This is a genomic window from Flavobacterium magnesitis, assembly GCF_041729735.1.
GTDB classification, from domain to species: domain Bacteria; phylum Bacteroidota; class Bacteroidia; order Flavobacteriales; family Flavobacteriaceae; genus Flavobacterium; species Flavobacterium magnesitis.
This window is the reverse complement of sequence record NZ_JBCFQK010000014.1, coordinates 1-57,671: the sequence shown is the minus strand read 5'-3', so window position 1 is coordinate 57,671 and position 57,671 is coordinate 1. Positions and strand designations below refer to the sequence as shown.

Here is a 57,671-nt window from a genome sequence, read left to right as displayed (position 1 = left end):
ACTCCCGCTTATCCATGGTTAAACAATGCTATTTTGCTAGCTATCTTAGGTGGTTACTCTTCGGTTATATTAGTTCTTTTAATGGGCCAAAGCCGTGTATTTTTCTCGATGAGTAGAGATGGTTTGATTCCAAAAGTTTTCTCAGAAGTTCATGAAAAATTTAGAACTCCTGCTAAAAATAACTTATTATTCATGGTAATAGTAAGTGTTTTTGCTGCTTTTGTTCCTGCAAGAGTTGTTGGCGAAATGACTAGTATCGGTACTTTATTTGCTTTTATTTTAGTATGTCTCGGTGTATTGATTATGCGTAAAAAAATGCCCGAAGCACCAAGAGCTTTTAGAACTCCTTTTGTTCCTTTTGTTCCTATTGCCGGAGTTGTAGTTTGTTTGTTTATGATGGTCTTCTTACCATTAGATACCTGGATAAGACTTATTGTTTGGATGATGATTGGTTTTGATTTATACTTATTCTACGGAATGAAAAATAGTGCTTTAAACAAAGGACAGTACAGTTTAAAAAATCAAAAAACAGTTTCGGGATCTGGATTAGGAATGGTATTCATATTGGTTGTCATTGCTTTCATACACCATAGCGACCCTAATTTAGACGATACTTATTTATTTTATTTTTCATTATTTTTCTCTGTAATCCATGCTTTTGTTTATGGCTACAGTTTCAAAAAAGCAAAATAATTAACTTATTATAATCAAAAAAAGGGACTCTTAAAAATATTTTAGAGTCCCTTTTTTATTGTATTTTAAAATTACAAATCAAATACTGATGTACGTTTTGACCTAATTAAATCCTTTAACCGAATCCAAAAAGCCAATGTCAAATAAACACCAAATCCGAGTCCAACGGTTACAAACGAAATGTAAATAAAAAACAATCGGACGCTTGTTACTCGCATTCCTAATTTATCAGCAAGGCGTGAAGAAACATGAAATCCGTATTTTTCGAAAAAAAACTTGAGTTTAATAATAGCAGACATTCTGTGATTCATTTTGTTGTTGGGTAAAATTACAAAATTATATTTTAACTGTTTTTCAATAATTCCATTCCAATAGCACATTCCAAACATTTTTCCACATTACAATATTCGTTTTTCAATTGCAATAGAGATTGGGTTTCAAATGAATTATTAGCTTTTATTCCAAAAGAACCAAACTTCTCTATAATACTATTTTTCTCAGGAGCAACCGCTATTAAAAAAGCTATTAAATCATCGGTAATTTCTTTTCCAAGACTTTTAGCATAAGCAAACTGAATAGGGATAATGGTATTAATCAATAATAAATCCACAAAAGATTTGGATAGTTTTTTCACCTTCTTCGGACTTACTTTATCAAATTGATAATGCGTTTCCCAATAAGCAGAAGTACTCACTTGAAACAATTGGTACACAGCCTCAATAGAAGAAATGCTACTAAGCTTTGAAAATAAATTTTGATGCAAATGATACAAATGTGCCAATTGCGAAAGTCGAATAGTAGGGAAATTATCCGGACGATGTTTAAAAAACTGCACTTGTCCTTCGGTTTCTGGCTCTAACTGGTATTTGTGTAACAGATAAAAATACCTAAATTTTAAATCCTTGAAATAATTATCTTCTTTATCAGAATTTAACAAAGCTGCTTTTCCAAACAAAAGTGCTTCTAAATTCTCGACTTCAAAACTTTCTTTTCTTATTATCGAAAAAGGAATTGATTTGGCAATTTTTGAAAAAGTCTCACCATTAGTATTCAATCCAAAATTTTTAGCCAGCATACAAAACAATACTGCTTCCCAATCCATATTGGTTTGTTCTAACAAATCGTAAATTGCTTTTGATTTCCGCTCTAAGCGTTCAAAAAACAAGCGTTCCTGCCAATTTTTCAAAACAAAATCATCTAAATTGCTTAATTGCTTTTCGCAAAAAACCCATGATTTTGGAGACATTAGCTTTTTATAATTTGCTAAAACTTCTTTTTCAACATAGTTTTTGAGTTCCAAAACGGGAATTTCGGTATTATTTTTTCTAAAAACTTCAGTATCGTGTTCCCAAACTACATGAAGAATCACATTTTCGTAAGCAGTATCTTTTTCATGATGATGCACATACCAATCAGAAGATTTGAGATGAATTTCTACATTCCCAGCCCATTTTTGGTTTCCAATAATAATTTGAGCATTAAAAAAATCAGGTCCAGCTTGTTCTAAATACTGACCAACATTAATGATGGTAATTTCTTGGTCACTAGAAGTTCTTAAATTTAGCGTATCAAACTTCTTGAATTTCCAGAGGTAGTGTAAAAAATCTTCTTTCATTGTAAAGACTTAAAAAATGAATACACTAATTTAATGAAAAAACTTACATGACAAACTTTAGAATATAATTTTATTGCATAAGATACAAACGGGCACAAGCTCTGGCATCGGACAATGCTTCATGGTGATTCAATTGAATATTCATCGCACGACAACAATCACTAAGTTTGGTAGGTTTTAAACCTTTGGCCTTATAAATTTTTACGGTACATTCCCATCTTGAAGCAATATTCAAATCGGTATAATCTAAACCGTAATATGCCATGGATTTCGCCAAAACATTTCGGTCAAAACTCTCGTTATGCGCTACAACCACTCTATTTTGAAGTCGTTTTTGAATTTCGGGAAATACTTGAAGGAAATTTTTAGCTCTTACCGTATCACTTGGATAAATCCCATGCACTTGAATGGTAAATGACGAATACAAATTATTAGGCGGCTTGATTAAAGTTACAAACTCATCTACAACAATTCCGTTCTCAACCGTAACAATCCCTACAGAACAAGGATGAAAAGCAGTCGCGGTTTCAAAATCAATGGCGGTAAAAGTCATAATTTTAAAAACTAATTAAAGAAATTCCATATCAATCCAAAACGAATAGTCATATCGCGATACGGATTATTAGGTGCTGAATAGTAATTATTTCCTGTGTAAGCTGCATTAAAATGTTCGGCTTTTATATAAATTCTGGTGCGTTGAATTTTAGCATTGATAAAGAAATCAAGGTTAGGATAATTTCCAATTTCTTTTTTATTTTGAATAAAAAATTCTCCAATAACGGGATTATAATCGTTAGCAAAATAATTAGTAAAATAATTCAAAGTAATTCCTGTTTGAAGAAATAAGGCTCTTTTAAAGAAATAACTAGTAAAATAAAAGGTATTACGAGTGACTAATTCTGGTACATTCAATATAGCATCCTGCTGATCTACTTTTTGATACAAAACAGTATTATTCAATGCAAATTTCCCAAAAGTAATTTCCTTATTTAATTTAAGAGACAAATAATTAATAGTTCCGCTATATTGATTGGGACTAACTATTTGCTGCAATTCATCGGTTGCTACATTTTCAAAATACAAATGATCGGTTAGTGTTGACAACTGCAACGAAGCTTCAAACCAAGGTGTTACCGCATCTCCGCTAATTACATTAATTTTTTCGTTCTTAAAATTGTTTGACCAATTGTAATCTACATAATTACTTTGGTACAAATTATAATTATCGTTAGGCAATTTATTTAGATTTTGATAACCAAAAACAAACTGGAAATCATCATTCAAATCATAATTCAACTTAGCATCTAAATTAGATAATGACTGATTTGTAATGGATCTAGAAAGTAAAAATTTCCCGTGCCACTTGTTTTTTTGGTATTCATATTGACCTCCAACACTGTTTATATTTCGGGATAAAGTGGATGGAATAACACCATCGTCTCTAATTAATATTCGATTGTAATAAAAATTACTTCGGAAATCATCAATAAAAAACTGAAATTCTCCTAATGTTGTGTTCTCGTACTTCAAAGCTGCTTTATTATACATCTTATTGTAACGCGTTTGATCCTTAAGATTTGAAGTCATAATAGCATCTCCAAATCGATTAACCGCTTGTGTTCCTACTGCCGAGATCAATGTAGGCTGAAAATATTCGAAGAATTTATTCTCATAATTCAACTGATGCATTACATATAAATTATTAGCACCCTGCGTTGGATTAACTCTAAAAGCATGATCTACAAAAATGCGTTTTGCTCTTATAAAAGATTCGGCATCTGTTAAAAAAACCTGTAAACGCTGTCTGTTTGCGAAGTCTGGGTTTTCGCTTTCAAAATTTTCTATGTTTGTAATTCCGCCATTTTCTTCATTCAACGCATCCTGAGAAACAAAATGTGCATTAAGAAGATAGCGTTTATTAAGAGTATGATAACTAGAGGTAAACCTAAAACTTCCTGTAGTTGTAAATTGATTGATATATTTCCCTTCTGAACGCAATCCTTTGTAAGCAATAGAAAAATTCAAATTTGGCGCCAAATTCAAAGTGAAAAATGAATCTACCGAATGTCCTCTTCCTATGGTTGATTTAAAAAACAATTCGGTTATAGGAGTAGCCACAGAACTATATCTAATTTGATTAGCTTCTAAAAAATTAAATTGCTTTCCTTTAAAACCAAATTCTGGATACGGCGAATAATTAGTCAAACTATACTGAAGTGTATTGTAAGGTTGTCCTTCATTTGGAAAAGCCAATAACCCGAAAAGATCTTTCCTAAGATAATTGTGACTGTATTCTCTTTCAATAGTAAGCGTGGTATCTAAGTAAGTCGTATCTCTTTCTAAAGTGATAAAACGGTACATATCAATTGTCGCTACTTGGGCAGTATCCTTGTCCTTATCATTTGTCCCTTTTAACCTGTCCGAAAAACTTCTTTTAGGCTCTTCTTCTCTTGAATCTACTTGAGAGAACAACAATGTAGGCAATACTAAAAAATATAAAAAAAAGAGAATTCTCATTCGGAATAGCTATATAATTGGGATTCTATTTCAAAACTAATATTGAGGCAAAGGTAAACGATAAAAACATATAAAAAAACAACTTAATTCTTCCTTCTTTTCCAGTAAACTATAGAATAACGTACTATTATCTTAAAAATTTTATAATCTTTGCTTTTCGAAAATATTTCTATATGCTTGCCTCTACTTTTTCTCAACTTATTCTTGAAGCAGGAACCGACGAAGCGGGTCGCGGTTGTCTTGCCGGACCAGTTACTGCCGCTGCCGTTATTCTCTATCCTACTTTTAACAATTGTATTTTAAACGATAGCAAACAACTTTCTGAAAAAGTTAGAGAAAAATTACGCCCTATAATCGAAGAACAAGCCGTTACTTTTGCCGTTACTCATTTGCTTCCAAATGAAATTGACGAAATCAATATTCTGAATGCTTCAATGAAAGGCATGCAGGAATCAGTTTTAAAATTAAATGTAGTTCCTGAATTCATTATCGTGGATGGCAATAGAAGTTTGAATGCCAAATTAGGTCTAAAAAATACCACTGGAAAACAATTCACTGCTGAAGAAATCAAATTACTAAAATCAATCCCAAATCAAAGTATCATAAAAGGAGATTCTAAATATTTAAGTATTGCTGCGGCTTCTGTGCTGGCAAAAACCTATCGTGATGAATATATGAATCGAATTCACGAAGAATTCCCAATGTACAATTGGAAAAAAAACAAAGGTTATCCCACTAAAGAACATCGCGAAGCGATAAAAAAATATGGCACTACAAAATACCACCGAATGAGTTTTAGATTGTTGCCGGAACAACTGGTTTTAGATTTATGATTTTTTCTAAAACATAGAAGTCATAGAAGTTTTTCTTAGAGCTTCACTACTAAAACTTAATTCGTTATTTACTCAATAAGTTCATTTAAGCTTTGCGAACTTAGCGCCTACTTTGTGATCTTTGCGTTTAAACCACAAACTCAGCTTCAAATAATTGAGAAAGATGTTTTAATATTTTTGCTTTCACTTCTTCCTCATCTACTTTTTCAACACCGAGTTCGACATTTAAAGTAGTCACCGCTTTTCCACGAATTCCACAAGGAATGATATTATCAAAATAACCCAAATCGGCATTGACGTTTAAGGCAAATCCGTGCATGGTTACCCAGCGTGAAGCACGTACGCCCATTGCACAAATTTTTCTGGCAAATGGTGTTCCTACTCCAAGCCAAACGCCTGTTTCTCCATCGCTACGTCCAGACTCGACACCATATTCGGCTAAAGTTAGGATAATGGCTTCTTCCAAAAAACGCAAATATTTATGAATATCAGTAAAGAAATTATCTAAATCCAAAATTGGATAACCTACAATTTGTCCAGGACCGTGATAGGTAATATCACCTCCACGGTTGATTTTGTAGAAAGTAGCATTCTTAGCTTCCAGTTGTTTTTCAGACAGCAACAAATTTTCTAAATCGCCACTTTTCCCTAAGGTATAAACATGAGGATGTTCTACAAAAAGCAAATAATTTGGTGTTGGAATTTCGGTTTCTTCTCTACGGTTTTTAATTTTCAAGTCCACAATACCTTTAAACAATTCTTCCTGGTATTCCCAAGTCGATTTGTAATCTTTAGTACCTAAATCTTGAAATTGAATAATTTTGTTCATTGCATTACTTTGAAGTGCAAAAATACGATTAAATATCCTGTTTTACCACAAAGTCACAGCTACATAACAAATAAGCGTCTTTTACCACAAATTACACAAATTATCACAAATAAATCTGTGAAAATCTGTGTAATTTGCGGTCTAAAAAAACTTATAGCTATTCAAAAACAACATTCAGGTTTAACTTCTCCGGATTTTCGGAATAGTCGGTAAATGGATATTCAACAGTTATTGTTTTTCTATCAGCGCTAAACATCGCATCAGGATTAGAGACTGATTTTACAGCCTTTGGAAAATGATATCTCAAAGTATATTTAGACGAAGCAAAAATCATTTTAGCCATTCCAGTTGAATCGGCATTTATTTTACTAAGTGCTTCTTTAGAAACAATAGCTTTACGAACAAAGCTTTTCCCATCATAATTAAAAGACAACTGAGCATTATTCATTCCTTCCAACATAGCCGCAGGATTGCTATTCTTTTCTGATTTTCCTTTTAAATCTTTCAGAGCCGACACACCTTCCATCAAACCTCCTAAATCATTTACTTTCTTGAACGGAGTATTCATTGAAAACAATAATTGTTGGGTTTCAGGATTCATTTTAATTTTCATCACAAAATTTTCCAGTTTTTTTATTGCTTCCTGCTGTTCTGGAGCTAACTTAGCGATACTATCTTTCTTTTCTTCAAAAATTTGTTTGAATGAAAAAGTAGAATCTATTGCCTTGGCATTATTTTTCATACCTAATTCATTCCCTAACTTATCTCCGGCCATAGCCAAAAAACCTCCTCCATCAACTTCTATTGCAAAAGTTCCTGAACCATCTGGCTGAACATCGATATTTTCGGTAAAATTACAGCCTACTAATACAACTAAGAAAGTAAGAAGAAGTAAAAATTTTGATTTCATTGTGCTTTTGATTTTTTTCCAAATATACAAAGTATGATTCAATTCTTTTATTCGTAATTTGAAAAGAAGATTTTCTAGTATAGCCCCGATAGTAGCGGCATCCTTTTATGACGGTGTTCGGCATAAAAGATACAGCGAATAGCGGGAGAGATTTTGATAGAAAACGGGGGATTTTCAGCTCCTAAAAATTCTAAAAATCTGCATTCTGAAATCTGCATTCTATTTGTTATCTTTGCGGTCTTAAAAATCAGACTATAATGGCATTATCAGAACAAGAAATCATCCGAAGAGAAAAACTTCAAAACTTACGCAACTTAGGAATCAATCCTTATCCGGCTAATCTTTTTCCTGTAAATCATACTTCGAAGCAGATTAAGGAATCCTTTGAAGAAGGAAAGAAAGTGATTGTTGCTGGGCGTTTGATGAGTGTGAGAGATCAGGGAAAAGCTTGTTTTGCTGAACTGCAGGATAGCGAAGGGCGTATTCAATTGTACGTGAATCGCGATGTTTTGTGTGAAGGTGATGATAAAACATTGTACAACCAAGTATTCAAAAAACTGACCGATTTAGGTGATTTTATTGGAATTGAAGGCGAATTATTTACAACACAAGTTGGTGCAAAATGTATTCGTGTAAGCGGATTTACTTTTTTAAGTAAAACGTTACGTCCGCTTCCTTTGCCAAAAGTAGATGAAGATGGAAAAGTGCACGATGCTTTTAACGATGCCGAATTGCGTTACCGTATGCGTTATGTGGATTTAACGGTAAACCAAAACGTAAAAGATACTTTTATCAAGCGTACTAAATTGTTCAACGCTATGCGTGGATTCTTTAATGATGCTGGATATCTAGAAGTGGAAACTCCCGTTTTGCAAGCCATTCCGGGTGGTGCTGCGGCGCGTCCGTTTATTACGCATCATAATTCATTGGATATTCCGTTGTACATGCGTATTGCGAATGAGTTGTATTTAAAAAGATTGATCGTTGGTGGATTTGATGGTGTATATGAGTTTTCGAAAAACTTCCGTAATGAAGGAATGGACAGAACACACAACCCCGAATTCACAGCAATGGAAATATATGTAGCCTACAAAGACTACAACTGGATGATGGAATTTACCGAGAAATTGTTAGAGCATTGTGCTATTGGCGTTAATGGTACCAGCGAAGCTACTTTTGGTGAACACCAAATTAGTTTCAAAGCACCTTATGCCAGAGTAACGATGACTGATTCTATCAAACATTTTACTGGTTTTGATATTTCTGGAAAAAGCGAAGCTGAATTATACGAAGCTGCTAAAGGAATGGGAATCGAGGTAGATGCTACCATGGGGAAAGGAAAATTAATTGATGAAATTTTTGGAGCAAAATGCGAAGGAAATTATATTCAGCCAACATTCATTACTGATTATCCAAAAGAAATGTCGCCTTTGTGTAAAGAACACCGTGACAATCCTGAATTGACGGAGCGTTTTGAGTTAATGGTTTGTGGTAAAGAAGTAGCAAATGCGTACTCTGAGCTAAATGACCCAATTGATCAAAGAGAACGTTTTGAAGACCAAATGCGTTTGGCTGCAAAAGGTGATGATGAAGCAAATGGAATTATCGATGAAGATTTCTTAAGAGCATTAGAATACGGAATGCCTCCAACATCTGGATTAGGAATTGGAATGGATCGTTTGATGATGTTCTTGACGAATAATGCTTCTATTCAGGAAGTATTGCTGTTCCCGCAAATGAGACCTGAGAAAAAACAAATCCAAATAGAATTGACTGCCGAAGAAAAATTAATCATCGATTTATTGAAATCGAATGATAATAAAGTAGAATTGGGTCAACTAAAAACACAATCCTATTTAAGCGGTAAAAAATGGGATGCTGCCATGAAAGGTTTGTCTAAACACGGCTTAACTAAAGTAGCTGTTGAAGGCGAAAGTAAAGTAGTGGAATTAGTGGGATAATTTTAGAAATTCCAAATATAGAAATTCCAAAATTGATTTTAATATCAAACCCGTCTCGTTTTTTAGAACGAGGCGGGTTTTGTGTTTAAACTAACAAAGCCGCTTTATTGTCAATATCATTTTGAGCGAGTAAGGATTCGATGTTATTGAAAGTTACCAATGCAATTTGCGTCAACGCTTCATTCGTAAAAAAAGCTTGATGTGCCGTTACCAAAACATTCGGAAAACTCATTAAACGCTGAATGGCATCGTCTTGAATAATATCTTCTGAAAGATCTCTGAAAAAAAGTTTTTCTTCCTGTTCGTAAACATCAATCCCTAAATAACCTACTTTACCTTTTTTTAATGCTTTAATTACATCCGAAGTTTGGATTAATGCTCCTCGGCTTGTATTGATAATCATTACATGATCTTTCATTATCGAAAGTGATTTTTTATCTATAAGATGTTTTGTTTTTTCATTCAACGGACAATGCAACGAAATAATATCCGATTCTTTAAAAATAGTTTCTAATGAGACAGAAGTTACTCCGTTCTTCTCCATTTCAGAATCGGTAACGATATCAAAAGCCAGGACTTTACATCCAAAACCTTTAATTATCTTGGAAAATGCTTTTCCAATATTTCCTGTTCCAATAATCCCAACGGTTTTTCCATGTAAATCAAAACCTAACAATCCGTTTAAAGAAAAATTTTGTTCCCGAACTCGATTGTAAGCCTTATGTGTTTTTCTATTTAATGTCAAAATCATTGCCATGGCGTGTTCAGCAACCGCTTCTGGAGAATAGGCAGGAACGCGACATACTTTTAAATTGTGTTTTTTAGCAGCTTCTAAATCGACATTATTGAAACCCGCACAACGCAAAGCTATAATTCGCACCTTTCTTTCTGCCAATTGTTGGATTACCGATGCATTGACAACATCATTTACAAAAACACAAACCACATCAGTATTGCTAATTAATTTTACTGTTTGCTCATTTAATTGAGTGTCAAAAAAATCTAATTCGTAATCAAAATCGGTATTGTATTTTTCAAAGAAAACTTTGTCGTAAATCTGGGTTGAAAAAAAAGTGACTTTTGATTTTATTGGTAAAATGGGATGTTTCATGGACTGTTTTTAAAAGATTGCTTCAATTTCAAAGTGTTTTCAAGTTAGGCAATAAATCCTAAAGTATCTGAGAAATAATTTTATTTAAATAAAAAAATTGAATCGTAACAAACATCCGTGTTTTCGAATACAGAAAGTAATTGCATCTAAAAATAAGACAAAAAAAAGGACTTCAAATTGAAGCCCTTTTTTTTAAATTCTATAAATATAAAATACTATTTCAACTTATTGAAAGTATCTTTATAAGTACCTGTAATTGTAACTCCATTGTTTTTAGTTACTTTCCCATGAATAGTAATTTCAGAATTAGAACCCAAGAATTCTAATTTTGCTCCACTATTCATAATAAGGTTTCCGTAGATAACAATACTTCCTTCTACTTTAAAAGTTCCGTTGATATTAAAGTTAAAATTATTGCTATTACTATTATAATTTCCTTGTGCCATAGAACCTTTCATTGTAAAAACACCGCCTGAATTAATATTTATTCCTTGTTTTACAGCAAGAGAACCACAGAAAGTTAAATTCTGATTAACATTAATTCCTTGTAAAGAAGCGCTACCTTGATAACTAAAATTATCCCCTGAATTCACATTCAACCACTGTCCTCCATTATAGGTTGGAAAATTGCTACAGTCAATAGAAGAAACGGTTACTTTTTTGACAATCTTAAGTCCGCCATTTCCACTAGCAACATAGATGTAATCTCCAACACTTTTTACATAATTAGAAGATCCTGAAAGATCTATTGTTCCTAATTTTTTCAACTCTCCATCAGTAGTTTTGTATACTGAAATTCCTGCCGCACCATTAGCAACATAAGCATAATCTCCGTTTACAGAAACTGCATTTGTAACTAAATCATTCTGATCTTGATCACCTGAGTCTGTTGGGACAGCAAAAGATTGTTCTAATTTTCCTGTAGTTAAATTATAAACTCCTAAACCTGAACTACCTTGAGAAACTAACACATTATTCCCTTGAAAATCAATGGTTCTTTTAGCATCAGCAACATCAACAGAAGTAGTAAAAGATGATTCTAAACCTAAAGTTCCTGCATTATAGACCTTAACTCCTGATTTTCCACTTAAAACAACTATTTTATTACCTATATGTCCCATAGCTCTTAAATCTTCTACAGGAATTGTAGTTTCTAAAACATTTGTGTTTTTATCTAATTTAGCTATAACACCATTATCTCCAGAAACTGCATAGTATTTAGAATCGGCAACAGCAAGTCCAGTACCTACATATCCTTCCAAAGAATTCAAAGTATACTCTTTAGTTAATAGTCCAGACTGAAGTGGCATTTGAGCCACAAAAGCAGGAGTTGCTACCTTATTAGAATCAGCATCTACCGCACCAGTGATATACAATTTTCCGTTATCAAAAAGCACTGTACTAATATCTACATTTGGTAAAATAGCTTGAACTACTAATTTTGGATTGTTAGGACTACTAATATCGATAATATCAATACCGCCTAAATAAGCATCTCCTTGAGTATTATACGATACATAAACATAATTATCTTTAACATCAACGTGAGTTGCCATTAAAGTTTTTCCATCATAAGTAGGAGGTTTAACCTCGGCTAATAATGACATTGGGAAAGTTCCCGCTTCGGTTTCTGCTACTTTACCACTAATACTTGAGGAAGTAACTAAATCCAATACCCCTGAACCAGTAAAATCAATTCTACCATTTAAACTTTCGGAGTTGGTATTTAAAATAACTTTTTCATCTTCACCGCTTGGGCTGTCATCAGATTGACAAGATTGAATTAAAAATAAGCCACATAGTGACAAGGCAAGTACAATTTTTTTCATCTTAATAGGATTTTGGGGTACGCAAAAATACAATAATATTTTCCAGCTATTAAAATATTATCGTTAAGCTACTTAAAAAAACGATTATAATTTAATAAGTAAGAATATTATGTTATAATTTTGTATTTGTATTTCCTGTTGGCATGTAATAAACCGAACAAATACTAACCAAAAACAGCACAAATGAAGCAACAAACGCTGGAACAAGAATCTCTTTATTATTATCCAATGCGTTATTCAAAGCGGCATACAGCAGCCAAATCTGAATAGTTACATTCAGAATTAATATAAAAATTACGGTCGAAAGAATCGCATTCAACTTATTCGGATTGGATTGATTCTGGCTTCTTCTAAAATTACTCATACTACACTATTTTTAACTTATCCCATTTTTTCTTCTTGTGCTGCCTTTACATAAATAGCATCGTCTTTGAAAAAAACATCTAATTTTGGCAAAGCTCTTGGTGGAGGACCAGCCAGTACATTTCCAGTTTTAGCATCAAAAGAACCTTCGTGACACGGACAATGAATAATTCCGGTTCCTGGCTTGTAAAAAACCGAACAAGAAAGGTGGGTACATTTCTGCTCATACGCTTTAAACTCGCCAGTTTCCAGATGAATCAAAATATAAGGAATGGTACTTCCTTCGATTACAAAAGCACGTGTTCCTCCTACTGGCACCTCTTCTTTTTTACATACAAAATGCTCTCCTTGAACTTCTTCTTTTGGATACATATAGGCTTTGGCAGCAACTAAACCGCTACCCACCATCAATCCACCAGAAACCAAGGTTAAAAATTTTGCAAAATCACGACGGCTTACATTGGTTGCTTGTTGTTTTTCAATTGGAAAATCTTTCTTCCAGTTTTTATTTAAATTATCTTCTTTTTTAGACATTTCTTAATCTCAATAAAAGTTTGTATTTCCGATTTCAAGTTTTAGCTTTCAAGTTGAGATACTTCTAACTTCCAGCTCCTAACTCCCCATTTCTTAATATATAACCAGTTCCGTACTTCCTTTAGGCATCATAATATTCACTTTGGTATTCACCACTTCTTTTCCAAAGAAGAAAGTGTTTACGGGTGTACTATTCGGACGCATTTCTTGAATTTCATCTTTGGTACCATAAAACAAAGCACCACTAGGACAAACTGTGGCACACATCGGTTTTTTACCTACACTGGTTCTATCGTAACACATGGTGCATTTCATCATCAAATCGTAATTCTCTTCTTTTTTGGGTACACCAAAAGGACAAGCCATTACACAATTAGAACATCCAATACATCTTTCGGTATTTGCAGTATGAACGATTCCGAATTCATCTTGTGAAATAGCATCGGCTGGACAAACATTAGCACAAACAGGATCATCACAATGCATACAAACCTGAACCGTAGTTTGAACCGTGGTTGCGCGATCTACATAATTAACATGAATCATCGATTCCTGACCGTTTGTTTCACACTCAGCACATGCCAATTCACAGGCTTTACAGCCAATGCAACGCTGCATATCTACAAAAAATTCTTCGTTTTTATTGAAACTGGTATAGTTCATTTTTCATCAATTCTTTATAGATTAAACACTAGCGTAAGCCGTTGATTCTTTTGAAGGTGGCGCAATTTCATGGAGCGGCTCTAAATGACAAGCACAAACTTTAAATTCCGGAATTTTAGAAATGGGATCTAAAGTACCCGGAGTCAACTGGTTTGCCGATTTTTTCCCAGACCAGTGGTACGGAATAAAAACCGTATCTTCTCGAATGGTTTCAACAATATTAGCTGGGAAAATCCCTTCGCCTCTTCGGGTAGAAACCTTGATTAATTCTCTTTGTTTAATTCCGTATTGTTTAGCTAGATTGGGGTGAATTTCTAATAAAGGTTCTGGATATTGGTCTACCAATTTTCCAATTCTTCGCGTTTGCGTTCCGCTCAGGTATTGAGAAACCACACGTCCAGTAGTCAAAATAACAGGATAATCAACACAGGTCACTTCACCCGGAAGTTTATATGGAGCAGGATTAAAATGCGCTTTTCCATCAGGTGTTTTAAACTTTTTATCTTCCCACAAACGAGGAGTTCCGGGATGATCTTCTGTTGGGCAAGGCCAAAAGATTCCCATATTATCTTCTATTTTTATATAGGTAATTCCGTTGTAATCGGCAGTTCCGCCTTTGGAAGCGATTCGCAATTCATTAAAAATATCTTCGCTGCTTTCATACGCAAATTTGGTTCTCACTCCCAAACGTTTCGCTAATTCTAAAATAATCGAAGTATCTGTTCTTGCATCTCCGGGAGGAGTAACTGCCTGACGAATACGAATCACACGTCCTTCAGCAGAAGTTGTGGTCCCTTCTTCTTCCTCTTGCAATGAACCCGCCAAAACAACATCAGCATGACGTGCTGTTTCATTTAAGAAAAAATCAATACATACATAATATTCTAACTTTTCTAAAGCTTCACGAACGTAATTGCTATTAGGCAAAGAAACCAATGGATTGAAACATATTGACAGTAAACCTTTAATTTCTCCTCTATGAATAGCTTCAATTATTTCATAAGCTGACAAACCTTTGCCCGGCAAATCTTTCTCATCAATTCCCCAAACTTCTGAAATATATTTACGATGTTCTGGATTTTCTATATCTCTGTTTCCTGGCAATTGATCGCATTTATGTCCGTGTTCTCTACCGCCTTGTCCGTTTCCTTGTCCAGTAATAGTTGCATAACCACAATAAGGTTTTCCAATTCTTCCCGTTGCCAAAACTAAGTTGATACAGCCCAAAACATTGTCTACACCTTTTGAATGATGTTCGATTCCGCGAGCATGAAGCAAGAAACTGGTACTGGCTCTACCCCATAACTCAGCTGCTTCTTGGATTTTTTCTTTCTTAATTCCCGTAATTTCTTCTGCCCATTCTAGTGTATTGTCTTTTACAGCATCTAAGGTTTCTTGAAATCCTGAAGTATGATTATCAATAAAATCATGGTCCAATAAATCATGATCCACCAAATATTTCAACATAGCACCATACAAAGCCGAATCGGTTCCGGGACGCACATCTAAGTAAAGATCAGCTGTTCTAGCCAGTGGAATCATCCTTGGATCAATTACAATTAACTTAGCTCCACGGTCTCTGGCTTTCCAAATCCAGTGGGTTAATGTTGGAAAAGTTTCACTTATATTGGCTCCAGCCACAATAATTACTTCGGCATATTCTAAATCAGAATAATTATTGGAACCTCTATCTAAACCAAATGCTTTTTTATTTCCCGCACCAGCACTCACCATACACAAACGACCATTGTAATCTAAGTTTTTAGTTTTTAATGCTACTCGGGCAAATTTTCCCATCAAATAACTTTTTTCATTTGTCAATGAAACACCTGAAAGAACCGAAAAAGCATCGTTACCATATTCTTTTTGAATGCGTTGTATTTCTCTAACTGTTTTTGTCATGGCTTCATCCCATGAAGTCGGAACAAATCCTTGTCCTTCTACTCTTTTCAAAGGAGACAACAAACGATCGGGATGATTGTTTTGTAAATAACGCTGAACGCCTTTAGGACACAATCTTCCTTCATTAAAAGGAAATTCCATCCAAGGTTCAAAACCAACCACTTTATTTTCTTTAACTGACAACTGAATACCGCATTGCATTCCGCAAAAGCAACAATGTGTTTTTACCAATTGATCGGGTTCATCCCTTCCTTCATAACCTTCCTTGGGACTGTAATTAAGGTGTGGTCCAAATTGTGCTACAATATGCTCTTCTGAAACAGGTAATTTTGCCATGTTTATATTCTTTTATCTTTCATAAATTATCCAAATAATTTTCCTCCTTCTTGTCTTGCTTGCAAATGTGCTTGTGCTAAACGAGATCTTTTTCCTTCGGGACTTAAGTCTAAATGCGAACTTCCATCTTCTCTGTCAAAATTAAACCCCAATTCTTTAGTTAGGATTTTAAGATCTTTGATATGTAAGTTAGTCGCAAATTCTTCGCCGGTATGTTCGCAAACCGCCATTCCTTGTTGCTTCCCTACTCTATGATAAATATGTGCCGCAATTTGTGCCGGACGCTGAATAATGTGAAAAAATTTCCCAAATGGTACCCAAATCAAAAACAGAATTACCGTAACAGCATGCAAAACGGCTAGAAAATCGAAAGCCAAACCTTTCATGAATGAATACGAATAAGTCAATCCCAATCCTGTAACCGAAATAGCTATCAATAAAATAAGTGGTAACAAATCGCCTTCAAAAGTTTGTGTTGCAATCAAACCAGGATTTGTCAATCGTCTTCTTAAATAATATCCCGAACCAAAAATCACCATATACGAAGACCAGTTTAAGGCGTGAAATGTCATGAATGCCGTTACCGAATCCAAATCAAATTCCATTAATTTGAATCCAAAGAAATGCGCTTCATAAACAGAAATAGAATTGGCAGCCATGCTAAAATGCACCCATCCAAAAGTTAAAGGAATAGTTATTAAAAAAGCCGAAGTACAACCCACAGCAATCATAAAATGCGCGAACCAACGGTATTTTCCTCTTGGATAAATAAATTTTTGAAAAACGATATTTGAAATTGTTTCTTTGGAAGCAAACCAAAAATGAGAAAATATTTTTCCTGTAAAAAAAAAACAAATCCCTCTTTTAAAATACATCCAGGTGGGCGGTCTTTGCAACCAAACTGTATAGCGATACACGATACCAAAAAAAGCAAACACAGTTCCAAATAAATAAGTAATTAGAGCTGCATCAAAATTTTGCAATTTTCTGGAACCATAAAACACCAACACAACCATTAGTATAGATAATACTGTTGCAATAAGTAAAGCTTTTATATTATACTGTCTGTTTTTCATTTGATACAGAATATTTTCTAGAATTTTAAACTTCTCTATTTATCAAAACTAAAATAAATGAAATTATTTTTAAGTAAAACTAAACAAAACTACGTTAAAATACTTAAGTATTTTCCATATAAAACAAAAAAAATACAAACTGTGAAATTATTTCGACAAAAAAACAAGTACTATTACTTAGTTAAAAGAATTTAAAGAACAACATTCGATGCTAAATTTCGCTTTATAACTATTTCGAACCTCCTATTTTATATAATGTGCAGCTAGGAATTCAACAACAAATTAACGGTTGCATTAATAATTTTGTGTTAACGATTAAACCTTATTTCATAATTACTATCCTATAGCAGTAAATTTTAACATTAATCAAAAAAGAAAAAAAATGAAAAAATTAATTATTGCCGCATTATTAGTTGTTGGAGTATCTAGTTTTGCTCAAAACAACAGTGACAGACCACAGAGAGGTAATTTTTCTCCAGAAAAACGCGTAGAAAGATTGACTACTCAGTTAAATCTTGATGCTAAACAACAAGAACAAGTAAAAGAACTTTATGCTGAACAAGCTAAAAACAGAGAAGCCCAAAAAGGGTTCTCTAGAGAACAAATGCAGGAAGAGAGAAAAAAAACTGATGAAAAGTTAAAAACAATTTTGACTCCAGAACAGTTAAAAAAATGGGAAGCCAATCAAGCAGAAATGAGACAAAGAATGGGTAACCGACAAGGTGGTGGAATGGGCGACAGACCTCAAGGAGGGAACATGGAAAACTAAAACAAAAAAGCTTCGAGAACCAACTCGAAGCTTTTTTTTGCTCTTTTATTTATAATGTTTTTGAAACTTTATCAATTGCGTTTATGGTAAAATCTAAATCGTCATAACTTAAAGCATCCGTGATAAACCAAGTTTCATAAGCCGAAGGAGCTATGTAAATTCCTTCTTTCAATAATCCATGAAAGAATTTTTTAAATGTTTCATTATCTCCTTTAGCAGCAGTTTGAAGATCAATAACGGGACTGGCATCAAAATGTACCGAAATCATCGAACCTATTCTATTGATAGTATAAACGACATTGTTGGCTTGTAATACTCTATGAATTCCTGCTTCTAAATAAGCTGTTTTTTCTTCTAATCTTTGAAAAATAGCCGCATCATTATTTAACGATTCCAGCATTGCCAAACCAGCAGCCATTGCTAATGGATTTCCTGACAAAGTACCCGCTTGATAAACCGGTCCAAGTGGCGCTAAATAATTCATAATTTCGGCTCTTGCAGCAAAAGCACCAACTGGCAATCCGCCACCAATTACTTTTCCGAAACAAACAATATCTGCATTGATATTTAATAATTCCTGAGCACCTCCTTTAGCTAATCTAAAACCAGTCATTACCTCATCAAAAATCAATAAAATTCCGTTTTCCAAACACAATTGGCGTACGCCTTCTAAAAAACCTTTAGTTGGTGGCACACAACCCATATTTCCTGCAACAGGTTCAACTATAATTGCTGCAATTTCGTTTGGATTTGCTTCGATTAAACTTCGTAGATTTTCTAAATCATTGTATTTTGCTAACAAAGTATCTTTAGCAGTTCCTGCTGTCACACCAGGACTATTTGGAGTTCCAAAAGTCATTGCGCCACTTCCTGCCTGAATCAGGAAAGAATCAGAATGACCGTGATAACAACCCGCAAATTTTATAATTTTATCTCTTTTAGTAAATCCGCGCGCTAATCTTACGGCGCTCATACAAGCTTCCGTACCTGAATTTACAAAACGAATTTTATCAATATTTGGAACCATCGATACCGCCAAAGCAGCTATTTGAGTTTCTAATTCTGTTGGCATTCCAAAAGAAGTTCCTAACTTAGCTCGTTCGGTTACTGCCTGAACTACGGGTTCAAAAGCATGACCTAAAATCATTGGACCCCATGAATTAATATAATCAATTAATCGGTTTCCATCTTCATCATATAAATAAGCTCCTTTGGCTTGTTTTACAAAAATAGGCGTTCCTCCTACTGATTTGAATGCTCTTACTGGCGAATTTACGCCTCCTGGAATTACTTTTTCTGCTTCAGCAAATAGCTGACTACTTCTTTGATATAACATTTTTAATTTTAGAATTTAGAGTTTCGATTTCAGATTTATTTTAGAAATTCAAATCTTGAATTGGTTCTAACTCATTAAAATATTTTTGAAACTTAATTTATTCTCAGTTTTTGACCTATAGAAAGTGTATTGTCTGAGAGTTTATTTTTTTGTTTTAAATCCTCTACTAATACATTGTATTTTTTCGAAATAGAATATAAGGTATCGCCTTTTTGAACCTCATAATAATCATCATTTCTCGAACTGATATTCACTGCTCTTGAATTTTGATTATCGGCAGGTACAAAACGAGTTCCTAAAACCTGAGCATCGTATTGTCCTAAATCATAACGTTCAATGTACGAAATCAATTTGTCCGGATATTTGGGATCAGTAGCATAACCTGCTTTTCTTAAACCTTTAGCCCAGGCTTTATAATCGTCTTTGTCTAATTCGAATAAAGCGGCATAGCGACCTCTTGTTGTTAAAAACAAAGCGTGATCTTTAAAAGATTCAGCTGCTTTATTGTATTTTCTAAAACATTCCTGTCTGGCATCATCATCATGTTTTACAGAATCTCCTTTCCAGTCGGCATGGCATTTTATACCAAAATGATTGTTAGCATGCTCTGCTAATCTTCCTCTTCCCGCACCAGATTCTAAAATTCCCTGAGCTAAAATAATACTCGCAGGAATTCCATACGTTTTCATATTACTAATGGCAATATCTTTGTACTGCACCACATAATTACTAACAATGTCATTGGTAACCACCGTTCTCGAAGTCGATTCAATTACTTCGTTACGGCTTTTAGGTTTAGTTGTGCTTGTTTTTTTGCTTCTAGGAGAATAGGTAGTGTTTTTACTCGCTGTTTTTTTTGTAGTTACAATAGGGGATTTTGTAGCGTGACAGCTGATAAGTGTTAGGGCAATAAATAAAAGTAGGCTTTTTTTAAACATTGATAGCTATTATTGGTAATTGTTTCTTTTTTAGTTTCACATTCATCCCCTGAATTCCTTGAAGTCCTCCAGTGTGAATGAGCAAAATATTGGATTGAGCTGGAAAATAATTCCTTTGTATTAAATCTATAACGCCAAAAACCATTTTTCCAGTATAAATTGGATCTAAAGGAATTTGATTATCATCATAAAACTGATTTATAAAACGAATTAAATCTTCATTTATCTTGCCATATCCACCAAAATGATACTCCGTTATCAGCTCCCAATTTTTATTTTGCACAAAAATACGGATTTCATCTTGTAAAAAATCCCCTTTCAGTGCTGGAAATCCTAAAACTTTTTGATGTGGCAAAGCACTATTAATTATTCCCGAAATGGTTCCGCCCGTTCCTACTGCACAACAAATATAATCAAACTCATGGTCTTCGGCTGTTAAAATCTCTTCGCAACCCTTTATTGCAAAAGCATTGGTTCCTCCTTCGGGAATCAGAAAAAAATCACCAAACTTCAATTTTAAATCTTCTAAAAAAGCTGTTTCGTTTTTTAAACGATAGGCTTCCCTAGATACAAATTCGAATTGCATTCCGCATTCCTGAGCAAATTTTAAGGTGGGATTCTGTGTGATTTCATTTTTTAATTCATCACCTCGAATAATTCCTATAGATTGAAAACCATTTTCTTTGGCTGCAAAAGCAACAGCAGCTATATGATTCGAAAAAGCACCTCCAAAAGTGAGTAGCGTTTTTTCATTTTCAGCTTTCGCCTGAAGCAAATTATACTTTAGTTTTCGAAACTTATTTCCCGAAACAATAGGATGAATTAAATCTTCCCTTTTGATGGTAACGGAAATAGAATTAGGAAATGTTATTTGCAGTTTTTGATTCAAAGCATTTTTTCACAAAGGTAAAACTTATAGTCCTAAAATAATGGAAACTTTTTTAGCCCCGAATTCACGAAGAATCTTATTATCTCTATGATAATTTTATCACCGCAGATTCGCTGATTTTTTTCTTTTTTGAATTTAAAAACAGCTATTAAAAAATCTGCGAATCTGCGGTATTAAAATCTCCTAAACTTTGCAAAAACTTTGCAAGCTTTGCGGTTAAAGCTCTACTTATTTCGATTGAAACAAATACTTCCAAAAACTAAAAAAGCGTCTTTTTTTAAGATAACCCATATCAGATTCATTGCTATATGCCTCTCTTTCAAAAGAAATATTTCGATAGGCACGATTTTTGTTATTATACTGTAATAAGCGAACAAGGTATTCAATTGCATACCAAATAAAAAAAGGGAGGATCAATAATTCTAATTGTTGTCTCAAATGAATGCGTTCGTGGTTGACAAAAACAGCATTGTTTTTATCTTTTGGGTATTTTAAAAATACAAATGGATAAGCCGTTAAACCACGGAAACCCTTTGGTATTAAATACTTGTTAACAATAAAAAACATTGGTCTTTTAATTTATAAATTTGTGTAGATAAACAACAAAAACTGTTAATGTTAGAACAAAGTAATGAAAATAAATTAATAGAAGGCGAAGATTTCTATTATACACCCGAAGGATACAAATGTTTTACAGAAAAGTATCATTTAAAAAGAGGGTATTGTTGTAAAAGTGGTTGCCGTCATTGTCCTTATGGATACGACAAAAAAACAGGAACAAATAAGAAATCATTATAAAACAATTAGAATCTATTCATCTTATTTTAGCGTATATAAGAATACAACCCATTTTATTCATAAATTTAACAATCAAACAATTGCATTATGAAAACACTCAAAATACTACCGCTATTATTTATTTTTCTATTGAGTTCTTGTAGCTCTGTAAGGGTTTATTCTGATTTTGATAGTCGTGCTGATTTTAGTCAATACAAAACCTATGCTTTTCACAAAAAAGGTATTGACCGAGTTCAAATATCCGAGTTAGACAAAAAAAGAATACTACATGCTATTGACAATGCTTTAAGTCAAAAAGGAATGACTAAAAATGAAAATCCTGATTTACTAATCAATTTTTTCACTAAAGAGCGAGAACAAATTGACGTAAACCAATTCAACATGGGTTGGGGATACGGATGGGGATGGGGATGGAATCCTTTTTTATGGGGCGGCGGCAACACCTTTGTTTCCTCATCAACCCAAGGAACACTTTACATTGATTTAATCGACGCTAAGAAAAAAGAGTTGATTTGGCAAGGTGAGGGAATAGGAACGCTAACCGAAAACCGAAGAGAGAAAGAAAAACAAATCAACGAATTTGTTTCTAAAATCCTAGCGCAATTCCCTCCTACTGAAACAAAAAAGTAAGTCTTTTAAATTTATAAATCATTTTTCTTTCTCCAACCCTAAAGGGTGAAAAATTGATTCAAAATTTTCAAAAGTGCTAACTATAAAATGATATATTTGTAATTCAAAATTAAAACATGAACAACACGATTATTATAAACATTGCTATTACCATTATTATTCAACAATAATGACGGAGTGTTATGTAAATCAGTAATCAAAAATACAATTTATAACCTCCTTTTTCAGGAGGTTTTTTTATACCTAAAAACATGAATTTATTCCATCAAATACAAGAAGCCAAGCAACAATTACAAGGAGTTGTAATGGCAACCCCTTTATCTGAAAATTTAAATCTTTCTACTGAATTTAAAGCTACTGTTTTATTAAAAAGAGAAGATTTACAAACTGTTCGTTCTTATAAAATTAGAGGTGCTTACAACAAAATCAGCACACTAAGTCAAGCTGAAAAAGAACAAGGTGTAATTTGTGCAAGTGCTGGAAATCATGCGCAAGGTGTTGCTTATTCTTGCAAATTGTTACAAATAAAAGGCAAAATCTACATGCCTAAAACCACGCCGAAACAAAAGCTAAAACAAGTCAGTCTTTTTGGAGGTTCTTTTGTCGAAATTATGCTTATTGGAGATACTTTTGATGATGCTTATGCCGCTGCAATGACTGATGCAACCTTTAGCAAAATGACTTTCATCCATCCTTTTGATGACAAAAAAGTAATAGCAGGACAAGGGACAGTAGGTCTCGAAATTTTAGAAAGCTATCAAAAACCTATTGATTATGTGTTTGTTCCCATTGGTGGTGGCGGATTAGCTTCGGGGCTTTCGGAAGTTTTTAAACATTTAAGTCCTAATACTAAAATCATTGGTGTAGAACCAGAAGGTGCGCCTTCGATGAAAACTTCTATTGCTAACGGCAAAGTGAGTGTTTTAGAAAATATAGACAAATTTGTAGATGGAGCTGCCGTAAAACAAGTGGGCAAAATGACTTTCGAAATTTGTCAAAAAAACCTAAGCGATATTGTCCTTGTTCCCGAAGGCAAAGTCTGCACTACCATTTTACGTTTGTACAACGAAGAAGCTATGGTAGTAGAACCAGCTGGTGCTTTGAGCATAGCTGCATTGGATTTTTATAAAGAAGAAATTAAAGGAAAAACCGTCGTATGTATTGTAAGCGGAAGCAACAACGATATTGAACGCACTGCCGAAATAAAGGAACGTTCTTTGCTTTATGAAGGATTGATGCATTATTTTATGATTCAGTTTCCGCAACGTCCTGGGGCTTTAAAAGAGTTTGTCAATGACATTTTAGGGCCTGATGATGATATTACCTATTTTCAGTTTACAAAGAAAAACAGCCGCGAAGTCGGGCCAGCCGTTGTAGGTCTTGAACTCAAAAACAAAAACGATATTGTTGCCATAAAAACTAAAATGGACAACAAAGGTTTTGAATACAAATACCTCAACGAAAATCAAGACTTATTCCATCAATTAATTGGCTAAAAACAAGCTAACTTTGTAATTCATTATACCAGAAAACATGAGCGATTTAGCTGACATTAAAAACCTTGACGATATCAAATTATTGGTAGACACTTTCTATACTAAAGTGCAAAAAGACAACCTAATTGGACCTATTTTCAATGAAAAAATTGGTGACCAATGGTCAGCACATTTAGAAAGAATGTATCGTTTTTGGCAAACTATTTTATTAGAAGAGCACACCTATTCAGGCAGTCCGTTTCCTCCACACAAACATTTGCCTGTAGCAAAAGAACATTTTAACCGTTGGATGGAAATTTTCACCGAAACTATTGACAGTCTTTTTGCTGGAATCTTAGCAGAGGAAGCCAAACTCCGTGCTAAAAACATGGCAGAAATGTTTTTCTATAAAATTGAGTATTTCAGAAATGGTGGGCGGAATTTTTTCGAAAGCTAAATCAATTACATTTTCACTTGTTGTCCTAAATCTTTTTCATTTTCAATGATTTGACCTTCGTATTGTAAAGTCCAACCCATCGTATTGGTTAATATCAAAATTTTAGAAAGTTCACTAATGAGTCGGTTTTTAGCATTCGATTTTAGTGTTGATTTTTCTATTTTCTTGGCCAAATTAGCTTTTACTGATTTGTTGATTTTATTGTAATCGTCTCCTGTAAAAGGATTCAACTTGCTTTGTTCGACATCATAAAACTGAATGTCAGGACTGATTTTTATTTCTTCTTTTGGAATACTTACAATTGTGATGGTTTTGTTTTTCTCATCAATATCGTATTTCATTTTTTGCAAATCATAAGCTACAGTAACATCAGCATTGACTACAATCAATGCTTTCTTTTCGAAAGAAACCATGTTCATCAGGTATTTTTGCTGATTTTTATAGGTAATCACTTCTGAGAAGTGTCCTTCGGTAACTACTAATTTCCCAACATTTACAATTTGTTGCTGAATCAAATTGGTGTTGTAACTAATATCGGCTTCGTCATTTTTCTTGAAATCACAATATTTGAATAACAACAGAACTGTTGTAACAAGGATTACGGCAATGACTATCTTTTTTATCATAACTAAAATTTCATGAATGGATATTGAGATTCCAATTTAGTGATTTTTTTTCGGAGATTCGTTTCAAATTTTAAATGACTTTCCGAATTAGGATTGAATGGCTTGTGTGCCAAACTTTTTTGGATATTTTCAACTTCTTCCATTACTCCAAAAACCGAATCAGAAATACTCACTACTTTGAATCTTTCCCAAATATAATCGACAGCCAAAGCACTTGGATGCAACATGTCTTCAGCATAAAAACGATAATCACGTAATTCGTCCATCATGATTTCGTAACTGGGAAAATAGACGGCAGATTTTAGATTACAGATAACAGAATCCCCTAAAACGTGATGAATTACGCTAATTAAATGCGCTTTACTTCTTTGGTTTTCTACAAAACCATCTTTGATGTGGCGTACTGGCGAAACGGTAAGAGCGAATTTGGCATTTGGATTTATCGATTGAATCAGGCTGAGCGTATTCTGTATAGCTGTTTGAATCATTTCGATTGAAAGTATTTCTTTCGAAAATTGTTTTTGAGGTAGTTTATGACAATTGGCAACAATCTGATTGTTTTCAATATTTCGATACACCCATGAAGTACCGTAGGTAATTAGAAAATGTGTTGATTTGGTTATTTGCTGATTTGTTGCAACAACTAATTCATTTAATAATTTTAAAAAAACTTCTTTATCTGGATTAGAAAGTTCCGAATGCACTTCGAAACAATGCCATAAATCATTGTGAAAAAAAATATCTTTTTCGGTAAAAAGCTCTTTATTTACGGCTCTTTCGATTAATTTCTCAATAGAAACAGGATTGAAAATAATCCCAAAAGGATTGCAGCTATTTTGAAATTTATAATACTCTAATTTTTGCGCCATATTGACTGCAAAACAAGAACCTAATGATACCATTTTAGCATCATAATCAATAGGAAACGGATTCTGTTGAACAGGAATTTGGGTACGAAATTGCATTAAGACTTTTTTCCAAAATTAAGTATTATAATATGTCTTACATAAAGTTTTTTTGAAAATGATCTCAATTTTAAACCATATAAGTCATATAAGTTTTTTAACCTTATATCTAACTTATATAACTTAAAGTGTAACGACTGCTTAATTACAAGTTCATATAAGCATAAAGGCAAAATAAGAAACTTATATGGCTTATATGTTTAGAAATAACCTATAAACCATATAATATTAATACAAATACTGGATTTTAGAATAATTTGGATTAATCAAACTCTCCTCTGCCACTTGTTCGGTTGGATAATTATCGGTATCGTATTTAAAAGTCGTTTTATACATATTCGCCGAAGAAATAATTTCTTCGCCAGAAACAACCGTAGTTTCAGCAACTGTCATCACTACATTGTTTTTAGAAACCGAAGCATCATGGTCTAACAATTTATCGAATCCTAAAATACTAAAATAAGGATTATTGAAAGTATCATAATCAAAAGTAGTTTTTGAACTAGAAACCGTATTTTCTTCTCCATCATCAAAAACACGTTCGTCTTTAATCAAGTTATTATTTTTGAAAAACAAGTTCCCATGATATACTTTTTGCTGTTGGTTTTGAGTATTTACATTGATTTTTTCATAGTAAACCGTCTCATTGGAATTGTGTGTGTAATTAATCACATAGTTTTCAGAAGAAGTTACTTTGACTAATTTTTCTTTATTATAAGTATAATTCAAAACAACATTCTGTTGAGTTGCTTTATTATAAGTTGTGATTTTAATGATTACGCCGTCTTGGTACGTATAATCTATTTTTTCTTTAGAATTTTCAGCACTAATAATTTGATTCTCATTGTAAGTAAACACTGAATTCTCAGCAATACCATTTTGAGTAGATTCGATTATTTTGATGAAATTTTTAGACTTTTCGTCTTTGTCATTGGCACAAGAGCTGAGAAGAACAGCTGCGATGGAAATGAAAAAAAATATTTTGATGTTATTTTTCATGACTTATAGGTTAATTTGAACTTGAATTATTTGGGACTCCAAACATAAAGATTAAATACAGCTAAGCCAACAAAACAAGTTCAACGACCTAAAAACTCGTTAAAGAGAACGTTCCTTAAAAGCTTGCACAACAAAGCACTACTTTTAAAAAAAGAGCTACTATATAGTTCTAAACAGGCTTAAATAAAGTGATTAACCAAAGAACATTGAGTTACAAACTACCTGTTTTAACGACTAAATACATTGGCAAAGCGATTCAAAGAGTTTTTTCTCCTTTCAACGATTTTAAGTTGTTTACTGATTTTTTGCCTCTACATTTGCCCCAGAATACTACTATAATACACTATGAAAAACATCTTCAACCCTATTTACAGACAAGATTACCTAGAAGGTTATTCTACCGGTATAAACCCTTATTCTGAAGTAAAAAACAATACTCCTAATTCGGCTTTTAACGAAGGTTTTAATTCTGGAAGACAGGATTATGAAAACATAAACGGTAGCGTTCTGGATGGTATTCCGAAAAAAATAATCAGCGAAAAAATTCTGGAAGAATTCCTTTTAGCAGGTTTGTTAGGCATCAACATTGATACTGACGGTTATACTCATTTTCAAATAAGTATTTTACTTAACTGGTATCAAAGTGGCATTGAAAAATACGACCCCAAACAAAATACCTATCTTCTGGATATTCTTGAAGAAAACGGAATTGAAATAAGCAATTCCGAAAAATAAAATTTCAAACCCTAACTAAACGAAGAAACCCTTTTAGAATGCTTTGGCAAACTAAAAGGGTTTTCTAATTTTATAAAACTAAAGATTACTTCACGAAATCAATTGCTTTTGATAAAGCTTCTGGAATCCCAGCAGCATTTTTACCTCCTGCAGTCGCAAAGAACGGCTGTCCTCCGCCTCCACCTTGAATAAATTTACCTAATTCACGAACTACCTGACCCGCGTTTAAGTTTTTCTCAGCCACTAATTCTTTAGAAATGTAACAGCTTAACATTGGTTTTCCTTCTTCGGCTGTAGCCAAAACTAAAAACAAATTATTCCCTAAATTTCCAAGTTCGTAAGCCAGATCTTTTGCTCCTTCGGCATTCAAATCCACTTGTTTCGCTAAGAATTGAACTCCATTAACTTCCTGAAGTTCGTTAGCTAATTCGGCTTTCATATTTTTAGCTTTCTCTTTCAACAAAGCTTCTAATTGTTTTTTCAACTTAGCATTATCCTCTTGCAAAGAAACTACTGCTTTAACCGTATCCTGTGGGTTTTTCAATGCGGTTTTAATTTCGTCCAACAATTCTTCCTGCGAAGCAAAAAATTGTCTTACACCATCGCCTGTAATTGCTTCAATACGACGAATTCCTGCTGCAACTGCTCCTTCAGAAACAATTTTGAAAGACCAAATATCAGCCGAATTGTTCACGTGGATTCCTCCACACAATTCCATACTATCTCCAAATTTAATCGCACGCACATTATCTCCGTATTTTTCTCCAAACAAAGCCATCGCTCCTTCGTCTAAAGCTTGCTGGATCGGAATGCTTCTTCTTTCAATTAATGGCAATTGCTCCTGAATTCGAGCATTTACAAAATCTTCTACTTGCTGTAATTCTTCATCCGTTACTTTAGAAAAATGAGAAAAGTCAAAACGTAGATTTTTTGGGTTTACCAAAGATCCTTTTTGTTCCACATGCGTTCCTAAAATACTTCTCAACGCCTGGTGCATCAAGTGTGTAGCCGAGTGATTTTTAGAAGTCGCTGCTCTTAAATCAGTATTTACTTTAGCTACGAAAGAGGCATTTACATTTTCTGGCAATTTTTTAGTAAAATGCAAGATTAGATTATTCTCTTTCTTAGTATCTATAATTTCGATAGTTTCATTTGCCGAAACCAAAGTTCCTTTATCCCCTACTTGTCCACCACCTTCTGGATAAAATGGTGTTGCGTCTAAGACAATTTGGTACAAAACACCATCTTTTTTAGAATCTACTTTGCGAATACGCGTAATTTTTACTTCGTTTTCTGTTTGGTCATAACCAACGAATATTTCTACATTTCCATCAACCAGAATTTTCCAGTCGTCAGTAGAAACTTCTGAAGCCGCACGAGAACGTGATTTTTGTTCCTGCATCGCCTTATCAAAACCAGCTTCGTCTAAGCTGAATCCTCTTTCTCTAAGAATCAAAGCGGTTAAATCAATTGGAAAACCAAAAGTATCATACAATTCGAATGCTTTTGTTCCTGCAACTTCTTTTCCTTCGGTAGTTGCAATTACATTATCTAACAATTGTAATCCTTGGTCTAAAGTTCTTAAGAAAGAAGCTTCTTCTTCACGAATTACGTTGGTAACCAATGCTTGTTGTTTTTTAATTTCTGGAAAAAATTCACCCATTTGATCGGCCAAAACAGCCACCAATTGATTGATAAAAGGTTCTTTTGTTCCCAAGAAAGTAAATCCGTAACGAATAGCACGACGTAAAATACGACGAATTACATAACCTGCTCCCGTGTTAGATGGCAACTGTCCGTCAGCAATAGCAAAGGCTACAGCACGAACGTGATCCACCACTACACGAATAGCAATATTGGTTTTGTTTTGCTCTTCTGATATATTTTTAACTTCGTTTGAAGTATATTTTAATCCTGTAATTTGCTCCACTTTTTCAATAAGCGGTGTAAACACATCAGTATCATAATTAGAAGTTACGTTTTGCATCGCCATACACAAACGCTCAAATCCCATTCCAGTATCTACGTGCTGCGCTGGTAATTTTTCTAATGAACCATCGGCTTTACGGTTGAATTCCATAAATACGTTGTTCCAAATTTCCACTACCTGTGGATGATCTGCATTGACTAAACTGAAACCTGAAATTGCAGCTCTTTCGGCATCAGTACGCAAATCGATATGAATTTCCGAACAGGGCCCACAAGGTCCCTGATCTCCCATTTCCCAGAAATTGTCTTTTTTGTTTCCAAGGATAATGCGATCTTCAGACACGAATTGTTTCCAAATATCAAAAGCTTCCTGATCAAAAGAAACATTCTCTGCTTCGTTACCTTCAAAAACAGAAACATACAAACGGTCTTTGTCTAGTTGCAACACTTCTGTTAAAAATTCCCAAGCCCACGGAATAGCTTCTTTTTTGAAATAATCTCCAAAAGACCAGTTTCCTAACATTTCGAACATCGTATGATGGTAAGTATCAAAACCTACATCTTCCAAATCGTTGTGTTTTCCTGAAACACGAAGGCATTTTTGCGTATCGGTAATACGATTGCTTTTAGGCGTGGCGTTTCCTAAAAAATACTCTTTAAACTGCGCCATACCTGAGTTATTAAACATCAGGGTTGGATCGTCTTTTAGAACAATAGGTGCCGAAGGAACAATTAAATGTCCTTTACTTTCAAAGAATTGTAAATACGCTTTGCGAATGTCTTGTGATTTCATTTATATATTTTTTTGCCACTAAGGCGCTAAGGCACAAAGTTTTTATTTATTTTTTGTAAAACTCATATCAATTCAACAATTTTTAAATCATCAAATTTTTAAATCTTTCAATCAATTTTATGTTATATTTAATACTAAAAAAAGGGCGTAACAACTAAAACATTTATTAAATTTGTTGCAATGTGCTTTTTTAGAGGTGCAAAAATAGGGTATTTTAAAATATGGCGAAAGTAAAATATTATTACGATTCTGAAAATCTGGCATATCGAAAAATTAAAGTCAAAAAAAGAAAAAAATTTGGCTTTGCCGCCTTATTTTTATTGGCTTCAGCCTTATTTGGTTTTATCTGTTTTGTAATTTTATTGAACACTCCTTATTTTGACACACCAAAAGATCGTCTGTTGCTTCGGGAAATTGAAAATTTAAAACTGAATTATGCCGTATTAAATAAAAAAATGGATCAGGTAGATCATGTTGTTGAAGCCATTGAAGAACGAGACAATAATTTGTACCGCACCTACTTTAATACTGCTGCTATTCCTGAAGAAGAAAGAAAATCAGGTTTTAAAGATGCCAACCGATACAAATTATTAGAAGGTTATGACAACAGTAAACTAGTTTTAGAAACCACTAAAAGAGTTGATGTTTTGACAAAAGAGCTGGCTATTCAATCTGAATCATTAGATTATATTTTAAAATTAGCCAAGGAAAAAAATAAATTATTAGCTGCCATTCCTGCCATACAACCTGTCAGAAATGAAAATTTAAAAAGAATGGCATCGGGTTTTGGTTACCGTACTGACCCTTTTACTAAAGTAAGAAAAATGCATGAAGGCATGGATTTTACGGCAAAAACTGGAACTCCCGTTTTTGCAACTGGAGATGGTGTGGTAACACAGGCTGACAATCGGGCTTCTGGTTTTGGAAATCATATTGTGATTAGGCATGGTTATGGATACGAAACTTTGTATGCCCATTTGAGCAAATACAATTGCAGAGCGGGACAGCGTATTAAACGTGGAGACATTATAGGATATGTGGGAAGTACAGGACGATCGGAAGCACCGCATTTACATTATGAAGTTCATAAAGATGGCCGAGTGGTAAATCCGCTTAATTTTTATTACGGTAATATTTCGGCTGTGGAATATGTTGCTATTTCAAAACTGGCCAATCAGGAGAATCAGTCATTGGATTAACGATTTTTGATTGTTAATTGCTGATTTTAAAATTAAAATATTGGATTTTGGAATTTATTAATTTGGAATTTAAAAAAATATGCAAATAGATTTACAACCTGGCAAAAGATACTACAGTATCGGCGAAGTGGCGAAAGCCTTTGACGTCAATGCTTCGTTAATTCGTTTTTGGGACAGTGAATTTGATATTCTTAAACCAAAAAAGAATGCCAAAGGCAACAGAATGTTTACTCCGGAAGACATTAAAAACCTCCAACTCATTTTCCATTTGGTCAAGGAAAGAGGATTTACGCTGGAAGGAGCAAAAACTCATTTGAAAGAAGGGCAAAAGAAAACACTGGATAAGTTTGAAATCATTAGCAAACTGGAAGCCATCAAAGTACAACTGACAAATATTAAAAATGAACTTTAGTCAATTTCAATAGCAAAGTTCAATTACAATATCAATTTTAAAATAAATTAAAAACAATAAATAAACTTTAAATTAAACAAAACATGGATTTTAAAAAATTTTTACCTTGGATTATTTTAGCTGTTATCGTTATTGGAGGTTATAGCTGGGTTAAAGGAATTAATAACACTGCAGTGACTTTGAGTCAAGATGTAGAACAATCTTGGGGAAATGTCCAAACGGCTTATCAAAGACGTAATGACTTAATTGGAAACTTAGTAAACACTGTTAAAGGAGCTGCTGATTTCGAAAAAAGTACTTTGACTGCTGTAATTGAAGCTCGTGCCAAAGCGACTCAAACTACTGTTGATCCGTCTAATATTACTCCAGAACAATTGGCTGCGTTTAATTCTGCTCAAAGTGGTGTAAGCAGCTCTTTGTCTCGTTTATTAGTTACTGTAGAAAGATACCCTGATTTAAAAGCCAATCAAAATTTCTTGAAATTACAAGACGAATTAGCGAGTACAGAAAACCAGATTTTAACTGCCAGAACTCGTTTTAACGAAGCAGTAAAACCGTACAACACGCATATCAAAACATTCCCAAACACTTTATTTGCAGGAATTTTTGGTTTCCAAGAAAAAGCGTATTTCAACGCAGTTGAAGGTGCTGATAAACCTGTAGAAGTACAATTCTAATCCTCCCCAACCCCTCCAAAAGAGGGATTTTTAAAAGGAATTAAAAAATAAAACAAATGTCAAAAGTAGAAGATTTTTTAACCCAAGAGGAAGAACAAGAAATTGTTGAAGCTATTCGAATAGCCGAAAAAAAGACTTCTGGTGAAATTAGAGTCCATATTGAAAGAACAACTTCTCTGGATGCCTATGATCGTGCGATGGAAGTTTTCCACGAATTAAAAATGGATGAAACCCAATTACAAAACGGCGTATTAATCTACCTGGCAGTTGACGATCATAATTTTGTGATTTGTGGAGACAAAGGAATCAACGATGTTGTTGAAGACGATTTTTGGAACTGTACTCGAGATGCTATGGTGGCTCAATTCAAACAAAACCAATTCAAGCAAGGACTTGTTGACGGAATTTTTAGAGCTGGAGAACAGCTTAAAAAATATTTTCCTTGGCAGGAAGGCGACAGCAACGAATTGTCTAACGAAATATCAAAAGGATAATGCATAAAGCAGTAAGCAGTAAGCAGAAAACAAAAAATACGCGACAGAAGGTAGAAGGCAGTAATCAGATGGCTAAAACGGCATGGAATCTATTTTTATGTTTCGTTTTATTGCTCAACAGCAGTTTTCTATTTGCACAATTTACAATCCCTGAAAAACCCAGTTTACAAACCTCGGTTTATGATTATGCGAATCTTTTTAATGCGAATGAAAAAAAGCAATTAGAAGAAAAACTGGTTCGCTATTCAGATACTACTACAACACAAATTGTGGTTATTACGGTAGAAAGTTTAAAAGGCGAAGACGTCAGTTTACTAGCAACCAACTGGGGACAAACTTGGGGAGTGGGTGGAACTGAAAAAGATGACAATGGTGTCATTATTCTTATTTCTAAAAACGATAGAAAAATTGCCATTAATCCCGGTTACGGATTGGAAGACCGACTGACAGCTGGAATTGGCGGAGAAATTATTAGAAACATTATCCTTCCAGAATTCAAAGCCGGTAGTTATTATAAAGGAGTTAATAAAGGAACTGATGCTTTATTTGACGTTTTTAAAGGCAAATACAAAGGAACTCGAAAAGCTAAAAAAGAACAAGATTTTCCTACTCTGCCTTTTGTAATCATCGTTGTTTTTATTGTTATTTTAATTTCCAGAAACAAAGGCGGGGGTAATGGCGGAAATTCTGGAAATCGTGGCGGTGGTGGTCCAAGTTTATTAGATGTAATTATCCTGAGTAATCTGGGTCGCAATAGTGGCGGTTTTGGAGGAGGCTTTGGCGGTGGTTCTTCTGGTGGCGGATTTGGCGGCGGCTTCAGTGGTGGCTTTGGCGGCGGAGGTTTCTCTGGCGGTGGGTCTAGCGGAAGTTGGTAAAATCCATTTTTACTTCATAAAACATATTAAAAAACAAATAACCCATTTGCTATAACGAATGGGTTATTTGTTTTTTTAAAAATACTTGACTCCTCTATAAAATTATTTATCTTTATCCCTAATTTTAGCTATAATACACCAACTAACTCTATATGCTTTCACACAAAACTAAATATGCTCTTAAAGCCCTACTCTATTTAGCTGAGCAAGATGCCAATCATATCTCTAAAACAATAGATATTGCGGAAACTGCTAATATTCCTAAAAAGTTTTTAGAGCAAATTTTATTGGATTTAAAACGCGGGCATTTAGTAGGAAGTAAGCAAGGGAAATTTGGTGGTTATTACCTGCTGAAATCTGGAAACGAAATTACTTTAGCCGATATTCATCGCTTATTTGATGGTGCTATTGCATTATTACCTTGTGCTTCACTCAATTTTTATGAGCGCTGTTCAGACTGCGTTAGTGAAGCGGAATGCTCACTACGACACGGTTTAATAGCTATTAGAGAAGAAACTTTAAAAGCCATGCAAGGCATCACTATCGCTTCATTAATTAAAAAATAAAAAAATATTTTTATAATTCTACTAATTTTATAGAATTAATTATATATTTGCATCGAAATTCAAAATTTTATCTAAAACAAAAATTGAAACGCATGAAAACGTATCGAACAACATTGATTTTTTCGGAGGATCATTCGAAAGGAAATAAAACTAAAATTAGAAATACTACAAATGTGGTAATGATGTGTATGTGCTAGTAAAAAAATTTAATTTTAAATTCGACTAATTACATATAACATACATACAAAATAAACAATGAAGACACTTTATACAAAATCAATTATAACATTAGCATTTTTACTTACTTATTCTATTTCTCAAGCACAAAATATAGTAACAGGAAATGTAAAAAACAGTCAAAACCAAGCCTTAGCTGGTGCTAATATTTTATTAAAAGGAACAAAACACAATACTACTACAGACGCTAATGGAGACTTTTCTATTGATGTACAAGAAAAACTTTCATTTTCTCTTCTAATACAATATGTGGGCTACAAAACGCAAGAAATAGCTATTAATGAACCAACAACAGATTCATTACACATCCAACTTATCGAAGAAAATGAATTAGTTGAAGTGGTAATTTCTTCTAGAAGAAGAATTGAAAAAGCACAAAACGTTCCTATTCCCATTTCGGTGGTGAGTGGAAAACAAGCCGAACAAGCAGGTGCTTTTAACGTAAACCGAATTAAAGAACTAATTCCATCAGTACAGTTGTATTCTTCTAATCCTAGAAACACAGGAATTAACATTCGTAGTTTGGGTTCTCCTTTTGGACTTACTAATGATGGAATCGATCCTGGTGTTGGTTTCTATGTTGACGGAGTGTACTATGCACGTCCAGCGGCAACTACATTAGATTTTATTGACGTAAGCCAAATCGAAGTTTTACGTGGCCCACAAGGAACATTATTTGGAAAAAACACCACTGCAGGAGCTTTTAATATTACAACTCGCAAACCAAGTTTTACTCCAGGTGCTGATTTTGAAGTTAGCTATGGTAATTACGCTTTCTTACAAGCCAAAGCCTCAATTACAGGAGCGTTGAGCAAAAAAATTGCAGGACGTATTTCCTTTTCAGGTACTCAACGTGATGGTTTAATTGATAATGTAGCAACAGGAAGAGCAACTAACACCTTGAACAATCAAGGAATTAGAGGACAATTGCTGTATGTTCCTTCAGAGAATACCCATATTACATTAGCAGCAGACATCACCACACAACGCCCAGATGGATATGCTCAGGTTATTGCTGGAGTTGCACCAACTCAAAGAGCCCCTTACCGTCAATTTGATGCCATCATTGCTGATTTGAATTACCAACTTCCGAGCTTGAATGCCTTTGACCGTAAAATTGATCATGATACTCCATGGCGTTCAGGACAAGATTTAGGAGGAGCGTCGCTTAATATTGATACTAAAATTGGATCAGGAACACTGACCTCAACCACAGCTTGGCGTTTTTGGAACTGGGATCCGTCAAATGATAGAGATTTTACAGGATTACAAGTGTTGGCAAAATCACAAAATCCATCGAGACAAACTCAGTTTACTCAGGAATTGCGTTATGCGGGACAAATCTCACCTAAATTAAGTGGTGTTGGAGGTATATTTTTTATTGACCAAACATCAACAACCAATGGTACCGAAGAATCTGGAAGTGCACAATGGCGATTTTCTCAAAGTACCACCAGTACTAATTGGCAAACTCCTGGTCTTTTTGAAGGCTATGGAATACGAACCAACGCTAGTATTCATGCTATTAGCGCGGCTGTATTTGGTCAATTGGATTGGGAAATAACAGAACGTTTGCATCTTTTACCTGGTATTCGATACAATTATGACAAAAAAGACGCCGATTACGATCGTAAAACTTATGGAGGATTAGAAACCAATGATCCTGATCTTATTGCTTTAAAAAGACTAGTTTACACCGACCAGAATTTCGCAAAAGACACTGATGCTACAGACTTTTCAGGAAACATAACCCTATCTTATAAAGCAGCTGACAAAATTAATGCCTATGCCACTTATGCTAAAAGTTATAAACCTGTGGGTGTAAACGTAGCTGGACTCCCTACCGTTAATGGTCAACCTGCTCTTGATCTTGCAGTAATTAAACCTGAAAAAGTAAATCATTATGAAGCGGGTGTAAAAACATCGCCTTTTAACAATGCTATATTGAACGTAACATTCTTTAATACCGATATTACTGATTATCAAACTAACGTTCAGGCGGCTGAATTAGGGGTAAACCGTGGTTATCTTGCCAATGCGGATAAAGTACGTGTAAGAGGTGCTGAACTGGATGCTAGTTTTGTAATCAACGAACACTTTACCATCAACGGAGCGTCAACTTATACTGATGGAAAGTATATTAAATTTACCAATGCGCCACTGCCGTTAGAAGAAACCGGATCAGCCGTATCCTTCAAAGATGTTTCTGGAAGCCAATTGCCAGGGGTTTCAAAATGGGCAGGAAGTTTAGGTGGCGAATACACTAAATCAGCAAAATTCTTTGGGAATTTAGGTAAATTTTTCATAGGAATTGATTCTTATGCTCGTTCTGAATTCTCATCTAGTCCATCTGCTTCCAAATATTTAGTAGTTGACGGTTATGCACTTTTTAATGGTCGTTTTGGATTTAGAGCCTCCGAAGGATTGTCTATCAATTTCTGGGCACGTAATATTTTAGACAAAGATTATTACGAACAATTATTGCCTGCTGGTGGAAATGCAGGACATTATGCAGGAGTATTGGGAGACCAAAGAACCTATGGAATTACTTTGAAATATACTTTGTAAACCCGTTGGATGAAATAATCAAAAACGTCAGTTCGAGTATTTTTGTGCAATGAAATGAAGCAAAAAATGTATCGAGAACCGTTTTAAATTGTAAGTTTTCTTGTTCTCGATACGATTCTACCAGAAAGTGAATCACTACCATTGACATTATTATTAAAAGAGAAAAATTAGACCTCTAATTGACTAAAATTTAGAATCATAAAAGAATTTTGATCAATGAGATAATCTTAAAAAATTGTACACAATGAGAAATATTAAAAGGATCGCTATATTCGATTTTGATTTAGAAAATGGGAAACAAAAACCCTATCTACATTTATATTACGAAACATTTGGTTTACCACTTGGAACGGCACCTGTAATAGTTGTCAATCACTCTCTTACCAGTAATTCATCTGTGGCAGGTGAAAAAGGTTGGTGGAAAGAAATTGTTGGAGATGACAAAGCCATAGATACCAATTTGTTTACAATTATAGCTTTTAATGTACCTGGAAATGGCTATGGCGATCCCGAAGCCAATCTAATTGACAATTATCGTGACTTCAGCATTCGAGATGTGGCACGTATATTCTGGGAAGCTTTATTCTTCCTGGATGTTAATGAAATTTACGCTGTAATTGGTGTAAGTTTAGGTGGAACAGTTGCCTGGGAAATGGCCGCTTTACAACCAGACAAAATTGAAAATCTGGTTCCTATAGCAACCGACTGGAAAGCGACAGACTGGATAATTGCTAATGTTTTGATTCAGGATCAAATACTTAACAATTCTAAAAATCCTATTGCAGATGCCCGAATGCATGCTACCTTACTGTATCACAGTCCTACATATATCAGTCAGTTGTACGAAAGAGAAGAAACAGATGAAGCTTTTTCGTTTAAAATTGAAGAGTGGCTTGTGGACAAAGGAAGCCAACTCCAAAGCAGGTATCAACTGGCCGCTTACAAGTTTATGAATCATTTGCTAAAAACAAATGACGTGACACGCAACCGAAATGACATTACTGTAATAGCCCGCAGAATTGAATCGAATATTCATTTGGTTACCATTGACACTGATTATTTATTTACAACCGAAGAATGCGACAAAACCTATCAAAAAATAAGAAGCGTCAAACAAAATGTGTTTTACCACCCAATTCAATCGGAATACGGACACGACGCTTTTTTAATGGATTTTGATCAATTGTCCAGTATTTTAAGACCCATTTTAAATAATCAACTAAAACAAAATTATGTCAACTTATAGAATATAACATCGCCCTTTTTGGTATCCGAACCAAATGTTTCTAACATTAGTCAACTCAAAGCAGACGAACATCTAATTGAACTTTACACACTAAATAACGGCAGTACCCCTATTACAATTCAAGAAACCGCATTTGGAAAACAAAATACAGCAAAAAGAGTATCCTTAATGATATTTTAAGAATTGCCGAAAGAAAAAAAACAGCAGTATATAGTTATAAATGCTAATGTCATAAAAACAAATTGCCCAATCCCAAGATTGAACTCTTAAGATTGGGCAATTTCTATTTTGCTCCTTGACAAATGCAATTTAATATAAAAACAATATACAGAAAAAGATATAACTTACAGAAACATTACTTTATTCTGCTAAAAAACAATACTTTTTTATTTATCAAAAACTATTTACTCTTAGAAACTTAGAAAATAATTTTTGAAAGTGTATAAATTGAAGTTAGTATAATTAAAATCCCAACAGTTATCATCATGGTTTTAGTAGGCAATTTTTTTGCAATGTACGCCCCAAAAGGAGCTGCCAATGTACCTCCAACTATAAGCCCTAAAATAATTTGCCAACTTTGGATACCAGTAAAATAAATAAGAATACCGGCACTGAAATACGTGACAAAAAATTCGGCTGTGTTTACCGTTCCTATTACTGTACTAGGTGTATTTCCTTCTTTTATTAAATTAGAAGTTACAATAGGCCCCCAACCTCCTCCTCCGATTGCATCCAAGAAACCTCCAAAAAGCGCATAAATTGGTGCATTTTTCAAATTGGTTTTTACAGCAAGCTGTTTCTTTAAAGCTTTAAAAATAATAATTACCCCCAAAAAAAGTAAATAAAGACTAACGTAAGGTTTTATAAATTCTCCATCAATGACAGAACCCAATAAATATGCCCCAACAGAAGCACTCAAAACTCCTGGAATGATTAACTTTAAAAACAATGCCTTATTAAAATTACCAAACTTGATATGGGACAGCCCTGACACTCCCGTAGTAAACACTTCGGCCGTATGTACTGCCGCAGAAGCTAATTTTGGAGAAAGTCCAAAGCCTAACAAAACAGAATTTGAAGTAACACCATAGGCCATTCCTAAAGCTCCATCAACTATCTGAGCCAAAAAACCTGCCAGCAAAAACCATAAAAATGTTTGGTCGAATGTTAAATCTTCCGCCGAAGCTTCAGGCAGATACTTAATAAGTACAACTGAAATTAACAAAAGTTTTAATGCTACAATTACAACTGAAATATGTTTTAATTTAATTTTTTCCATTTTAATATGTGTTTTTTTTATTGAATATGATAGAAACAATACAGCCTTGAATTCCCAATTTCCGCTACATGATATCGTAATTGGAAATTGTTTTTTTTTAATATATACTATTTCTACCGTTTTAGTATTATTTAAACGCAAAGATAGAAACTTTATAAACTCTACCAAATAAGTAGATGTTTATTTTTTAAATAAAGTATTTGAAGTTTTTTAGAGAAACTAAAAAAGCCCAAGGATTAAACCCTGGGCTCTTGAAAATTTATTGTTTGTTATCGTTTGCGGGCGCGGTTTACACTGTCAGTTTGTCTATCGCTCGTGTGCAAAACCGAGCGATCAGCTGACTGTTACATTGCTTTATTATCGCTTCCTTTTAGAATAAAGGTTCTCCATTTAAATCCGTAGTAAGTAATTCACTCATATAATCGAAAAAAGGTCTCATTGCTACAAATGTTGCAATCACTTCTTTCTGAAAATCATCCGATAAAACTTCCTGGTCTGTAAATTTTCTCTTCACTACAAATTGTTTTTTCTTAATCAGATTAATTGCAGGATGATTTTTATCGAAGCCTTTTGGAGCAGTTTTTACTCCATCTTCTCCTTCAAGCTCACCGAAATATTTTACGAAAGTATTGTCGGAAGTAATTTTTTCGATTGCTGTTGTATCCATTTCGAATTCTTTACGGATACGAAGTAAATCTGCACTATTGGGAGCCCAAAATCCTCCACCCACAAAACTGTTATTTGGCTCTAAATGAATATAATAACCACCTCTTAACATGGGTTTTGTACGGGAATATCCAGCTCCAAAATTAGTTTTATACGGAGATTTATCTTTAGAAAAACGAACATCTTTGTAAATTCTAAAAATATGGATACCTTGTAAACTATCCTGCTTTTGAAGTTCGGAATAAATGTGTTCGAAAAAAATTTTATTTTCTTTCACAATCAAATCGTATTCCGGTTTGTGCGTAGCAAACCATTCCCGATTGTTATTTTCTTCTATCTGTTTAAGAAATTCAAATCCTCTTTTCATAATACGATACAGCTCAAAAGTTCGAATATTTTTCTCATTTGTTTCAAATCTTAATTGTTTTTTATCATAGAATGCGCTATCCGTTTCAAGATATTTACTGCATATCCGAGCGGTCGGGGTTTTCAAATAAACTAGCAATAATTAATGTTTTTTACCACAATTACAAGGTTCAATTAAATTCGGCTCATAAAAATTGATTAAGGATTTAGCAGCTTCAATGGTTGAAATATAGTCAAAATCCAATGTATCAATATACAGTTTTTCATAGTAGTTTACATTATGATCTATATCAGATTTAGCATGTGTAATATCATTCCGTAGTTCAACCAGCTTTTTTATTTCTACGTATTCTTTTCTACTCATAAAATTTCTACTCATTACTTGATTAAGAGGATGTTTTAATTTTTCTTCAAGACTTAAATGACGTAATATTTCATATTTATTCATTTTCTTCTTTTTCCATCTCGGGTTATCAATTATGAGTTCTTTTGGAATTTTGGAATTTACAAATGCTTCAATTGAATTGGATAATGAACTTACAAAGCTCGTTACTACGCTATAAAAACCAAACATCAGATTTTGAACTTCACCGATTTCATATATGGGTTTCTTTATTTCTGAAAAAAGGTTTGCCCGGAATTCTTCGATAGAACTTAAAAAACCTTGAGCATTTGAAAAATAAATTACAACTGGATTTGGCTCAGGTATTGGAATAGGAGTTCCATTTATTATGTACGTGAAGCATTGAATAAATTTTTTATCATCTGTAATCACATGTGCAACTTTTTCTTTAGGAATAGAAAGTCCAGTAGTTGGAAACTTTGGTAATTGTTTAAGAGCAAATTCATATGCATCGTCTGTCATTTGATATTCACTAACGAATTTACGTTTAATGTGCTTCATAATTTTGGAGTTATCTTTATGTATTGTATTTGGTTTCATCTACATCTTCAATAAAATGGCTTATAACGTTCTGGCACTACGGGTTTGGGACTAAATTAAGCCCATTCTTAGGATTTGCCAAATCATCCCAAATACAAAACCTTTTCCATTAAGCCTAAAATCCTAATCTGGACAAAGGGCTGTTAGCTGTTGTTTTATTTACTTGTTAAGAATTCTTCTAAAAACTCTGAGGATTTTCTTAATATCTCTAATTCAATTTTCGATATTTTATCTGGATGAAAATGCATAACACCATTTCTAATAATTCTAATCTTATGAAGGTTTTTTATGAAATTGATTTTATCAAAAGGTAAACTTAATAATTGCCATATTTCTTGATTTTCAAGTATCATGAGATACTCACCAAATGTCATATCACTAATTGAATTAACTGACCTTCCATCGTCTATAGTTATTAATTTTTGAATATCTTCAAGAATTATTTTATCATCTAATAATAATCGTATATAATTTTCAATTTGTTCAAGTAAAATAAAAGGCTCTATTTGTTCAATAAACTCTTCGTTTAAATCTGATGGAGTGACAGGTCCTTTAATTTTTTTTTCTTTGTCTCTAACAAAAACAACTCCTGTTTTTATAACTTCTTTGATTGCATCAAAAAGAGGGGTATTTTCTTCTAAAACAGTAAATTTATCAGACATAAAATCTTTAACACAGTCAGATTTTTTTTCGGTTATTAAACCTTTTGCTATTGTTTGCCAAGTAATAATGCCTAATACAGTTCTATCATCATTCATTATTGGTAATTGTGTAAAATCATTTTGCCATAAAAGTAAATATGCTTCATCAATTTTCGCATCTCTTTTAACGGAAACTGGAGTTTTAACTGATGCTTCTAAAATTGACAATCTATTAATTGGATCAAACTCATCAGTTGAATCATCTCCTTTTTTAATTTTTACTTTATCTTTTTCTTTTAATTCAATAGTATCATAAATCCATCCACTTTGGTAGCTTGGAACTACAATCATTTTTTCTTTGTGTAAATAATCGTTTATTCTCCAAACGTTTCCACTTGTTCTTTTTTCATAAAATTCAAATAACCATAAAAAATCTTTTTTTGTCATTTCTCGCCCGATTCCACAGGCTTTTATTTCTTGAACTAAATCTATAAATTCTTGTCTTGGCATATTTTATTTTTTACATTTTCTTTGGTAAAATAACAGCTAACTAGTTTGTATATTCTATAAAATGACTCATATCTACTCAAATGATGGTGACTTTGTGTCATTACAATAGCAATTACATTCCGAAAATAAACATAATATTTTTCCTAAAACCAGAAATCCTACAAACAACAAATAAACTCGTTTATTGGTAAGAATTACCACAAAAAAAGCCCAAGAAATAAATCTTGGGCTTTTGTTTTTTATTTTTTTCCGGATTTTAATTTCCAGAGGTTTCTATAAACGCATCCACATCCTGTGGGTATTGTAAAACTTAAAAAATATTTCAGCTAATTTAGCCTATCAACTCTTAAATCGTATTATCTTCAAATTTGCAAATTTCCCTCCTGAATTATCCCCTACAAAGAGACCAATTTTACCATCAGAAAAAGAACTCCATAGCTTTACTTTCAGAACTGGATTAGGATTTTTTTCGACAAAAACTGTTACTTCTGTAGCACTAATTTCAATTCGCGCATGAAACCATCCATTAGGATCCGGAGCATTAGGAATCACTTTTTCAAATTCAGCATTTCTTTCTTTCCTCAATTTCTCCCAAGTGAATTTGGGATGAGCAATATATTGCACCGCATGAATTCGTCTTACAGAATCCTGGGCATAAAAATTAAACGGTCTAAAATAAACCGCTTCATATATCGAATCATTTTGACCGTGAAACGCAATACCCAGAAAACTTTTCTGAAAAACATCCTGTCCCTTAAGATCAATTTCGATACTTCCTTTTGAGAAATTTTGGTTTTGAAGCCAGACAATCCCTTCCCCTTGCCGTTCGTTTAGTTCCAGTCCTTGGTATTTTTCATCATTCAAAGGGCTAGCAATTCTATTTGCAATATGAAGTCTGTTCTTATTAATTTCAGTATGCAAGTTTATTTTCTTCACCTTCTGTGCTGAACTCGTTTCGATTGTAAGTAAAAGCACAAAAAACAACAATATCTTTTTTCCCATAATGTTATATTTTTTTTTTAAATCACAAAAATTATTGAGCATCCTTCACACAACGAAAACCCAAATGGTTACAAGCACTTGTTGTTTCTCCTTTACCTCTGCTTCCTGCCACATAACGAATGCAATATTCATCACTGCACAAATAAGAACCGCCTCTTTGCATATGTTTTTCTACTCCAGGTTCTTCGGGATCATGACTTTCTAAAGGGCCTTGTGGATTAGCTTGAGCACTGTTTTTATAATAATCAACATGGTATAAATCGCTACACCATTCCCATACATTGCCTTCTAAATCATAGATTCCATAAGGATTTTTTGGAAAAGATTGTACTGGAGCTGCCCCTGTAAAACCATCTTCGGCAGTATTGTTATTGGGGAAAGTGCCCTGAAAAATATTAGCCTGCCATTTTCCATTGGGTTTCAATTCTTCTCCCCAGTAATATTTAGTAGGCTCACGTCCTGCACGAGCAGCAAACTCCCATTCGGCTTCCGTTGGTAAACGTTTGCCTGCCCATTTTGCATAAGCCTGAGCATCCGGATAACTGATTTGTACCACAGGATTATTTTCGAGTCCCACAATAGTACTTTCAGGTCCTGATGGATGTTTCCAGTTAGCCCCGGGCACATATTTCCACCATTGTTGTATATTTCCTAACGAAACTTTATCCTTAGGAGGAGAAAATACCGCTGAACCAGGAACTAAATTCTCAAGTGGAACTCCCGGATAATCAGCTGGATTTAAAGATCTTTCGGCAATGGTAATATAATTAGTTGCTTTTACAAATGCTTCAAATTGTGCATTGGTAACTTCGTGTTGATCCATCCAGAATCCTTTTACACTTACAGTATGAACGGGCTGTGCATCGGGATAATCATTAGTTCCCATATTGAATTCACCTCCTGCCACCCAAACCATTCCATCAGTGGATTTATTTTTATTTTCATTAGAATTATTGGCAACAGCTTGTAACAACAAGGCTTTCTTAGAAGTATTTGACTTGCACATTGCTTCGCAGCTTGTTACAGCAACTGATTTACTTTGCTGGGCTAAACTGGAATAAAAACTACTTAAAATAATACCTATTATTAAACGATATATTTTCATGACATTATTATTTTCGATACAATTTAAAAATCAATACCGCAAAAGGGACAACCGAAGCAGCCCCTTTTTACTAACTAACACTAACAAACCATAACATGCATTATACCAATTCAAAAAACAGAATTGGCTATTGAAATTATTTTTTTGCAGCTGCACCTGGAATCAATTCGTTTCCTGGTCTTATTTTGCTGTATTCTACCACACCTGTTGTATTAGCCCATTCAAAATATTTAGCTGAAAGATCATTTACAATTGCTGCATTTTGTTGGGCTACATTTGTTGTTTCTCCTCTATCGGCTTCTAAATCATACAATTCCCATTGGTAAGACGGATAGATAGAAACCAACTTCCATTTTCCTTCTCTAACGGCTCGGTTTCCTGCTCTTTCCCAGAATATTGGAGCACCACGATTTACTTCGGAAGCACCGTCAAATAATACAGGTAATAAACTTTTTCCTGGCAACGGATTTGATGTTACACCATTCAGTTTTGTTGGATATGGAATTCCTGCCAATTCGTAAAAAGTAGGAGCTAAATCAATAAGATGTCCTGTTCCTTTGTCAATACGACCCGCCTTAATTTTTGACGGATACCAGGCAATAAAAGGAGAACTAAACCCGCCTTCGTGCATATTGTTTTTATAATCCTGTAATGGGGTATTAGACAAATAAGCCCAGTTTTGTTCCTGATAATCAAATGATCCTGAAGTACCAACTGGCCCGTCATTTTTAACCAAACCTCTTTTTAGAGGATTATAGGTATTGAAACCACCTTGTGCACCATTGTCAGAAATAAAAACAATCAGCGTATTTTTATCTTTTTTCAAAGCCTTTAATTTCTCTAATACTTTCCCCACATTTTGATCCATGTTGTCTACCATGGCTGCATACACTTCCATTTTAGCTTTCCAGAATTGTTTTTCGTCATACGTTAACTTATTCCATTCTGGCACTTCGGGATCTCTTGGAGCAATGGTTTGGTTTGCTAACAGAATCCCATTTTCTTTTAGTTTCTGAATTCTTTTCTCTCTTAAAACATCCCAGCCTTCGTCAAATTTCCCTTTGTATTTAGCAATATCAACTGCTTTTGCCTGTAGTGGCCAGTGAGGCGCTGTAAAAGCTAAGTACAAAAAGAAAGGTTTATTTTCTTTGTTTTGTTCGTCCAAAAACTGCACCGCATTGTTCCCTATTTCATCTGTAAAATAATAGGAATCTGCTTTTGGATGCAGCTCTTCATTATTGCGGATTAAAGCCACTGGATAAGGAGATTTTCCAAAAGGCAATCCATCCGTATTAAAATAATTAGCCGCTCCTTTTAAGATTCCGTAAAACTTATCAAACCCTCTTTGATTGGGCCATTGGGCTTTATCTTCAGAACCCACGTGCCATTTTCCCGACATCAAAGTACTATAACCTCCTGAACGAAATACTTCTCCTAATGTTAAAGATTCTTTGTTCAAATAACCCTGATACGCTGGTAATCCTAAATTGACATCAAAATATCCCACTCCTGCTTTGTGCTGGTATTGCCCTGTTAAAAGTGAAGCTCTTGTTGGTGCACAAATGGAATTATTATAAAATTCGCGCAATCGTGTTCCTTCTTTAGCTAATTTATCCAAGTTGGGTGTTTTAATTTCTGAACCGTAATTTCCTAAGTCAGAATATCCCATGTCATCCACCATAATCAGGATGACGTTTGGTTTTGAAGTTGTGGTTTGTGCCTGACTAAATAAGCCAAATGCCAATAAAATATTTAGGGTAATAAAAGTTTTTTTCATTTTATTTGAATTTTAATAGTTATCTAATTATCATTTCCAGTCTGGGTTTTGTTCTAAATTTCGATTCAAGTCCAATTCACGCTGAGGGATTGGAAAGTGAATGTGTTTGGGTTGTGCATTGGTTTTTCCTGCTGCCTTTAATTTGGTTACAAAATAATCCGAACCTCTTCGAGCCAAATCAAACCAACGCTGGTATTCAAAAACCAATTCTTTTCTTCTTTCTTCAAAAATGGCTTCTCTAAAATCGTCTTTACTTAATGCTGGTGCAATTTCTGAAAGCAACGGAATCCCTGCTCTTTCCCTTACACGATCAATGGCTTCATAAGCTGCTGTTGATGGTGCATTTTGATATTCATTTGCTGCTTCGGCATAAATTAACAATACTTCTGCAAATCGAATAATCGGTGTGTTTTTTGAAGACTGTCCTGGCGAAGCTGGTGTTGTGGAATCAAAATATTTATTAAAATGCGGGATGGTTGTATAGGTTTTCCCATCCGTTGGGCTTACAAATTCAACAGCAAAAGTGATATACTTACGGTCATCATTTTCTGCAAAAGACTCAAAAAGTCCACCAGCTGTATGCAAAGCATCCGCATGATCTCCTGCTATTCCCGGAACGGAAGTTGGAGCAGATGATGATGCCAACATATTTCCATTCCAGTTAGAAAGTCCTTTAAATTGGGCTGAGTAAATGTGTTCTTTACCATTTTTAGTCGCTACATTAAATACATCAGCATAATTTTCGAACAAATCATACAGCCCACTATCAATTACTTCTTTACTTTTTTCCGCTGCCAGTTGCCATTTCTTTTGTGTCAAATACACTTTAGATAAAATACTTTTAGCAGCACCAGCTGTTGGTCTTCCATTAATTTGTTGTTGTACTGGTAATGCCTGGGCATCCAGTAAATCCCTTTCAATTTGGGCATACACTTCTGCTTCTGGTGTATTGGTTACATTCAAAGCTTCCGCTGTTAAACTCTTGGTTTCATGCAAAACCAATGGTACATTACCAAACCATCTTACCAAATTGAAATACAACACTGCTCTTAAAAACTTAGCTTCGTTAACTAAATCTTGATCTTTTTGAGAATTTAGATTTGGATTGTTCGAAATATTATCAATTGCAACATTTGCTCTGTTGATTCCATCATAGCTTTGACGCCAAAGTTCTAGCATACGGTCATTTGAGGCATCATGCGTTAGATTCGATAGGGCTCTAACATGCGCATTCCTGGCACGTGGTCCTGCTTCATAATCATCCGTAGCCATTTCTGTAGAAATCTGGATTAAACGATTGTACAAAGTATGCGTCCCACTGTTCATTGCATTATGAATGGCAATTACAGCCGCCTCTGCATCGTCTGTTGTTTTATAAAAATTGTTTGCTGCAATAAATGCTTTTGGATCTTCGTCCAAAGAATTACAAGCACTGATTGTAAAAAGAATCAGTAAACTTAATATGCTTATTTTTTTCATGATGTTTCTTTTAGAATGTTACACTTAAACCAGCCGAAATGCCTTTAGAGGCTGGATAAATTCCCGTATCTGTTCCCGGAGAAATAGAACTTCCGTTAGTTACTTCCGGATCAAATCCGCTGTAGTTTGTAAAAGTGATTAAATTCTCTCCTACCAACCTCAGCTTTACAGCAGTCAATTTGAATTTCTCTATTACTGTTTTAGGTAAATTATAACTCAATGTGATGTTTTTGAATCGAACAAACGAACCGTCTTCCACAAATCGGTCTGAGAATACTGGTGCCGGATCCAACTTAGCACGAGGTGTAGTTGTACTTGGATTTGTTGGTGTCCAGGCATCTAAAGCCGATGTTGAAGCATTTTGCTGTCCGTTAAACAATTCTAAAGCTTGTGAATTTCCGTTCAGGATATCATTTCCAACAGACCCTTGTATTATAACTCCCAATTCAAAATTGCGATAGGTAAAGTTATTTGTGAATCCAAATGTGAAATCAGGCTGTGCGTTACCAATAGTAGTTCTATCAGCAGCAGTAGTAAATACGCCATCACCATTGATGTCTTTGTATAGACGATCCCCAGCTTTTGGAGCAGCATTTCCCGTAAAAACGCCTTTGGTTGCTACATCAGCCGTTTGCAAAATTCCATCCGTTACTGCTCCATAAAATGAACCTAACGGATCTCCTACTTTCAAGATGTAATTTCCAAAAGTGTAAAACTCAGCATCACTTCCTAAAGCCAAAACTTTATTTTTATTGAAGGCAATATTGAAATTAGAAGTCCAAGATAAATCGCCGTTGCTTAAAGAGGTATTAATTCCTAACTCAATTCCCTGATTTTGTACTGAACCAAAGTTTTGCAAAGAAGAAGTAAATCCGCTAGTGTATGGAATTTGAACATCTAACAATAAATTCTTAGTCGTTTTGCGGTAAGCGTCAAGGGTAAGAAACACTTTATTATTAAAGATTCCTAAATCGATTCCTGCATCAAACTGGTTGGTTAATTCCCATCCTAAATCGTCATTTGCAATTCTTGTTGGTGTAAACCCAGTGTAAATTTGGTCACCAAAAAGATATTTCACACTACTCAATGTAGACAATGATTGATATTCTCCTATTTCCTGATTTCCTGTTGATCCGTAACTTGTTCTAAATTTCAAGCTGCTTATTGTATTAGACAACAAACTAAAAAAGTTTTCTTTATCAATTTGCCAAGCTGCTGCTACAGAAGGGAAATAGCCCCATTTATTATTTTTTCCAAAACGGGAAGAACCATCGGCTCTAATACTTGCTGTAAAATAATATTTAGAATCATAATTATAATTCAACCTTGACAAATACGAATTCAATGCCCATTTACTTTCTCCCGAAGTAGGAATCAATGCCAGATTACCGCTTTGTAAACTATGGTCTGAAGTAATATCATTTACAAATTGTTGTGATCCTGTTGTAACAAAATCTCTAGTAGAACTTTGTTGTGTATAACCAGCCAAAACATTCAAACTGTGTACCTCTGAAAACACTTTCGTATAGGTTAAGGTATTTTCATTCAACCATGTTTTGTTGGTACTGTTTCCAATTTTGGCCTCACCATTGGTAATCAAACCCTCATAGATGGTAGAAGGAATATAAGTACTTTCTTTGTTTCCAATAAGATCCGTTCCAAAAGAAACTTTTAAAACTAAGTTTTCTAACACATCATATTCGCCAAAAACAGTTCCTAAAACTCTTGTATTAACCGCTCTGTTTTTACGTTCGTTTAACGTAGCAATTGGGTTTGAAAATATATTTTCGAAAGGGTTTCTTAAGGTATAACTACCATCACTTTCATAAATTGTAGCTGTAGGAGGCATACTTAATAAAGCTGTTACCAATCCTGATGGCGCTACTTTAGATTTAGTTTCTGCTATAGAAAGGTTTACTCCAAATCTTGATTTATCGCTTAATTTTGAATCCAAATTAATTCGACCACTCAAACGTTCAAAACCCGTATTTTTTATAATTCCTTCCTGATTGAAATAGTTTCCAGAAATAGCATATTTTGTTTGATTGTTTCCTCCTGAAATACTCAATTGATGATTTTGAGTTTGTGCAGTTCTAAAAGCGGCATCCTGCCAATCCACACCTTTTCCTAATTGAGCTATTTGTGCCTCAGATAAATATTGATTTGTCCCTGCTGCCGGATTGGTATCAAACAAAGCTGCATTTCTAAGTCTTGAAAAACCAGCAGCATCTAATACTGAGACTTTTTTACGAACTTCATTTTGTCCTATGGAATAATCATAATTTACAGCCATGATATTCGATTTTCCTTTTTTAGTAGTAACAATCACTACTCCATTTGCTCCTCTGGAACCATAAATAGCAGTTGAAGAAGCATCTTTTAAAACAGTAATCGATTCAATATCTGCTGGATTAATTGCCGAAAGTGGATTTGTAGAAGTTCCGCTTAAAACTCCTGAAGTCACATCCGAATTATAAATTGGGAAACCATCAATAACATAAAGTGGCTCGTTCCCTCCTTGTATCGAGCTTCCTCCACGAACTCTAATACTCAATCCTGCTCCAGGCTGACCCGATGTTTGCGTGACATTTACCCCCGCAACTGATCCTTGAAGAGCACTTTCTAAACTCCGCTGAGTAGATCGCAATGCCTGTTTAGAAACAGTTTCGGCTGCTCCGGTGTAATCTTTTTTCGAAGTAGTTCCATAACCAATTACTACTACTTCATTTAGTTCTTTTACATCTTCTTTAAGTGCAATTTGTATGAATTTATCATTTACAATTTGTTCTTTGGTAACATAACCTACCGAACTAATTACTAATGTATAGGGAAAACTTTGACCAGTTTGAAAACTAAATTTCCCGTCAAGATCAGTAATTACACTATGGGTAATTCCTTTAATTTGAATAGTAACACCCGGAATAGGCTGCTTTGTTATTTGATCTATAATTACACCATCAAGGGTTGAATTTATTGTAGGTTTTGTGCTTTGTGCATTAATTCCCAGTGAAATTAGAAAAACACTTAGCCATGAAAGTATATTTAATTTTTTTTTCATTACTTTGTTTTGGTTTAAATAATAAGGATCCCTGAAGGCTGAGTAATCAACTTTCAATTTCCTTTTAGAGATGAACAATTCTTTTTTAAACTTGCCATTTCTGTTGCCGCAGAAATGGCTTTTTTTATTTACAGCACATTCGTTTTTTCATTTTGTTTTATTTGATTATTACTTCATTTTTATCCATAACAATTCAATCCTAAAAATTCAGGATAACCATCTTATCAATATTTTAGAGATTGTAAATTGAAGCTATTAGCAGCAACAACACATCAGACAGAGAAGATTGTCTAATTGTACTGATTCTTGCATATTCAAAAATGAGATGTTTTTGATAGTCTTCATTTTTTTAGTATTTAAAATTATATTTTATATTCTACTAATTTGATAGAACAAAAGTATATTTAAAAAAGGGATTCACAAAAAAAATATAAACTTTTTTTTAAATAAAAAACAAAACAACTGATTACAAGAACGTTACACAAATAAAAACAATTTCTATTCAATCAAAAAGAAATGTATTTTATGATTATATAACCCTTTTACGCAAAAAAAAGCAGCAACAAACTTTACGCTTGCTACTGCTTCTTTTTAAATTTTATAAACGAATTAGTTTCTATTCTTTAAGCTACCAATCGACAGGAACTGCTTTTTTAATCGTAAATTAGACCAAATTAAAATCCCTTTACGAGCTGTAATACAACAGCGTGTAAAGGGATTTTAATTATGCTCTATTTCACAATTATTGCCAACTTTCAATAATTTCCTGCACCTCAGTTTGGCTATAAATTTTTCCTGTCTTTATGTCCTCTTCTGATTCATTAATAATTTCATGTTGCTCTTGTTTTAATTTTGATGTACTCCTATCTTTAAGCAATTTTACTTGTGCTCTTGCTTCTTCTAAGGTAACTGGCGACTGCTTGGATAGCATCTCCATGCCTAACTTGGCCCTTTCCTGAAATGATATTTTGTAGTTCATGTTTCATGAAATTTTAATAATACAAAGATAAAGATTTTATTGGTATGAATGGCTTGCTCTGATTTGTGGGCAACAGTTTACTTTTTTGCAATTACCAATCTGAATTAACTCCTTTTTTAATCGTAAATAGTTCTTCAAAATGAGGATTGAGTAGTTCTGTCACATTATAACCCAATATTGATTTTCTGATTTCTCCATTATTTTTCAGAAAATGACTCTCAATAGCGTATTCCTGAATCGCCTCCTTCTTACGAATTGCTCGGTCATAAAACCGAATATTAAATACTGAAACACGGTATTTTCCTTCCTTAGTTTCAATTCTAAAATCTGCTGTTAACTCCTCTAGTTTTCTGTCGGCAAAATTAGTTTTACTGATGTAACCAGTGGAATCACTAACAAAATCCAAACGCAGATTATTTTTTAATGCCGAAAAAGGACTTGCATCTTCATAGACCAATCTCCACACTATTAAGTTGTCTTCAACTACAAAATTCTTATTTTGGGAAAATCCTATTGCATTTAGGAACAATACAACTATTATTACAATTCTTTTCATTTACTTGGGTTTTAAAGGTTACTCACGTTTAAAATCCAAACCAAGAATCAGACCAAAATCAACTGTGTTTTCCTATAAAATGAAAAAAATCCCGATTGCTCGGAATTTTTGTTTCTTATTTTTCTTCGTGTGCACAGATTGCATCCCGAAACTTCGGGACTACGCTATCCGTTGAACGAGATATTTTGTTATATCCGAGCGATTGGGCTTTTAATGTATGCTATATCTCAGCTCTCTTTTTTTAAACGCTTCAAATCCGCCTTCTAAAATTTCACATACGTGCTCCCTTATCCCTTGCGAATGCAAAGTTTCTTTTATTTTTTCATCTTTCTTTTTTGTCATTTCTAAACTACCTTGGATATAGTCAAATTTAAAATCTCCTTTATTTGGTGAATTTACACCGTGTTGGTTTGATACGATTACTAATTCACTGTCTGCACCAACGGCAATATTTGGATTGTGAGTAACTATAATAATTTGTCGTTCTTTTTTCTTTCTTTTAATGTATGTCACCAATTCGTTATAAATAGCTCTATTATCTAAGTCGTCTTCTGGTTGATCTATAAGAATAGGACAGTCCTTATTACTAAAGTCTAATAATAACATTAATACAACAAATGCTTTTTTACCTTCTGACATTTGCTTAAAAATGTCTTCATAAATTATATCATAAGTGATTTTAAATAAGTTTGTTGATAAAATTTTCTGAGCAACAGAAGCTGTGGAAAATCCACCTTTTAATGTTACTTCATTGTTGAGCAATAATTCAAAAAGTTCAAATACCGCACTAAAAAAATCTTCGTAAGATTTAATTGGTTTGTTTACTATTTCTTGTCCTTTGTGACTTTGTTGATTAATACTTGATTGTAAAATTTCACGATACTTATTAAGACTTAATGTTGGTTTAGCTTTAATTTCAAGTTTATCTGATTTCAAACTAAGTTTCTCTTTTATTGAAACAATTCTGTTGTAATACTCACGAAAGTCATTTTTTACAGTATCTTTAATTTGACTATATTGTTCAATGAGAGCCTTTTCTTGTGTTTTGAAAGTTCCAATTTCGAATAATTTATTAGTCTGAATTTTCAGTTTTTCTTCAATCTCTTTGTATTGTTCATTATTGTTAAAAACGCTAACTCCTTTTGCGTAAATAGGATTTTCAATAATTTGATTGTTAAATAAATTTAATTGCAGAATTTGTTGTTGTAATTCTAAAACCAAACCATCAATATTTGCAGACCAAGCAGTTTGAAATTGTGTTTTCAAATTTTTATAAATGTCAGATAATGCTGTTTTTGTGGGATCTATTAAATTAACAAAATCAAATTCTAAATTATCATTAGTAATACTTTGACCTTTAAGGCTATTTAGTTTTAGAATTTGATTTTCCGTAATAGTTATTTTGTTGAAATTTTCATTGTATTGCTGAATTAAAGAATTGTAAATTTTTATTTCATCTTCCGAAATTTGAATTTTACTTCTTAATTCTTCTAGAATTACTGTCAATTTTGCTTTTTCGCTATTAATACCATCTTCATCACCAAGGTCTTTTATACTTAGTTTTAATTTGTGGAAATCACTTAAAGTCTGGAATAATTTATTTATTTTTCCAACAATTTCAGTGTTATTGTTTTTACTAAAGTTGTGGTAATTGTCAATTTCATTTTTTTTCTCTTCGTCTTGAATAATAATTTCCTCAATTAAATTATCTAGGTCATTATTTGTATTTTTAGCTAGACGATGCATATAACTTTGAGGAAAATATTCAATGTTCCTCTCATTATTTTCAATACCGTCTTTCCAAGTTACTTTTAGATTTGAAACTATTTGAGATACATAGTTTGAGTAGTCTTCATTTTCAAATTTTACTTCTTTATCGCTATTTAGTTTTTTTGCAATCGAACCGAGTAATATCGATTTTCCAGTAGAACGACCTCCAATAATTGTATTTAAATTTTGGTTAAGCTGGATTTTAATTGGAGAGAAATCGGTATGAGTAATGGTAATATTGTCTATTGCTTGATAACCAGCTTTTTCTTGAGGTTTATTTGCTTGAATACGCACTCTTTCCTTAGGCTCATATATAACTTGTTGTAATCCTTCAAATGTTTTATCAGCCTTAATCCAACAATTTTCTTTTAAACTATATTTTCTGATGTTATGATTATCAGATGCAATAATCATTGGAATATGCTTTTTAATTGCAGGAAATACAATTTCTAAATATCCTTTTTTATCTTCGATTTTACCTAATTCGTAGAAGTCAACAAGTTTTGCAATATCTATTTTTTGAGCAATTGAATGGGATAGTGAATTTGTAATATTTTCAACGGAATTTGTTTTGCTTCCTGCGTGAATTGTCACAATACCACCCAACTCTTTAATTAATTCAATAGTGTCTTTAAGAACACAATAAACTTCATTAATTTTTTTGCTTTCACTTTTAATTCCAAAAAGTGCTGTTTTGTTTTCCAATTGTCCCCAAATAGTTTCTAAATTCGATTCTTCTGAAAAAATTCCAATATAATGTATAGGTTCTCTATCTCTCAATTCTGCAAGAAATTCAATTCCTGGCAAAACGGTTATGCCTTTTTCTTTTCCAAGTTCTTGAAGTTCTTTAATTCTATCAACGTCAATTATGTGATGGTCAGTCACAGCAACAACTGATATATTGTTTTCAAATAATCCGTCAATTATATCTTGGTTCGTTACACTTCCGTCTTGATAGTCATAAGAAGAAGGAGTATGAAAATGTAAGTCCCATTTTCTCCATTCTGAGCCTCTGTAAATTTCATTCATAGTTTTGGATTTTTTTTCAAACCTAATCATAATAATTTTCTTAACAATAGAAATCTACAAATAACTAATAAATCCGATAAACGACAACAAATACTACAAAAAAAGCCCAAGAAATCTAATCTTGAGCTTTTACTTGCTGTTCTAACAAAAAAACCACCCCGATATGGAGTGGTTTTCAATATTATTTCTCTCTAATATAAATGTCTATTGGAACACCTGATAAATCCCAGTTTTCTCTAATTTTATTTTCAAGGTAACGTTTGTATGGTTCTTTAACATACTGTGGCAAGTTGGCAAAAAACACAAACTGAGGCGTTGGCGATGGCAACTGCATGCAATATTTAATTTTCACATATTTCCCTTTAGTCGCTGGTGGCGGATACGCTTCAATTACTTTCAACATGTATTCGTTGAATTTTGAAGTTGGAATACGTTGTTGTCTGCTTTCATACACTTTTACCGTAGCTTCCAGTGCTTTCAACAAACGTTGTTTTGTTAAAGCGGAAACAAACAAAATAGGCACATCCGTAAATGGCATTAATTCTTGTTTGATTTTTTCTTCGTAATCACGGGTTGACATGGTATCTTTCTCCACCAAATCCCATTTGTTTACTAAAATCACCACTCCTTTTCGGTTTTTTTCAGCCAGCCAAAAAATACTTTGGTCTTGTCCTTCAAATCCACGGGTCGCATCAATAACCAAGATACAAATATCAGCATGCTCAATAGCACGTACCGAACGCATTACCGAGTAAAATTCTAAATCTTCCTTAACCTTCGCTTTACGGCGAATTCCCGCTGTATCGACCAAGTTAAATTCGAAACCAAAACGGTCAAATTTAGTATCAATAGCATCACGAGTGGTTCCTGCAATATCAGTAACCATAAAACGATCTTTACCAATAAGTGCGTTAATGAAACTAGATTTCCCAGCATTTGGACGTCCTACTACTGCAAAACGGGGCAATACCACTTCTTCCTGAACAGGTTCTGGTTTTTCAGGGAAAGATTTAATTAAAGCATCCAATAAATCTCCTGTTCCACTTCCTGAAATACTGGCAAATGTGTAATATTCACCTAAACCCAGGTTGTAAAATTCAATGGCATCTTTTTCACGCATGGCGTTATCCACCTTATTTACTGCTAATAAAACAGGCTTAGTCACTTTACGCAACAATTTTGCTACCGTTTCATCCATTGGAGTAATTCCTTCTTCTACATCAACCACAAAAATAATAACATCGGCCTCGTCGATAGCCAATTCCACTTGCTTGCGAATTTCACCTTCAAATACGTCATCCGATCCGCGAATATATCCACCGGTATCAATTACAGAAAACTCTTTTCCGTTCCACTCGCTTTTTCCGTAGTTTCTATCTCGGGTAACTCCCGAAACCGAATCTACAATAGCTTCTCTTCTTTGTATCAGCCTATTAAAAAGGGTTGATTTCCCTACATTAGGTCTTCCTACTATCGCAACAATGTTATTCATTTTATCTAATTTAGATGTCAGATTTTAGATTTTAGATTCCGTTTTGATGAAATCGCATTCATTTATAAATCTAAAATACTGTATTTTAATTTTTTGCAAAGGTAGTTAAAAAAGTGGCTAAGCCGCTAAGTTTCTAAGTACCTAAGCTTTTTATGTTTTTTTAGAGCTAATCCTGCTATGCGTTTCAATCTTTTCCTGGCAAAAAAGCCAGAAAAAGGATTTCCACTGCTATCA

General features: G+C 33.8%; 51 protein-coding genes (1 of these 51 running past the window's edge). 17 read left to right on the top strand and 34 right to left on the bottom strand.

Annotation, left to right across the window (positions count from 1 at the left end):
* Window positions 1-693, top strand: the end of a protein-coding gene (locus AAGV33_RS10725; RefSeq protein WP_373392022.1) for an amino acid permease. It extends 945 nt beyond the left edge of the window; 693 of the gene's 1,638 nt are visible here — the last part of the coding sequence; its start codon lies off the left edge, out of view; the stop codon is at window positions 691-693.
* A gap of 71 nt (window positions 694-764) precedes the next feature.
* Here AAGV33_RS10725 and AAGV33_RS10720 read toward each other — a convergent pair whose 3' ends face one another.
* The 4 genes from AAGV33_RS10720 to AAGV33_RS10705 all read right to left on the bottom strand — a co-directional run bounded on the left by AAGV33_RS10720 (window position 765) and on the right by AAGV33_RS10705 (window position 4,825).
* The gene (locus AAGV33_RS10720) at window positions 765-992 is read right to left on the bottom strand and encodes a PspC domain-containing protein (protein WP_373392021.1); all 228 of its coding nucleotides are present in this window, start codon (window positions 990-992) and stop codon (window positions 765-767) included.
* A 44-nt stretch (window positions 993-1,036) separates the two neighbouring features.
* Window positions 1,037-2,308, bottom strand: coding sequence for a DUF2851 family protein (locus AAGV33_RS10715; RefSeq protein ID WP_373392020.1), 1,272 nt, complete (start codon window positions 2,306-2,308; stop codon window positions 1,037-1,039).
* A 70-nt stretch (window positions 2,309-2,378) separates the two neighbouring features.
* Window positions 2,379-2,861, bottom strand: coding sequence for a 3'-5' exonuclease (locus AAGV33_RS10710; protein WP_373392019.1), 483 nt, complete (start codon window positions 2,859-2,861; stop codon window positions 2,379-2,381).
* An 11-nt stretch (window positions 2,862-2,872) separates the two neighbouring features.
* Entirely contained in the window at window positions 2,873-4,825 is a 1,953-nt protein-coding gene (locus AAGV33_RS10705) for a putative porin (RefSeq protein WP_373392018.1), read from the bottom strand.
* A 173-nt stretch (window positions 4,826-4,998) separates the two neighbouring features.
* Here AAGV33_RS10705 and AAGV33_RS10700 point away from each other — a divergent pair, with 173 nt between their 5' ends.
* Complete coding sequence (locus tag AAGV33_RS10700; protein WP_373392017.1) at window positions 4,999-5,658, top strand: ribonuclease HII; 660 nt, start codon at window positions 4,999-5,001, stop codon at window positions 5,656-5,658.
* 127 nt (window positions 5,659-5,785) lie between these two features.
* Here AAGV33_RS10700 and lipB read toward each other — a convergent pair whose 3' ends face one another.
* Both lipB and AAGV33_RS10690 read right to left on the bottom strand, forming a co-directional pair.
* The gene (lipB, locus tag AAGV33_RS10695) at window positions 5,786-6,487 is read right to left on the bottom strand and encodes a lipoyl(octanoyl) transferase LipB (protein ID WP_373392016.1); all 702 of its coding nucleotides are present in this window, start codon (window positions 6,485-6,487) and stop codon (window positions 5,786-5,788) included.
* A 157-nt stretch (window positions 6,488-6,644) separates the two neighbouring features.
* Window positions 6,645-7,397: a hypothetical protein gene (locus tag AAGV33_RS10690; RefSeq protein ID WP_373392015.1), complete on the bottom strand. Its 753-nt coding sequence runs from the start codon at window positions 7,395-7,397 to the stop codon at window positions 6,645-6,647.
* A 257-nt stretch (window positions 7,398-7,654) separates the two neighbouring features.
* Between AAGV33_RS10690 and lysS the strand changes: the two genes are divergently transcribed.
* On the top strand, window positions 7,655-9,358 hold the full coding sequence (lysS, locus tag AAGV33_RS10685; RefSeq protein ID WP_373392014.1) for a lysine--tRNA ligase: 1,704 nt from the start codon (window positions 7,655-7,657) through the stop codon (window positions 9,356-9,358).
* An 85-nt stretch (window positions 9,359-9,443) separates the two neighbouring features.
* On the opposite strand, the gene AAGV33_RS10680 is transcribed toward lysS, so the two are convergent.
* From AAGV33_RS10680 to AAGV33_RS10650, 7 genes are all read right to left on the bottom strand, one after another.
* Window positions 9,444-10,469: a 2-hydroxyacid dehydrogenase gene (locus AAGV33_RS10680; protein ID WP_373392013.1), complete on the bottom strand. Its 1,026-nt coding sequence runs from the start codon at window positions 10,467-10,469 to the stop codon at window positions 9,444-9,446.
* 215 nt (window positions 10,470-10,684) lie between these two features.
* On the bottom strand, window positions 10,685-12,298 hold the full coding sequence (locus tag AAGV33_RS10675) for an outer membrane protein assembly factor BamB family protein (RefSeq protein WP_373392012.1): 1,614 nt from the start codon (window positions 12,296-12,298) through the stop codon (window positions 10,685-10,687).
* Between the two features lie 112 nt (window positions 12,299-12,410).
* The gene (locus tag AAGV33_RS10670) at window positions 12,411-12,662 is read right to left on the bottom strand and encodes a DUF6755 family protein (protein WP_373392011.1); all 252 of its coding nucleotides are present in this window, start codon (window positions 12,660-12,662) and stop codon (window positions 12,411-12,413) included.
* A 17-nt stretch (window positions 12,663-12,679) separates the two neighbouring features.
* Entirely contained in the window at window positions 12,680-13,195 is a 516-nt protein-coding gene (locus tag AAGV33_RS10665; protein WP_373392010.1) for a QcrA and Rieske domain-containing protein, read from the bottom strand.
* A gap of 93 nt (window positions 13,196-13,288) precedes the next feature.
* Window positions 13,289-13,858 carry a 4Fe-4S dicluster domain-containing protein gene (locus tag AAGV33_RS10660; protein ID WP_373392009.1) on the bottom strand — a complete coding sequence of 190 codons (570 nt, stop codon included), beginning with the start codon at window positions 13,856-13,858 and terminating at the stop codon, window positions 13,289-13,291.
* Window positions 13,859-13,879: 21 nt separating this feature from the next.
* Window positions 13,880-16,096: a molybdopterin oxidoreductase family protein gene (locus tag AAGV33_RS10655; RefSeq protein WP_373392008.1), complete on the bottom strand. Its 2,217-nt coding sequence runs from the start codon at window positions 16,094-16,096 to the stop codon at window positions 13,880-13,882.
* Window positions 16,097-16,122: 26 nt separating this feature from the next.
* Window positions 16,123-17,172: an MFS transporter gene (locus AAGV33_RS10650; protein WP_373392007.1), complete on the bottom strand. Its 1,050-nt coding sequence runs from the start codon at window positions 17,170-17,172 to the stop codon at window positions 16,123-16,125.
* A gap of 382 nt (window positions 17,173-17,554) precedes the next feature.
* On the opposite strand from AAGV33_RS10650, the gene AAGV33_RS10645 reads away from it, so the two are divergent.
* Window positions 17,555-17,941 (top strand): hypothetical protein, encoded by a 387-nt coding sequence (locus AAGV33_RS10645; RefSeq protein ID WP_373392006.1) that lies wholly within the window; start codon window positions 17,555-17,557, stop codon window positions 17,939-17,941.
* Between the two features lie 49 nt (window positions 17,942-17,990).
* Here the strand turns inward: AAGV33_RS10645 and hemL are convergent, their stop codons facing one another.
* The 4 genes from hemL to AAGV33_RS10625 form a co-directional block, all read right to left on the bottom strand.
* Window positions 17,991-19,277 (bottom strand): glutamate-1-semialdehyde 2,1-aminomutase, encoded by a 1,287-nt coding sequence (gene hemL / locus AAGV33_RS10640; RefSeq protein WP_373392005.1) that lies wholly within the window; start codon window positions 19,275-19,277, stop codon window positions 17,991-17,993.
* A 92-nt stretch (window positions 19,278-19,369) separates the two neighbouring features.
* On the bottom strand, window positions 19,370-20,215 hold the full coding sequence (locus AAGV33_RS10635) for a glucosaminidase domain-containing protein (RefSeq protein WP_373392004.1): 846 nt from the start codon (window positions 20,213-20,215) through the stop codon (window positions 19,370-19,372).
* A complete protein-coding gene (locus AAGV33_RS10630) occupies window positions 20,208-21,104 on the bottom strand; it encodes a 1-aminocyclopropane-1-carboxylate deaminase/D-cysteine desulfhydrase (RefSeq protein ID WP_373392003.1) in 897 nt (298 codons plus the stop codon). Before AAGV33_RS10630 ends, AAGV33_RS10635 begins: the two co-directional genes overlap by 8 nt.
* Window positions 21,105-21,332: 228 nt before the next feature.
* Window positions 21,333-21,671, bottom strand: coding sequence for a hypothetical protein (locus AAGV33_RS10625; RefSeq protein ID WP_373392002.1), 339 nt, complete (start codon window positions 21,669-21,671; stop codon window positions 21,333-21,335).
* 48 nt (window positions 21,672-21,719) lie between these two features.
* Here AAGV33_RS10625 and AAGV33_RS10620 point away from each other — a divergent pair, with 48 nt between their 5' ends.
* The 4 genes from AAGV33_RS10620 (at window position 21,720) to AAGV33_RS10605 (ending at window position 24,464) form a co-directional block, all read left to right on the top strand.
* Window positions 21,720-21,902 carry a DUF5522 domain-containing protein gene (locus AAGV33_RS10620; protein ID WP_373392001.1) on the top strand — a complete coding sequence of 61 codons (183 nt, stop codon included), beginning with the start codon at window positions 21,720-21,722 and terminating at the stop codon, window positions 21,900-21,902.
* 87 nt (window positions 21,903-21,989) lie between these two features.
* Window positions 21,990-22,532, top strand: coding sequence for a DUF4136 domain-containing protein (locus tag AAGV33_RS10615; protein WP_373392000.1), 543 nt, complete (start codon window positions 21,990-21,992; stop codon window positions 22,530-22,532).
* Between the two features lie 251 nt (window positions 22,533-22,783).
* Entirely contained in the window at window positions 22,784-24,028 is a 1,245-nt protein-coding gene (gene ilvA, locus AAGV33_RS10610) for a threonine ammonia-lyase IlvA (protein ID WP_373391999.1), read from the top strand.
* A gap of 37 nt (window positions 24,029-24,065) precedes the next feature.
* Window positions 24,066-24,464, top strand: a complete 399-nt coding sequence (locus AAGV33_RS10605) for a group III truncated hemoglobin (RefSeq protein WP_373391998.1) — start codon at window positions 24,066-24,068, stop codon at window positions 24,462-24,464.
* Window positions 24,465-24,469: 5 nt separating this feature from the next.
* Here AAGV33_RS10605 and AAGV33_RS10600 read toward each other — a convergent pair whose 3' ends face one another.
* The 3 genes from AAGV33_RS10600 to AAGV33_RS10590 all read right to left on the bottom strand — a co-directional run bounded on the left by AAGV33_RS10600 (window position 24,470) and on the right by AAGV33_RS10590 (window position 27,054).
* On the bottom strand, window positions 24,470-25,090 hold the full coding sequence (locus tag AAGV33_RS10600; RefSeq protein WP_373391997.1) for a DUF4230 domain-containing protein: 621 nt from the start codon (window positions 25,088-25,090) through the stop codon (window positions 24,470-24,472).
* 2 nt (window positions 25,091-25,092) lie between these two features.
* Window positions 25,093-26,055, bottom strand: coding sequence for a GSCFA domain-containing protein (locus AAGV33_RS10595; RefSeq protein ID WP_373391996.1), 963 nt, complete (start codon window positions 26,053-26,055; stop codon window positions 25,093-25,095).
* Between the two features lie 228 nt (window positions 26,056-26,283).
* Entirely contained in the window at window positions 26,284-27,054 is a 771-nt protein-coding gene (locus tag AAGV33_RS10590) for a hypothetical protein (RefSeq protein ID WP_373391995.1), read from the bottom strand.
* Between the two features lie 345 nt (window positions 27,055-27,399).
* On the opposite strand from AAGV33_RS10590, the gene AAGV33_RS10585 reads away from it, so the two are divergent.
* Window positions 27,400-27,789, top strand: coding sequence for a hypothetical protein (locus AAGV33_RS10585; RefSeq protein WP_373391994.1), 390 nt, complete (start codon window positions 27,400-27,402; stop codon window positions 27,787-27,789).
* 85 nt (window positions 27,790-27,874) lie between these two features.
* Here AAGV33_RS10585 and alaS read toward each other — a convergent pair whose 3' ends face one another.
* A complete protein-coding gene (alaS, locus tag AAGV33_RS10580; RefSeq protein ID WP_373391993.1) occupies window positions 27,875-30,511 on the bottom strand; it encodes an alanine--tRNA ligase in 2,637 nt (878 codons plus the stop codon).
* A 221-nt stretch (window positions 30,512-30,732) separates the two neighbouring features.
* Here alaS and AAGV33_RS10575 point away from each other — a divergent pair, with 221 nt between their 5' ends.
* From AAGV33_RS10575 to AAGV33_RS10540, 8 genes are all read left to right on the top strand, one after another.
* On the top strand, window positions 30,733-31,710 hold the full coding sequence (locus AAGV33_RS10575) for a M23 family metallopeptidase (RefSeq protein WP_373391992.1): 978 nt from the start codon (window positions 30,733-30,735) through the stop codon (window positions 31,708-31,710).
* 79 nt (window positions 31,711-31,789) lie between these two features.
* Window positions 31,790-32,122 (top strand): MerR family transcriptional regulator, encoded by a 333-nt coding sequence (locus tag AAGV33_RS10570; RefSeq protein WP_373391991.1) that lies wholly within the window; start codon window positions 31,790-31,792, stop codon window positions 32,120-32,122.
* An 83-nt stretch (window positions 32,123-32,205) separates the two neighbouring features.
* Window positions 32,206-32,799, top strand: a complete 594-nt coding sequence (locus AAGV33_RS10565) for a LemA family protein (RefSeq protein ID WP_373391990.1) — start codon at window positions 32,206-32,208, stop codon at window positions 32,797-32,799.
* A 56-nt stretch (window positions 32,800-32,855) separates the two neighbouring features.
* On the top strand, window positions 32,856-33,293 hold the full coding sequence (locus AAGV33_RS10560) for a TPM domain-containing protein (protein WP_373391989.1): 438 nt from the start codon (window positions 32,856-32,858) through the stop codon (window positions 33,291-33,293).
* A gap of 68 nt (window positions 33,294-33,361) precedes the next feature.
* A complete protein-coding gene (locus AAGV33_RS10555; protein WP_373392055.1) occupies window positions 33,362-34,168 on the top strand; it encodes a TPM domain-containing protein in 807 nt (268 codons plus the stop codon).
* A 152-nt stretch (window positions 34,169-34,320) separates the two neighbouring features.
* The gene (locus AAGV33_RS10550) at window positions 34,321-34,734 is read left to right on the top strand and encodes an RrF2 family transcriptional regulator (RefSeq protein ID WP_373391988.1); all 414 of its coding nucleotides are present in this window, start codon (window positions 34,321-34,323) and stop codon (window positions 34,732-34,734) included.
* Window positions 34,735-34,989: 255 nt separating this feature from the next.
* Entirely contained in the window at window positions 34,990-37,539 is a 2,550-nt protein-coding gene (locus AAGV33_RS10545) for a TonB-dependent receptor (RefSeq protein WP_373391987.1), read from the top strand.
* Between the two features lie 244 nt (window positions 37,540-37,783).
* Window positions 37,784-38,785 (top strand): alpha/beta fold hydrolase, encoded by a 1,002-nt coding sequence (locus tag AAGV33_RS10540; protein WP_373391986.1) that lies wholly within the window; start codon window positions 37,784-37,786, stop codon window positions 38,783-38,785.
* A 418-nt stretch (window positions 38,786-39,203) separates the two neighbouring features.
* Here the strand turns inward: AAGV33_RS10540 and AAGV33_RS10535 are convergent, their stop codons facing one another.
* The 13 genes from AAGV33_RS10535 to der form a co-directional block, all read right to left on the bottom strand.
* On the bottom strand, window positions 39,204-40,064 hold the full coding sequence (locus AAGV33_RS10535; protein WP_373391985.1) for a sulfite exporter TauE/SafE family protein: 861 nt from the start codon (window positions 40,062-40,064) through the stop codon (window positions 39,204-39,206).
* A 370-nt stretch (window positions 40,065-40,434) separates the two neighbouring features.
* Window positions 40,435-41,097, bottom strand: coding sequence for a DUF2461 domain-containing protein (locus tag AAGV33_RS10530; protein WP_373391984.1), 663 nt, complete (start codon window positions 41,095-41,097; stop codon window positions 40,435-40,437).
* A 141-nt stretch (window positions 41,098-41,238) separates the two neighbouring features.
* Window positions 41,239-42,000 (bottom strand): hypothetical protein, encoded by a 762-nt coding sequence (locus AAGV33_RS10525; protein ID WP_373391983.1) that lies wholly within the window; start codon window positions 41,998-42,000, stop codon window positions 41,239-41,241.
* Window positions 42,001-42,194: 194 nt separating this feature from the next.
* The gene (locus AAGV33_RS10520; RefSeq protein WP_373391982.1) at window positions 42,195-43,190 is read right to left on the bottom strand and encodes a CBS domain-containing protein; all 996 of its coding nucleotides are present in this window, start codon (window positions 43,188-43,190) and stop codon (window positions 42,195-42,197) included.
* Window positions 43,191-43,529: 339 nt separating this feature from the next.
* Window positions 43,530-44,192, bottom strand: coding sequence for a hypothetical protein (locus tag AAGV33_RS10515; protein WP_373391981.1), 663 nt, complete (start codon window positions 44,190-44,192; stop codon window positions 43,530-43,532).
* 31 nt (window positions 44,193-44,223) lie between these two features.
* Window positions 44,224-45,297, bottom strand: a complete 1,074-nt coding sequence (locus tag AAGV33_RS10510) for a formylglycine-generating enzyme family protein (protein WP_373391980.1) — start codon at window positions 45,295-45,297, stop codon at window positions 44,224-44,226.
* A gap of 136 nt (window positions 45,298-45,433) precedes the next feature.
* A complete protein-coding gene (locus AAGV33_RS10505; RefSeq protein WP_373391979.1) occupies window positions 45,434-47,074 on the bottom strand; it encodes an arylsulfatase in 1,641 nt (546 codons plus the stop codon).
* Window positions 47,075-47,104: 30 nt separating this feature from the next.
* The gene (locus AAGV33_RS10500; protein ID WP_373391978.1) at window positions 47,105-48,553 is read right to left on the bottom strand and encodes a RagB/SusD family nutrient uptake outer membrane protein; all 1,449 of its coding nucleotides are present in this window, start codon (window positions 48,551-48,553) and stop codon (window positions 47,105-47,107) included.
* 10 nt (window positions 48,554-48,563) lie between these two features.
* On the bottom strand, window positions 48,564-51,611 hold the full coding sequence (locus AAGV33_RS10495; protein WP_373391977.1) for a SusC/RagA family TonB-linked outer membrane protein: 3,048 nt from the start codon (window positions 51,609-51,611) through the stop codon (window positions 48,564-48,566).
* Between the two features lie 742 nt (window positions 51,612-52,353).
* Window positions 52,354-52,590, bottom strand: coding sequence for a hypothetical protein (locus AAGV33_RS10490; RefSeq protein ID WP_373391976.1), 237 nt, complete (start codon window positions 52,588-52,590; stop codon window positions 52,354-52,356).
* Between the two features lie 91 nt (window positions 52,591-52,681).
* Window positions 52,682-53,146, bottom strand: a complete 465-nt coding sequence (locus AAGV33_RS10485; RefSeq protein ID WP_373391975.1) for a hypothetical protein — start codon at window positions 53,144-53,146, stop codon at window positions 52,682-52,684.
* A gap of 210 nt (window positions 53,147-53,356) precedes the next feature.
* On the bottom strand, window positions 53,357-55,945 hold the full coding sequence (locus AAGV33_RS10480; protein ID WP_373391974.1) for a TrlF family AAA-like ATPase: 2,589 nt from the start codon (window positions 55,943-55,945) through the stop codon (window positions 53,357-53,359).
* 181 nt (window positions 55,946-56,126) lie between these two features.
* A complete protein-coding gene (gene der, locus AAGV33_RS10475) occupies window positions 56,127-57,437 on the bottom strand; it encodes a ribosome biogenesis GTPase Der (RefSeq protein WP_373391973.1) in 1,311 nt (436 codons plus the stop codon).
* Window positions 57,438-57,671 lie beyond the last annotated feature (234 nt).

Coding starts and splice junctions, on each gene's coding strand:
- AAGV33_RS10670 (WP_373392011.1), bottom strand. CDS start 12,662: ATGAGTAATTTTAGAAGAAGCCAGAATCAATCCAATCCGAATAAGTTG.
- AAGV33_RS10690 (WP_373392015.1), bottom strand. CDS start 7,397: ATGAAATCAAAATTTTTACTTCTTCTTACTTTCTTAGTTGTATTAGTA.
- AAGV33_RS10520 (WP_373391982.1), bottom strand. CDS start 43,190: ATGCCAAGACAAGAATTTATAGATTTAGTTCAAGAAATAAAAGCCTGT.
- AAGV33_RS10720 (WP_373392021.1), bottom strand. CDS start 992: ATGTCTGCTATTATTAAACTCAAGTTTTTTTTCGAAAAATACGGATTT.
- AAGV33_RS10600 (WP_373391997.1), bottom strand. CDS start 25,090: ATGATAAAAAAGATAGTCATTGCCGTAATCCTTGTTACAACAGTTCTG.
- AAGV33_RS10550 (WP_373391988.1), top strand. CDS start 34,321: ATGCTTTCACACAAAACTAAATATGCTCTTAAAGCCCTACTCTATTTA.
- AAGV33_RS10555 (WP_373392055.1), top strand. CDS start 33,362: ATGGCTAAAACGGCATGGAATCTATTTTTATGTTTCGTTTTATTGCTC.
- AAGV33_RS10585 (WP_373391994.1), top strand. CDS start 27,400: ATGAAAAACATCTTCAACCCTATTTACAGACAAGATTACCTAGAAGGT.
- AAGV33_RS10665 (WP_373392010.1), bottom strand. CDS start 13,195: ATGTCTAAAAAAGAAGATAATTTAAATAAAAACTGGAAGAAAGATTTT.
- AAGV33_RS10575 (WP_373391992.1), top strand. CDS start 30,733: ATGGCGAAAGTAAAATATTATTACGATTCTGAAAATCTGGCATATCGA.
- AAGV33_RS10650 (WP_373392007.1), bottom strand. CDS start 17,172: ATGAAAAACAGACAGTATAATATAAAAGCTTTACTTATTGCAACAGTA.
- AAGV33_RS10495 (WP_373391977.1), bottom strand. CDS start 51,611: ATGAAAAAAAAATTAAATATACTTTCATGGCTAAGTGTTTTTCTAATT.
- AAGV33_RS10595 (WP_373391996.1), bottom strand. CDS start 26,055: ATGCAATTTCGTACCCAAATTCCTGTTCAACAGAATCCGTTTCCTATT.
- AAGV33_RS10545 (WP_373391987.1), top strand. CDS start 34,990: ATGAAGACACTTTATACAAAATCAATTATAACATTAGCATTTTTACTT.
- der (WP_373391973.1), bottom strand. CDS start 57,437: ATGAATAACATTGTTGCGATAGTAGGAAGACCTAATGTAGGGAAATCA.
- AAGV33_RS10500 (WP_373391978.1), bottom strand. CDS start 48,553: ATGAAAAAAATAAGCATATTAAGTTTACTGATTCTTTTTACAATCAGT.
- hemL (WP_373392005.1), bottom strand. CDS start 19,277: ATGTTATATCAAAGAAGTAGTCAGCTATTTGCTGAAGCAGAAAAAGTA.
- AAGV33_RS10560 (WP_373391989.1), top strand. CDS start 32,856: ATGTCAAAAGTAGAAGATTTTTTAACCCAAGAGGAAGAACAAGAAATT.
- AAGV33_RS10510 (WP_373391980.1), bottom strand. CDS start 45,297: ATGAAAATATATCGTTTAATAATAGGTATTATTTTAAGTAGTTTTTAT.
- AAGV33_RS10535 (WP_373391985.1), bottom strand. CDS start 40,064: ATGGAAAAAATTAAATTAAAACATATTTCAGTTGTAATTGTAGCATTA.
- AAGV33_RS10615 (WP_373392000.1), top strand. CDS start 21,990: ATGAAAACACTCAAAATACTACCGCTATTATTTATTTTTCTATTGAGT.
- lipB (WP_373392016.1), bottom strand. CDS start 6,487: ATGAACAAAATTATTCAATTTCAAGATTTAGGTACTAAAGATTACAAA.
- AAGV33_RS10715 (WP_373392020.1), bottom strand. CDS start 2,308: ATGAAAGAAGATTTTTTACACTACCTCTGGAAATTCAAGAAGTTTGAT.
- AAGV33_RS10480 (WP_373391974.1), bottom strand. CDS start 55,945: ATGAATGAAATTTACAGAGGCTCAGAATGGAGAAAATGGGACTTACAT.
- AAGV33_RS10645 (WP_373392006.1), top strand. CDS start 17,555: ATGAAAAAATTAATTATTGCCGCATTATTAGTTGTTGGAGTATCTAGT.
- AAGV33_RS10700 (WP_373392017.1), top strand. CDS start 4,999: ATGCTTGCCTCTACTTTTTCTCAACTTATTCTTGAAGCAGGAACCGAC.
- ilvA (WP_373391999.1), top strand. CDS start 22,784: ATGAATTTATTCCATCAAATACAAGAAGCCAAGCAACAATTACAAGGA.
- AAGV33_RS10505 (WP_373391979.1), bottom strand. CDS start 47,074: ATGAAAAAAACTTTTATTACCCTAAATATTTTATTGGCATTTGGCTTA.
- AAGV33_RS10655 (WP_373392008.1), bottom strand. CDS start 16,096: ATGGCAAAATTACCTGTTTCAGAAGAGCATATTGTAGCACAATTTGGA.
- AAGV33_RS10605 (WP_373391998.1), top strand. CDS start 24,066: ATGAGCGATTTAGCTGACATTAAAAACCTTGACGATATCAAATTATTG.
- AAGV33_RS10680 (WP_373392013.1), bottom strand. CDS start 10,469: ATGAAACATCCCATTTTACCAATAAAATCAAAAGTCACTTTTTTTTCA.
- AAGV33_RS10590 (WP_373391995.1), bottom strand. CDS start 27,054: ATGAAAAATAACATCAAAATATTTTTTTTCATTTCCATCGCAGCTGTT.
- AAGV33_RS10525 (WP_373391983.1), bottom strand. CDS start 42,000: ATGAAGCACATTAAACGTAAATTCGTTAGTGAATATCAAATGACAGAC.
- AAGV33_RS10710 (WP_373392019.1), bottom strand. CDS start 2,861: ATGACTTTTACCGCCATTGATTTTGAAACCGCGACTGCTTTTCATCCT.
- AAGV33_RS10705 (WP_373392018.1), bottom strand. CDS start 4,825: ATGAGAATTCTCTTTTTTTTATATTTTTTAGTATTGCCTACATTGTTG.
- AAGV33_RS10485 (WP_373391975.1), bottom strand. CDS start 53,146: ATGAAAAGAATTGTAATAATAGTTGTATTGTTCCTAAATGCAATAGGA.
- AAGV33_RS10660 (WP_373392009.1), bottom strand. CDS start 13,858: ATGAACTATACCAGTTTCAATAAAAACGAAGAATTTTTTGTAGATATG.
- AAGV33_RS10635 (WP_373392004.1), bottom strand. CDS start 20,215: ATGTTTAAAAAAAGCCTACTTTTATTTATTGCCCTAACACTTATCAGC.
- AAGV33_RS10620 (WP_373392001.1), top strand. CDS start 21,720: ATGTTAGAACAAAGTAATGAAAATAAATTAATAGAAGGCGAAGATTTC.
- AAGV33_RS10570 (WP_373391991.1), top strand. CDS start 31,790: ATGCAAATAGATTTACAACCTGGCAAAAGATACTACAGTATCGGCGAA.
- lysS (WP_373392014.1), top strand. CDS start 7,655: ATGGCATTATCAGAACAAGAAATCATCCGAAGAGAAAAACTTCAAAAC.
- alaS (WP_373391993.1), bottom strand. CDS start 30,511: ATGAAATCACAAGACATTCGCAAAGCGTATTTACAATTCTTTGAAAGT.
- AAGV33_RS10625 (WP_373392002.1), bottom strand. CDS start 21,671: ATGTTTTTTATTGTTAACAAGTATTTAATACCAAAGGGTTTCCGTGGT.
- AAGV33_RS10515 (WP_373391981.1), bottom strand. CDS start 44,192: ATGGGAAAAAAGATATTGTTGTTTTTTGTGCTTTTACTTACAATCGAA.
- AAGV33_RS10490 (WP_373391976.1), bottom strand. CDS start 52,590: ATGAACTACAAAATATCATTTCAGGAAAGGGCCAAGTTAGGCATGGAG.
- AAGV33_RS10675 (WP_373392012.1), bottom strand. CDS start 12,298: ATGAAAAAAATTGTACTTGCCTTGTCACTATGTGGCTTATTTTTAATT.
- AAGV33_RS10540 (WP_373391986.1), top strand. CDS start 37,784: ATGAGAAATATTAAAAGGATCGCTATATTCGATTTTGATTTAGAAAAT.
- AAGV33_RS10565 (WP_373391990.1), top strand. CDS start 32,206: ATGGATTTTAAAAAATTTTTACCTTGGATTATTTTAGCTGTTATCGTT.
- AAGV33_RS10530 (WP_373391984.1), bottom strand. CDS start 41,097: ATGAAAAGAGGATTTGAATTTCTTAAACAGATAGAAGAAAATAACAAT.